Below are 57,671 nucleotides of genomic sequence, written 5' to 3' on the forward strand. Positions count from 1 at the left end.
CGCTTCTTTGGAAACCGAATCCCATTAGAAATGACGAGTTGTTTACGCTTCTTTTGGGGTGGCGGTACTATCATGGTTCGAATTGAATGTGGATGATGATAGGGAGCGCCTTTTTATGATTGAGCTGCTCAGGCGTTTTGGTGGCAAGTCTCGCCGATATATGGTGATTGGCCCTGCGTGCAAGTTGATCGAAGTGATCTTTGACCTGCTTACGCCGCTGGTGATTGCCCAGATGATCGATAAGGGCATCGGCGCACACGATGTCAACGCCGTCGTCCGTTACGGCGCGGTGCTCGCCGCCATGGCTGTAATCGGCATCTCGTTTACGCTCGTCTGCCAAAAGATGGCGGCGCTGACCTCGCAGGGCATGGGCACCGACATCCGCGGTGCGCTCTACGGGCACATTAATAAGCTGAGCTATGCCGAGCTCGACCGCTTTGGCACGCCGTCGCTTATCACCCGCATCACCAACGACGTCAACCAGGTGCAGCTCGCTGTGGCGCTGGGCGTGCGCATGCTCATCCGCTGGCCCTTCCTGGCGGTGGGCTCCATGGTCGCGGCCCTTGCCATCGACCTTAAGCTCGGCATTATCTTTTTGATTTGCACGCCCGCCATCGGCCTGGTGTTTTGGTTTGTCATGGCGCGCTGTATCCCGTACTACAAGCAGCTGCAGGCAAAGCTTGACCGCATCGCGCTTATCTGCCGCGAGGGCCTTTCGGGCGCCCGCGTGGTTCGCGCCTTCGTGCGCGAGGACCATGAGCGCGAGCGCTTTGCCCAGGCAGCCGACGACCAGGCCAATACTGCCATCGCGGTGGGCAAGCTCTCGTCGATTCTCAACCCCGTCACGTTTCTTGTGATGAACCTGGGCGTGTGCGCCATCCTGTGGGTGGGCGGTATCCAGGTCAACGTGGGCGAGCTCACGCAGGGCCAGGTCATGGCGTTTGTGAACTACATGACGCAGACGCTCACCTCCATCGTGTACGTCGCCAACCTGGTTGTGGTCTTTACCAAGGCGAGCGCCAGCGCGTCGCGCATCAACGAGGTGCTCAATTGCATGCCGAGCATCACCGACGAGGACAACGAGACGGTCGCACTGCCCGAGCCGGGCAATGTCGCTCCCGTTCCTGCGCTGAGCTTTGACCATACGAGCTTCTCGTTTGGCGCCGGCGCGGCCAATGCTGTCAACGATGTGACGCTGGAGCTCCCGCTGGGCAAGACGCTCGGTATTATCGGCGGCACGGGTAGCGGCAAGTCCACGCTCGTTTCGCTTATTCCGCGCCTCTACGATGCGAGCACCGGCAGCGTGAGCGTGATGGGTGCCGACGTGCGCACCTGGCCGCTCGACCAGCTGCGCCACGTGGTCGCGACCGTACCGCAGCGCGCGTCGCTGGTGAGCGGCACGATCCGCAGCAACCTGACCTGGCGTGACGAGTCGGCAACCGACGAGGAGCTCTGGGCGGCGCTCGACATGGCGCAGGCGAGCGAGTTCGTGCGCAACAAACCGCAGAGGCTCGATGCCCCGGTCGAGGCGGGCGGCAAGAACTTTAGCGGTGGCCAGCGCCAGCGCCTGACCATCGCGCGCGCCTTGGTGGGTTCGCCTCGGATATTGATCATGGACGATTCTGCCTCGGCGCTCGACTTTAAGACCGACGCGGCGCTTCGCCATGCCATTCGCGAGCGCAGCGTGCGCGGTGCCGCCGAGGGCGGGCTGCCGCTGACCACGGTGATTGTGAGCCAGCGCGTCTCGACCGTGCGCGACGCCGACATGATCTGCGTGCTCGATCACGGTTCGGTCGCGGACCTGGGCACGCATGGCGAGCTGTATGCAAGCTGCCAGCTCTACCGAGAGATCTGCCAGTCGCAGCTTCGTCGTGAGGAGCTCGAGGGTCAGCAGGGGAGCGCGACGTCCACGTCCACCCCAGGCGCCGCGTGCGCCCTGGCATCCACTTGCGCAAAGGAGGGCTGCTAGATGAATCCGTATACTTCCTCCGGTTCGGTCGCCACGATGACGGCCAACGTGTCCGGCAACGATAACCTCAACGACTTGGGTGACGGCCCGCGTCAGCCCGGCGACCCCGAGCGCTACCCCGTGGGCGCGGTAGCTCGCCGCCTGCTGGGCTACGTCCGTCCGCATCGCATTTCGTTTACGGCGTCGTTTGTGAGCGCTGCCATCTCGGTGATCTTACAACTCTATACGCCCATCCTCATCGGCGAGGGCATCGACCTCATCGTTGCCGCCGGGCAGGTGGACTTTGACGCGCTGCTGCCGCTCGTCACCAAGCTTGCGATTGTCGTGGTGGGCGCGGCGGCCTTCCAGTGGCTGCAGGGCTACTGCGTCAACCGCCTGTCCTACGAGACAGTGCGCGACATGCGCGTGGAGGCGAGCGACAAGCTCAGCCGCATGCCGCTCAGCTTTATCGACAGCCATGCCCATGGTGACCTTATGAGCCGCGTAGTCAACGACGTCGACCAGGTGGGCGATGGTCTGCTGCAGGGCTTCACACAGCTCTTTACCGGCGTTATCACCATTGTGGGCACGCTCGCGTTTATGCTCTCCATCAACCTGACCATGACGCTCGTGGTGGTACTCGTCACGCCGCTTTCCATCTTTGCGGCCGGCGCCATCGCAAAGCTCTCCAACAAGAGCTTTACGGCCCAGCAACGCATTCAAGGCCGGCTCGGCGGCCATATCGAGGAGTATGTGGGCGAGCAAAAGCTCGTGGACGCGTTTGCCTACGGCCCGAGCGCTCAGCAGCGCTTCGATGCCCTTAACGCCGAGCTGTATACGGCAGGTGAGCGCGCGCAGTTTATGGGTTCGCTTTCCAACCCCGGTACGCGCTTTATCAACAACATCATCTACGCTGTGGTCGCCGTGATCGGCTGCGTGGGCGTGATCACGGGCGTGCCGGCGGCGCTCACGGTGGGCGGCGTGCAGATCTTCCTGTCCTACGCCAACCAGTACACTAAGCCGTTCAACGAGGTCACGAACGTCATCACGCAGATCCAGACCGCGTACGCCTCGGCGCGCCGCATGTTTGCGTTGCTTGATGCGCGCGAGCAGGAGCCCGACGCGGCGGATGCCGTGGAGCTTGTCGCCCCGCAGGGCGAGGTGACCTTTGAACACGTGGACTTTAGCTATGTGCCCGACCGCAAACTGCTGCAGGATATCTGCATCGAGGCCAAACCCGGTACGCGCTTTGCCCTCGTCGGTCCCACGGGCTGCGGCAAGACGACGCTCATCAACTTGCTGCTGCGGTTTTACGATATCGATGCCGGACGCATCATGGTCGATGGCCGGTCTTCGCGTGATTACACGCGCGCGAGCCTGCGCCGCGCCTTTGGCATGGTGCTGCAGGACACCTGGCTGTTCGAGGGCACGGTGGCCGAAAACATTGCCTACGGTTGCCCCGATGCCACGCGCGAGCAGATTGTCGAGGCCGCCAAGCGCGCGCACGCGCACAAGTTTATCGCGCAGCTGCCAGGCGGCTACGATACGGTGATCGGCGAGGACGGCGGCACGTTTAGCCAAGGTCAAAAACAGCTGCTGTGCATCGCGCGCGTCATGCTCACCGACCCAGCTATCTTGCTGCTGGACGAGGCGACCTCGAGCATCGATACGCGTACCGAGCTGCAGGTTCAGGCGGCATTCGACAAGCTTATGGCAGGTCGCACAAGCTTTGTCGTGGCGCACCGCCTGAGCACCATCCGCAACGCCGATTGCATTCTGGTGATGCGCGACGGCCAGGTTATCGAGCGGGGCACACACGACGAGCTGCTGGCGGCAGACGGCTTCTACGCCGAACTCTACCGCAGCCAGTTCGCCCAGTGAGCAAGCCCGTGGGGCAAATTAATCAGGTTTGTTTGTCCCATAGAGCGATCTTGTTATATAGCGTTCTACCAGCGCGTGAAACATTTTGACGATACTCCGTGACACAATTTGACGGCGTTTTGTGAAACAGTTTTTCGGCCATTCGTGAAACGTTCTGCGGCGGTTTCAATCCGAAGTACATACTGTTCGAAATCTGTCCAAAGATGTCGTCTGCGTCGCCAATCGACAGACGGTGGTTTACATCTGTCACGTTAGTACTAAGATATTCATCTAATAAATTGCATTAGTGGCTTTAGTTTTGGGGGAAACGAGGCAACGTGACTATGACGTGCTCTTTGGTGGTTAACAGCAAGAGCGGTAATACCAGGATGGTTTCGGGTGCGATCAAGCGCACTCTGCAGACTGCGGGCGTTGAGTTTGTCCACGCCGCGGCGTTGAGCGACGATGCGGACGCAGATCAGGTTGCGCTCGAGGCGCAGGGCGCCTGCGCGGCCGACACGGTGCTCGTCGGTTTTTGGTGCGACAAGGGCGCGTGCACGCCGTCGGTCGCGGCGTTGCTCTCCGCCTTGCACGGCAAGCGCGTCTTCCTGTTTGGCACCTGCGGCTTTGGGGTCGACCAGAGCTATTACCAGCAGATTATTGATCGCGTAACTTCCAATTTGGCTGGGGATGCCGAGCTTGCGGGCTGGGCGATGTGCCAGGGCAAGATGGGCCCCGCGGTCAAGCAGCGCTACGAGGCCATGCTCGAGCAAGATCCCGAAAACGCCCGATTTAAGATGCTGCTCGACAACTGGGTTGCCGCGAAGGACCATCCCACCAAGGAAGACCTGGACAACATGGCTGCAGCCGCCAAGAAGGCCGTGCTGGGAGAGTAGCTTCGCCGTTCGTGGTCCTTCGTGCAAAACAATACAAATGTGAAAGCCTCGAAGTTCTCGAGGCTTTTTTCGTGACACGAGGGCGCCCCTTTATTGATGGAAGGCCTAATAAGCTGATTGTTCTATGCCCGGATGTGTGCGGAGTGGGATGGGATTTCCGGATGGGTGGGGTTGCGGAAGCTGCGTCCCGGAATTTGCCTTTGGAATGGGATGCGGTTTCCCGTTGAGGGTCTTGGCGGAAAGTGCGACCCGGAATTTGTGATCGGAGTGGGATGTGGTTTCCCAACGGGGCCACAAGCGGAAGCCGCATCCCACTCCGGACGGGAATTCTGGGACACAGTTCTCAGAGGATTATGGGCTGCGAACTACATGGGGCCGTCATAAAACTCCGGTAAAAGGGGGTCGGAAATAAATGGCACTTCCAGCAGTTTGTTTTAATGTGGGGGGGGGTACCATTATTTTACTTTCGCAAAAAATCGATCCCTCTATGGGGAAGTTGCGTAGGTGGTCAGTCACAGATATTGGATAAAACAGACTAATTTGGGGATAAATGACCACTTACGCCAAAATAGGTAGCATTTGGCGACAAAACATTGAAAAATTTGTAGCATATCGCTATGTTTTTATTACGAAAAGATTCCAAATTGGCTTATTTCGGACTCACTTTTCAATCGCCTTGCGGTTCCTGTTGAAACTTGCTGACCTTTGGATGGGTCGAATAAGGCCTCGATGGGGATGAATTATCACTTTGACGGCGCGTAGACTCAAACGATTTATTGCACTTTTGAGTAGCTTGGCGATTGCGCTCGTCATGGCTCTTGCCGTCGTTTCTTTTGTCCCTCGTGCATTTGGATACACGCCCTATACAGTGCTTTCGGGTTCTATGGAGCCCGAGCTACCCGTTGGCTCCATGGTGTTTGTTCACCAAGTTGATCCAACGGATATTGCCGTGGGCGACAATGCAACCTTTTACCGATCGGACGGCGCCGTGGTGACGCACCAGGTGTACGAGATCGACCCTGCGGCGCAGATGATCGGCACGCAGGGAATCGCAAACAAAAATGCAGATGGAAGCATCATGCACGACGCCGAGCAGACGCCTTTTTCACGCGTGATCGGTGTCGTTTCTTTTTGTGTCCCTTACCTGGGCTTCGTTGACGCATATTGCACGACGATGCCCGGTTTGCTTGTTGTGGTGGCCGTTCTGGCGCTGCTAGTCGCGGCGTCGATAGTGCTCGATCGGATGGTTCCCGACGAGCCTGCGGGCAAGCATACCCGCGTGCATGCGAGGGAGCGGCGTTCATAGCGGCAGGGAAAAGCGTCGGCGGCGGTAGGGGCCGTTGGCGGGGAAAACGATTCTCGAAAGGAAGAGAACGATGGAAAACAAGAAGAAAAAGCGCTACGGCATCATTGCCGCCCTGCTGCTGTTGGTGCTGGCCGCCGGCGTTGGCACCTATGCATGGCTGTCGGCAACCGACTCCGAGACGAACGAGTTCACGGTTGGCAGCATCGACAAGCCTGAAGTGAAGCCCGACCCTGATCATCCGAACAAGCCCGGCGACAAGCCCACGGACCCCTCAGTGGATGGTTATCTGTTCGAGACCCTGTGGAAGAAAGATTCCAAGATGATTCCCGACACCAATATTGCCAAGAACCCCAACGTTGGTATCGGCAAGGACTCTGATGAGTCCTATGTGTTCATCTACGTGAAGAACGCCATTGTGAAGAAAGATGCCACTGACGCTCTTGCTAAGACCCCGTACTTCACGCTTAACGATAACTGGAAGCCGGTTGCGGATACCACCGTGGGTGCTAAGAACAACGGTAACCCTAACCAGTACGTGAGCGGTCTGTTCATGTATACCGCTGGTAACACCGACACCCCTGCCAAGCTTGCTCCTACTCCAAAGACTGAGACTACCGAGGCAAAGGCTGCTTACACCGGTGAGCTGTTCAGCACCGTGCATATCCCGGCTGCCATGAACAACACGGATGTTGTTCAGAGTCCCGCCAAGCCCACTATGACAGTCTCCTGCTACATCTTCGGCGCTGACCAGGGCGATGCCGAGAACGCCATCGCGCAGGCCAAGGAATGGGCTAAGACTCAGGCTTAATCCCCCCTCCACCGAGATCCCGGCCCGCTCCCCATCCCCATTTTCGGGCCGGGATCTCGGTCCCCCCTTATCGACGATTGGCGAACGTAATGCTCAACAATCTTTCTGACAATCAGAAACGCACCTTGGCGCTTACCGCGATGGCGCTGTTGGCCCTGGCGTGCCTGTGCGGCACGCTGGCTTTTACCGTTGATATGGTTCCGGTGAACAACGTTCTCTCGTTTGGCAGCGTGAAGGTACGAGTCTGCGAATACACCCTCAACGAGCATGGCGAGGAGATTCCGTTTGAGCCCAACGAGCACGGGGACTATCCCGACACCAAGGCCGGGGGCTCTGACATCAGCCGCATTGTGCGCGTGGAGAACGTCGGCGCGCAGCCTGAGTACGTTCGCGCTCGTCTGCACATGACGTCGGTGGCGCCCGACGGTTCGAGCGCGGATGCTTCGGGCAGCGTTGCGTTTCATGTGAACGCGGGCGAGGGATCCCCGTGGATCGATGGCGGCGATGGGTGGTACTACTACCGCGGCTTGGCCGGACGTGGCGGCATGCTCGACCCCGGCGCCATGACGGAAAGCCTCATGGACTCGCTGCGCTTTGTGGGCGACTACCACGATGCCGCGCGCGGCGGCTCATTCAGGCTCGATATCGATGTGCAGGCCGTGCAGGCCAAAAACCAGCAGGAAAGCGATACCGTCCTCGACGTTCTCGACGTCGTGGGTTGGCCGGAGGCGAACTAGCCTATGAAGATCAAGAACATGAACCGGGGCGTGCTTAGCAGGCTAGTTGCCGTCGCGGCGATTGCCCTTTGCTGCGTTATGGCGCTGCCGATGGCGGTACATGCCGAGACTGCGCCCGAGGCCAAAACCGAATTCCACATCAAAAACGAGGCTGACTTTTTGTCGTGTGTGGCGCTGTCGCGCGAGCGCGATACGTCCGGCTGGCACGTTTATCTCGATAACGACATTGAGCTCGACAGCGACGACATGAAAGACATCGTTGCAAACACCGTTAAGCATCTGTCGTTTGGCAACAAGGAGCATCCGTTTAAGGGCGTGTTCGATGGTCAAAACCACACCGTTGAGGGCCTGAACTACGATAAAGACGCTTTTGACCCCGAGCGCGATACGGGATTTTTTGCCGAGACCAACGGTGCCACCATCAAAAACTTCTTGGTCAAGGACGCCAACGTGTGGGCGGACTTCCGCGGTGGCATTATCGTGGGCAAGGCCGTCAATACGCGCTTCGAAAACGTTATGGTCATGGAGAGCACGCTGCACGTGACCTGCGCCAACAATGCTCTCAACCTCATTACCAACGCAGGCTTTGAGGGCGGTCTCATCGCCGGCGAGCTCGACGGCTGCACCCTCTACAACTGCGAGGTCCGTGGCGGCCGTGCCGTCAACAATACGACCTCGGGCGTGCAGGCGCTCGGCGGTGAGGGTCTGTATATGGCGGCGTTTGCCGGCTACGTTAAGAAATCGACTATCGAGTACTGCCGCGTGACGCCGACGCGTAAGGACGACGGCTCGATTGCCGAGAAGGGCATGACCGACGTCACCAATAAGTACGACGTGGCCATTGGCGCCCTGGGCGGCAACAACGTGTACGCCTCGGGTTTTGTGGGCTGCATGGCGGGCGAGGCCAAGATTATCGACTGCTTCTCGACGGCGCAGTGCTACAGCTATGCCGCGTCGTACGTGGGCGTCGTCGCCGTGACGCGCGCGTGGACGGGTGGCTTGGCGGGCCGAATTTTGACCGCCGAGGGCAACGAGCTCGTCCGCAGCCATTTTGCGGGCGATTTGAGTTCGCGCCAGTACAATCCCATCGCCGTGATCCCCATCATTCAAAACGATGTGAACCTGGGCGGCATTGCCGCGCGTGCCAACAGGGATGATGCCACGGTCACCGAGTGCTACTTTAAACCGAGCGTGAGCTTGAATGGCAATAGCCAGGGTAATCCCGCTAAAAAGAAAATCCCCGCGTTTGGCGGCGACGGTACCACTAAGGGCGACGGCTATGGCCCGTGGGACGACGAGCGCTACATCACGCGTGAGCTATGGGAAGAGCACGACTACGACTTCTGTGCCCGCACCATGCGCTCGACCGCCAACGACGATGCCCTGGGTGGCCAGCACACCAATGAGTGGGCGATGGATTACAAGCTGAATATCCCCGTGCATGGCCAAAGCGTTAAGGCGACGATCGATTTTCCCGGTGCGGGCACCGCGACAATCGAGAAGACCAAACTTGGCAAAGACCAGGCGACCTCGGATCCGTACGCCTTTGCCGTGAGCGCCGTGCTGGCGGGAACGGCCCAAGGCCTGGCCCAGGGCGATACATCGGTAACGTTTAAGCAGGATACCTCCGCAAAGCCAGAGGGTTTGACCGAGGCCAACGGCGGCTACCGCTTTATGGGCTGGTTCCGTGAGCCCGGAGTCAATGTGAACCGTATCGATGCCGATAACGCCTGGTTTAACGGCAAGACCGATGCCGATGCCGTTAAGGCTGGCAAGCAGGTCCAGAAGAACGAAGCGCACGAGATAACGTCGAGCTATACCGCCGATAACGCGAAGGGGGCCGAGGCCTTTAAGGGCAACGACCTGTTTATTGCTTCGTACGAGGCGCAGGTACTGTTCTATAACGTCAAGGGCGAGACGCTCGCGTGGCAGAGCGGCGAGGAGCACGACAAGTCGACGGACTGGTACCGCTATGGCGTCGGTTTAACGCCGGCTGCCCCTGCGGACCGCGGCACTCTTTCTGCCAGCGCCACCTTTATCGGTTGGACGACGCAGCCGAGTGGCGAGGCCGGGATGCATGGCGGTTACGCGGCCATCACCTCGCCTGAGCTTGCCGAGTTAAAAAACGCCGGTGCGTTCTATCCTGCCGGCACCGAGATCACTGTGCTTGGCCCTACCGATTTTTATCCGGTGTACACCGACTATGTGTCGAACATCATGACGGTGTTTGAGGGCAATGAGCAGGATGCAACCGACGATCAGACTCGGCGCGACGGTGTGGGCAAAACTGACGTTAAGGTTGAGACTGCAGAAGATGGCACAAGCGCGTATACCGTACAGGTGCTCGACGTATCCGGTAAAGCTATATCCGAGGAGGGCCAGCTGCCCGACGGCTATCGTTTCCTGGGTTGGTATGAAAACAAGGGAACCGAGGATGCCCCGCTCGAGGTGCGCGTAAGCCGCGACCCCAGCTATACGCTCCCCGCCGATGTCGATTTAACCGCGCCGCATACCTACATCGCCCGCTTTGAGTACCGAGTGGATTATTACGTTCGGGCTTATACCAACCATGAGTTTACGGACAGCAAGCTACTTTGTTCCGTTTGGAATCGCTATCAAACGCCCTTTGAGGAAAACGTCGGTAGTACCTTCGTGCGTGAAAACGTCGTCCACTGGGGTCCGGAGCATGTTGACCACGGTATAAAGGATAGTTATGAAACGTGTGGCACGCGCTTCACGAAGGAAACCCTTGTCGTGAGTCCCCTTAACGCGTACTCGCACAACGTTAAAAACGATACGGGAGCCGATACTCTAAAAAACCTCTATGCCGATACCGATTTTCCAGGCGCTGCAACGCTAAGCGATACTTGGACTTCGGCTTCGCTGAACGTAACGGTCAAACCGGTGAATGATCGCTATCGCCTGAATTTCTGGACGCTTGAGCGCGATGGTGAATATTGGACATATGTGAAAAATCCCATCGAGAGCATGGTGCGTACAGATAAGAAGTACTACGTTCGCGCGATGATTACCACGGACGTTAATTTCTACAACAAGGGCGATAATGTCGTGAGGACTGCCACGCGGCGCTATGAGAGTAACTTGCTGCAGACCAAGGTGAACGGGGCGGATCCGACGTTCACGTATTACTACCCGCATGTTAATAAGTCGGTTAAAGTGGCCGAAAAGCCAGAAGATGGTGAGAAGGGATCGTATGAGAGCCCCCTGACCCTCGAAGCTTCCCCGACCGATGCCGACATGGCCGTGCCGGGCTATAAGTTCCTGGGCTGGATTTCGACCGCCGAGGTCCAGAGGGATTCTGACGTCTGGAAGTATATCTACGATGTCGAGGGCGATTCCTTCACCACTTCTGACCCGGATAAGGCCGAACCGTATCTGGTGAAACCAGATTTTAAGGTCACCCAGTGGCAGGATGCCTATCCGGTGTACGCGAAGTACGATGTTAGGTACACCACCAACCTGTATCGCGCCGGTTTTAAGGGCACGGACAAGGTTAATGTGCCTAGGTACGACATCGATCCCGTTATCAACGCGGGCACCGACCCTGCTACGGCAACGGTGACCCCTGACGTCACGACTCCGGTTTATAAAGCAGGCGGTGAGCTGTATAAGTTGCAGAAGGTTGAGATCGAGCTTCCGAATGGCGAAGTTGAAGACATCGAACCTAACGGCGATAACTCGTATTCCCATCAGGTGGAACCCGGCGGGGCCTATACATTTGTGGCGTACTATTCGCCGTTGGCGGTTGTGTACCATCTCAATGCCAGGGATGTGGACGGTAAGGTAGCCCAGCAGGGCGATTCTCTCGGCAGCCTTAAGGACGGCATCCCGCTGCCAACGTATAACGTCGGCGATATCGATGCTGCAACAAACGCATACAATGCCTTCGTGGGCTGGACGGAAACTAAGCCGGTAGCTGGCAACGGTTATGTCGTTTGGTCGGACGACGTTTCCATGGTGAATAAAAGCACCGTGGTCAAGGCCCCCATGGAGTTGTATCCGGTCTACCGCGCCAGCGCGGTGCGTGTTCAATCGAATATCGATGCCAATCTGGATGACCCCGGTTCTGTGCGTTATCTTTCGCGGACCGACTCTGGTGATCAAATTTCGCTGGAGGTAAAAGCTGCAACTGAGGTTGTCGGCAAGGATGGCACCAAGTACGACTTTGTCGGCTGGTCGCGTGACTATGAATCCGATAACAAGTACACCCTGATGACCGGTGACGACAAGTATCCCCTCGAGGGCAATGAGCCCTTTAAGAGCGCGATGTACACTGCGGTGTACAAGATTGCGCCGCATAAGGTGCGCTATCACGGTGTCGACGGGTCGGTTCTCTTTACGGCGACGGTCGACTCGGGCGACGAGCGTGCGCAGGACGGCAAGTCCGGCTTCGTCTATACGGTTGATGTTCCCAAAATGGATGAGAACGGCCGCCCCGTCTATGACAACAGCGGGAATCCCATGATGGAGCAAAAGTCCGTGGCATACGACCCGGACGCCCATTCCAAGATCGTCGCGCTGCTCGATGAGCGTGCGGCCGCCAATGGCGATATGCGTGAGCTCTTCTTGGAGTGGCGATATGTGGGCGCCGATGGTGATACGAAGCCTTGGGATGTGTTTAAGGACGAGCCAATTAAGGGCGACATGGACCTGTATCCCGTTACATATCGCGTGGTTGCCAAAGATACGTCTGATCCCGCGAAGTCCGAAACCATGACCGCCCAGCTTAAGTGGCTGCTCGATCCCGCCGCCGCCAACACCGTCGATGACAGTGCCGACAAGGCGCCGTTTAAGGTCTGCTTTGCCAAGCCGTTTATGGGAACGCGGCTGACCGTTACGGTAATGCGGGCAAGCTACGGGCCTGGTACAGAGGGTGTTTCTGTGGCGGAAGAGCCCGTAAACGGCAAGTTTGTCTCGCTCTACAGCCTTGGTTCGGGTGACGGCTCGTTCGACCTGGCCAACCGTCTGGAGTCCAAGAAGACGGGCGAGGGCGATCAGGGCCCCGGCAAAGCCGTGTTCAACTTTGCCCAGACTCATGCGCTGACGATCGTTAAAAAGACGACCGATGTCAGCGCTATGGGGCAAACGTTCCGCTTTAAGGTAACGCGAAAGATGTCGCAGGATTCTCCTGCCGAGACGCGCATGGTCGAGGTGAAAGTTAGCGAGCAGCGCGACGAAAACGGTGAAACTTGCTATGTCGGCAGCGTGCAGTTCGCCGCTCCGGCTGGCATCTATACCGTCGAGGAAGATACGGCTTGGGCATGGCGCTACCAGGGTGAGCTGAGCACGCCGGGCAAGGCGCCCGGTAAAACTGCCGAGCTGACGATTTCGTCTGCATCGAGCGCGAACGATGCCACGTTCACCTGCACGAACACGCGTGTGAACGACAAATGGATCGACGGCAGCGATCGTGCCCATAACGTTTGGAGCAACGGCAACGTAGCAAAGAAGGAGGATTAGCATGTCCAAGCGCAAGCGCATCATCGCCTTGCTGGTGGGGGTTATCCTCCTGGCCGGTACGGCAGGCACGTTGGCCTGGCTTTCGGTTACGGGCGTGCTGGTCAACCAGTTCGGCATCGGATCGGTGACGCCATCGGTTCAGGAAACGCTCAACGGCAAAGTGAAAAGCGATGTCAAGGCGAAGAACACGGGTACTGCGCCCGCCTATATTCGTGCTGCAGTGGATATCTACTGGCAGGACCAGAATGGCGCGCGCCTGTGGGATGAACCAGTTGCCGGCACCGACTACGTCATTGCGTGGGGCAGTGTGTCCAAGGCATCTGCTTCTAACACCGCCTCGTCTTGGGTTGTCGCGTCCGACGGGTACTACTACTGGACGTCTCCCGTTGCTCCGATGGGCAAAACCGATGTGCTCATCAAGAGCGTGACTGAGCAGAAGGCAGATGGGAAGAACCTGGTCGTTGACATTTCGACCCAAGCAATTCAATCCACGCCCGACGATGCAGTTGCAGAGGCATGGGGCTGTACAGTCAAGGATGGCGTGCTGGTGCCGCCGCATGGAGGTGCGTAGGTATGGCTTCTCCGATTCGTAAAGACGTTGTGTGTTCCTTGCGCTGCGTGATGGCGGCAATCGTCTGCCTTATCGCGCTTGCCGTTCCTGCACGTGCGTTTGCTGACGTTCCCACGATTGCCTATGACGGAAATGCACGCCAGCTAACGGTATCGGGAGCGACGGACTCCTCGGGGGAGCCCGATCTGTTTCCAGCCTTTAAAGATCTAATGCCCGGCGATGTACGCGAGCAACAGATTGGGGTTCGTACCACGGGTGTAAAGTCCCAGGTACGTGTGTTTGTGCGGGCTGTTGTCGATCACGAGACGGCACATCTGCTATCGCCCATCACCTTAACGGCGACTGTGGGCGATGCCTCTGCAGGTTGGCTCCAGACAGGAACACCGGGCAGCGTGTTCGCCTATCCCACGCAAATCGCCACGTTTACGAGCGATGACAGCACGGTGCTTAATCTGCAGCTAAGCGTTCCGACGTCGGTGGGCAACGAGCTTGCCGACGCAAACAAGACCATTCGCTGGGAGATTACCGCCGAGGACGATGGCGAGAAGATTCCCGTGCAGTCTGCTGACAGCAAGAAGCCCGGCTTGCTTGGTCTGGCGGCAACGGGCGACAACACGCTCACGTTGCTTTTAGTTTTGCTAACTCTTGCCAGCATCGCTTTTATAGCCGCGCTACTTTTGTCCCGGAGGGATAAGCGCTAGGTCCATCTTCTAAACGCAACGCCCGCCGCCCAGGAGGGTGTCTCTTTATTGATAGAAGGCCTAATAAGCTGATGATTTCATGCCTGGATGTATTCGGAGTGGGACGGGCTTTCCGGATGCGCGGCGTTTCGGAAAGTGTGTCCCAGAATCGACGCTCAGAGTGGTCCCCACTTTCCGTTTGATGTCTTGTCCGGAAACTACGTCCCGGAATTAAGGCTTGGAATGGGATGCACTTTCCGCTTGAGAGCCTTAGCGGAAAGTGCGACCCGGAATTTACTCTTGAAGTGGGATGCGCTTTCCCGACAGGCCCTCAAGTGGAAACTGCGTCCCATTCCGAAGGCAGATTCCGGGATACACTTTCCGAATACAAAGAAGGCCACTTAATGTGGCCTTCAACTTATATATGTTGCGGATGCTTTCATGACAAGCCGCGCTTCAACACCGAGGCGTCTGCCCGGCGACGCGGAATGTAAGGTTCATCGCGAGTTCCGCACGAGCCGGAGAGCACTTAATGTGCTCTCCGTGCGAGCAGGACTGTCCGAGCAGGGAACCTTACGTTCCGCGCCGCCGGGCAGACGAACCAGTTAAGACGTGTCGCTATTTGATCTTGGTCGTACCCGGCGCCAGGTTGGGGTCGGTCTCGTTGGCCTCGGTCTGGAAGTGCTCGGTGTAGACGTTCTTGCCGTCGCGGAACATTTCGTAATACTGCATCTTGGCGTAATCCTCGCGTGCCTTGGTGGCGGCTGCGGCAGCGGCGTCGTCACCGGTGACGTTGGAGGAGAGCGCCCAGCGCAGGCTGGCGTCCTCGTAGCCCACCGAGTTGATGGCGGGCAGCGACTCGCGCAGCGTCATGTGCGCCTTCTGGTAGTCGGTCAGCGGTGCGCCGATCAGCTGCATGAGCTGCGTGGACAGGTAGTTGGTGGACAGGTCGTCAACCTCGCTCGTCTGGTCGCAGCCGGCAACGTCGTAGTTAGCCCAGATGATGTAGTCGGTCTGCCACAGGCGCTCCTGATGCGTAGCGTCGTCCTCGCCGGTAAACCACTTGTCGTTGAACTTGGACGGGAAGAACGGCTGGTGGTCGCCCCAGAACACCACGACAACCTTACGGTCGAGCTTGCTCAGGGCGTTGAGGAAGTAGCGAAGCGCCTGGTCGGACTGCTCGATGCACGAGACATACTCGTCGACATCGGAGAGCGTACCGTCCTCGACGGTCTTGGCGTCCAGGTCCGTCGTGTCGATGTTCAGGTGCATCTGCTTGTCGACCGGCAGCAGGCCCGTGTCGTAGCCCGAGTGGTTCTGCATGGTCACGTCGAAGATAAACTGCGGATCGGCGTTCTGATCGAGCAGCTCAAGGATCTTGTCGTAGGTTGCCTGGTCGGTCACCATGCCGCGCAGGGTGTCGGCTCCCTGGAAGTCGTTGATGGACAGGAACTGGTCAAAGCCAAAGTCCTTATAGACGTTCTCGCGGTTCCAGTTGGTCGCGTGGTTGGGGTGCATGGCCGTGGTGGAATATCCGAGCGACTTGAACTGCTCTGCCAGGTTCCCAGTCGTTTCCATGTTGTAGATGGTGTAGGGGTACACGCCCGAGCCCAGGTTGGCCATGGAGTTGCCGGTCATAAACTCAAACTCGGTATTGGCGGTACCGCCGCCGTAGGCGCTCACATAGAGCTTGCCGCGGCTGAGGCAGTTGGACAGGTTCTTAAAGTACTGCGGGCCCTCGTAGCCGGCGCGCATGTTCTGGTAGATGGACAGGTCCGAGAAGGTCTCGTTCATGATGGCGATGACCGTGGGCTTCTCGCTGTCGAATTGCTCCTTTGCGGCGGTGCGCTCGTCGCTCTTGGCGGCGTCGGACTTGTCGTAGGCCTTGGCGTACTTTTTGAGCGTGGCCTTGGCGTCATCGACAGAATAGTCGGCGGGTTTGGGCGGCTTGATGGACTGCGCTGCACTAATAAAGGCAGGCAGATAGCCCTCGCGCCAGTAGCTCTCGAGCGGGCGCCAGGTGTAGACGGTGATGCCGAGGGTGTTGTAGTAGTCGATGAGGGTGACGTGCGCGGTCACGCCGCCCAGGCACAGCACCGCCACGAGCAGGTTGGTGAGCAGCATGCGCTTGGCGTTGGCGGCGCCCTTCTGGCGATGCGGCGCGACCAGGCCGGCGTACTCGCACAGCAGCATGGCGATGGCGGTAAAGCTCATGGACAGCACGCAGAACAGCGAGATCGAGAAGGTGTAGCCGTTGCCGGCGACCGCGGCGGCGGTGGAGATGGCCGAAAGGTCGCCCGGCTGGATCGGCATGGATTTAAACGTGATGACGAAGAACTCGGCAATGCCCAGGACAAAGAGGGCAAAGGCCAGGACCGCGGGAGCTGCGCCGTGGCGCTGGAATAGGAAGAACAAGCCGGTCATGAGCACGGTGATGATGGCCCACTCGAGCAGGATGCACAGGGGGTAGACCCAGGTAAAGTCGTGGTTGGACGAGACCTCCATGCCCAGCAGCGCAAAGACGCCGGCGAGCAGCAGGCACAAGACGGCGGCGACGAGCGGGCGGCCCACAAAGGCACCGCGCAGGCGGGCGAGCTTGCCGGTGGGGGCGGGGGCGTCGGCCGAGGCGAACGCAAAGACGCGCGGGGCGATGCGGTCGCGGGCGATGCTGGCCCAAGCGCAGCCGGTGAGGATGGCGTTGGTCAGGATGAGCATCACAAAGGCGAGCGGCTCGTTTTGGGCGACGAGGCCAATAGCGCCCCAGACGGTCAAAAAGAGCTGGAACAGGCCGAAGACGACGCTCCACCCAAGAGCGCTTTTGGCAACGGTGCCCGACTGTGCGCGAATGGCCTTGGCCTCGCGCAAGACAAGGTAGACGGTCGCCGCAAGACCGACGAGCGAGATGGCGGCAGCGAACATGCTGAGACTCCTCACAAACTTAAAACCTACGAAAGCGGGGATTAACCCGATTGTTACCGAGATATGCGCAGCATTTGACGGCTGCGTACAACAACCAGCCATAATAACGCGCGAGTATGGCGGTGTTGCGCAATGGAGTGCCCACCTGCGCGATAATGGACGGGAATTACACGGAAACGTAAAGGCTTCTTAAAGAAATGGCAGGGATGGGTTATGGACGAGCGGGTGTGTACGACGGCTGCGGATGCGTGCGGCTATCCGGTCGAGACCACGGGCAATGCTGTATTGGACACGTTGGAGCACCGTTCCTCCACGCGTGCCTTTGCGCGCGATGACGAGGGCCGTCCCGTGGCGGTGACCGACGAGCAGCGGGCGGCGATTCTGCATGCGGCGAGTCGCGCGCCGTCGGCAGGCGCCATGATGATGTATTCCATCGTGAGCATTCGTGAGCAGGCTACGCTCGATCGTCTTGCCGACCTGTGCGACTACCAGCCCATGATCGCCAAGGCACCCTGGGCACTTATATTTGTGGTCGACTATGCCAAGTGGATCGATCTGTTTGAGCACGTGGGCTGCTTTGAGCCCGAGTTTGTCGAGCGCACGGGCAAGGCGCCCCGCCGCGCGCCGGGTTTGGGCGACTTTGCCATCGCGGCGCAGGATGCCGTGATCGCCGCGCAAAACGCCGTGGTTGCCGCCGAGGCCCTGGGGCTGGGGAGCTGCTACATCGGTGATATCGTCGAGAATGCCGAGGAAGTCGCCGCACTGCTGGACTTGCCTGCCTATACCATGCCGCTGTCGATGCTCATCATCGGCACGCCCCGTAAGGAGCGCCCGGCAATCGCGCATCCCGTGGTGAACCTGGTGCACGAGGAGCGTTATTGTCGCGCCGATACCGTGACCATGGATGCGCAGGTGGCCGAGATGGACGCGATGTTCCGTCCGCATGCCCGCGAGGTGGGCGAGCGCGTCATCGACATCTACACCCGTAAGCACACGAGCCCCTTTATGGCCGAGATGAGCCGCTCTATGGAGTGGTGGTTCAAAAACTGGCTCGGAAAATGACGAATGTGACAAAGGGGGCGTCCCCTTGTCACATTCCATATCGCCGCGGTGGCCTAAAGGCCGCATAAATGTTTATCTAGCTGGGAAAACGGTGCCATTAAAATATGGGCTGATTACATATAATCCCGTCGAACGTTAAAATTGGGAGGAAACCGGCTTATGGAACAAAAGGCAAAGGAAGTAGCCTCGCACGCTGCGATTCCTGTGAGCATCTCGGCGATGCTCGTCACGCTGGGCGTGGTGTATGGCGATATCGGCACCAGCCCCATGTATGTAACCAAGGCGCTCGTTGCCGGCAACGGCGGCATCGGAAGCGTCACGCAGGAGTTCGTGCTCGGCGCGCTCTCGCTCGTCGTATGGACGGTCACGCTGCTGACGACCGTCAAGTACGTGCTGATCTCGCTGCGCGCCGACAACCACGGCGAGGGTGGCATCTTTGCCCTGTACAGCCTGGTCAAGCGTTGCGGCAAGTGGCTTATCATCCCCGCCATGCTGGGCGGCGCGGCGCTGCTCGCCGACGGCATCCTGACGCCTGCCGTTACCGTCACCACGGCCATCGAGGGCCTGCGCACCATCCCGGCGGTCCATGCCGTGCTCGGTGACGACCAGGGTCGTGTCGTCGCCATCACGCTTGCCATCATCATCGCGCTCTTCTTGGTGCAGCGCATCGGCACGGCCAAGATCGGTCACGCCTTCGGCCCCATCATGACGCTGTGGTTTTTGTTCCTGGGCGGCACGGGCCTGTTCTTTGTCTGCCAGTATCCAGCGGTGCTGCTGTGCCTCAACCCGTTGCGTGGCATTGCTTTTCTGCTGAGCCCCAACAACCATGCGGGCATCATGATTTTGGGCAGCTGCTTCCTCGCTACCACCGGTGCCGAGGCGCTCTATTCCGACATGGGCCATGTGGGCCGCGGCAACATCTATGCCACCTGGCCGTTCGTTAAGTGCTGCCTGCTGCTGTCCTACATGGGCCAGGGCGCGTGGCTTATCAACAACGCCGGCAACCCGGAGCTCATGGGTATCGCCGACCTCAACCCCTTCTACCAGATGCTCGCCCCGGGTCTGCGCCCCTTTGCCGTCGGCCTTTCCACCGTCGCGGCCATTATCGCCTCGCAGGCGCTCATCACCGGCGCATTCTCGCTGGTGTCCGAGGCCAGCCGCCTGGACCTCATGCCGCATATGCAGGTCTTCTATCCTGCCGAGACCAAGGGTCAGCTCTATATCCCCATGGTCAACAACGTCATGCTCGTGGGCTGCGTCGTCGTGGTGCTGCTGTTCCAGAACTCGGCGCACATGGAGGCCGCGTACGGCCTGGCCATTACCCTGACCATGATGTGCACGACAATGCTGCTCTTCTTCTATCTGCACGTGGAGCGCAATCTCAAGGTCGCGCCGTGGATCTTTGCCGCCTTCTTCCTTTTGCTCGAGGGTTTCTTCTTTGTGAGCTCGCTCACCAAGTTCTTCCACGGCGGCTACTTCACCATCCTTATGGCTGCACTCATCATGGGCATTATGGTGTGCTGGTACAACGGCACGGCGGTCGAGCAACGTCAGTTTACGCTGCTGCCGCTGCGCAGCTATCTGCCGCAGCTCAAACGCCTGCGCGACGACGATCGCTACGAGCTCATGAGCGACAACATCGTGTACCTGACCAAGGACACCAACACCGACTATATCGACCGCGATATCGTCTACTCGATTTTGGATAAGCACCCCAAGCGCGCTCGTGCCTGGTGGTTCGTGAATGTCGAGACCATGGAGGAGCCGCATACCTTTGCCTACTCGGTCGAGACGTTCGGCACCGACTACGTGTTCCGCGTGCATCTGTATCTGGGCTACAAGATCAACCAGCGCGTCAATGCTTACCTGCGTCAGGTTGTTCAGGATCTGGCTGCCAGCGGCGAGCTGCCGGCGCAGACGCATGACTACTCGGTCTACAAGGACCCGGGCAACATCGGTACGTTTAAGTTCGTCATGATCCGCAAGCTGCTGGCACCCGAAAGCGACGTGGAGCCCAGCGAGCGTACGGCCATCACGCTCAAGTACATCATCCGCCGCGCCGCCGGCACGCCTGCGCGCTGGTACGGCCTGGAGAACTCCAACGTGAGCTTTGAGTACGTGCCGCTGTTCACCAAGTTTAAGGCCGTGAGCAAGATGCAGCGCCTGGCTCCCGACGAGCGTCCGTAGTCGACGTCTGCTGTTTGTCTAGCGACCGCGGGCTGCAAAGGCTATACACTTGGAACCACCACAAGGAGGCCACCACCACAAAGGTGCCTGTCCCCTTTGTGGTGGTTTTTGTTTTTGAGAGAGGGGCGGGGCGCTGATGGACGTCCATGCGGACGGCGATATTGCCGATAACTTTTGGTGGCGGCGTACAACGCTGACGCGTCGCAGCCCTCTGTATGACGCCTGCGTATCGGCGGGGCTGCTGGTCGCGGCGACGGTTGTGGGCGCGCTGCTCGACCATCCGGGTCTCGCGCCGAGCATCATGATCGTCTATGTGTTTGCCGTGCAGCTGTGCGCCTTCTTTACCTGGAGCCGCCTGTACTGCCTGCTGAGCTCTGCCGCCGCCGTGGCGCTCTACAACTTCTTGTTTGTCGACCCGCGCTACGCGCTGTCGTTTATCGACCGCGCCTATCCCGGCATGTTCTTCATTATGTTTGCGGTCTCGCTCGTGTCGAGCTCGATTGCGCTGGCCCTGCGCCGCGCCTTGGCGCAGGCTGCCGCCAGCGACCGTCGCACGCAGATGGTGCTCGAGACCAACCGCATGCTGCAGCGGTGCGGCGATCAGCAACAGATTGTGCATGCTATGGCAACGCAACTGGCGCGTCTTTCGGACTGTCCGGTCGTGTGGTATAGCGCCGATGCCGACGACGATGACCTGCTGCCGCGCACGATGTACACGGCCGTGGGCGATGCCGCGCCGGTGCACCAGCTGGCGCCGCAGATGCCGCCGCGGCTCTCGGCGTCCGCCTATGTGGGAACGCCGCTCGATGCCACCTATGGCGCTTCGGCGTTCTATGGCATATACCTGACTGTGCGCTCGGGTGACACCATGGTGCGCGCGGGCGATCCCGCCTCGGTGGTGGGGGTGCTCGCCATTGTCGCCGAGCCCGATGCGTTGACGCCCGAGGAGCGGACGCTTGCCGATGCCATCGCGAGCGAAGGCGAGCTGGCGCTCGATCGCGCCCGCGCCATGGAGGCCCGTGAGGAAGCGGCGGTGCTCGCTAAAAACGAGCAGCTGCGCGCCAACTTGTTGCGCTCCATCTCGCACGATTTGCGCACGCCGCTTACCAGCATTTCGGGTAATGCCGACGTGCTGCTCGACCAGGGCTCGACCGGCACGGCCGTGCTTGACGACCAGACACGCCGCGGTATGCTCCTATCCATTCGCTCGGACGCGCAATGGCTCAATGCTACCGTCGAGAATCTGCTCGCCATCACCAAGCTCGAGGGCGGCGGCATGCATCTGTCGACTACGCTCGAGCTTATGGACGATATCGTCGAGGAGGCGCTGCGCCACGTAAACCCGGCCGTGCGCGAGCACGACCTTAAGGTGGTGGCGTGCGATGAGCCGGCGCTCGTCAACGTCGATGCGCGCCTGATGGTGCAGCTGGTGGTAAACCTGGTGAACAACGCCATTACCTACACGCCCGCGGGCTCGCATATCGTGATTTCGATTAGCGTCGACGGCGGGTGCGTGAGGTGTTCGGTCGCCGACGACGGCCCGGGCATTGCGCCCGAGGACCGCGAGCGCATCTTTGAGTCGTTCTACACCGCCAACCATGGCCTGGCCGACAGCCGACGCAGTGTGGGCCTGGGGCTTTCGCTTTGCCGCTCCATTGCGCTGGCGCATGGCGGTAGCATAGAGGTTGCCGCGGCGGACCCGCACGGCTCGGTCTTTACGATCGAGCTTCCCGCCGTCGACGTTTCGTTTGATAAGGAGTAGCGCTGTGCTGAACTCTGCCGTGAAACCGCTCATCTTGGTCGTTGAGGACGACCCCGCCGTCCGCAACCTTATCGTCGCCGCGCTCGAGGCGCACGGCTTGCGCCATATGGCTGTGGAGACCGCTCATGCCGCCATCGCCGCCGCCTCGTCGCAGGCGCCGAGCATTGTGCTGCTCGATCTGGGCCTGCCCGATATGGACGGCGTCAAGGTGGTGGAGTCGGTGCGCACGTGGTCGGGCATGCCGATCATCGTGGTCTCGGCGCGCAGCGAGGACGCGGACAAGATCCGCGCGCTCGATGCTGGTGCCGACGACTACCTGACCAAGCCGTTTTCGGTCGAGGAACTGCTCGCGCGCATTCGCACGACGCTCAGGCGCCTTTCGTATGCGCAAACGGGCGGCGTTGCCTCCGAGGGCTCGTTCGATACCGGTGAGCTGCATATCGATTTTGATGCTGGTATCGCCATGATGGATGGCGAGGAACTGCACCTGACGCCGATCGAGTACAAGCTCCTGTGTCTGCTGGCGCACAACGCCGACAAGGTGTTGACGCACCAGTTTATCCTGCACGAGATTTGGGGCACGGCGACCAAGAGCGACCTGGCGAGCCTGCGCGTCTTTATGGGCACGCTGCGCAAGAAAATCGAGTCCGACCCCGCGCATCCGCGCTATATCCAGACGCATGTGGGCATCGGCTACCGATTGGTCATCCAAGGCTAGATCGCCAACCACCATCCCAATATGAGTTGCGGTGAAATACGGTCTAAATTTGCCTAATTCCAGGCAAAACAGTCCGTATTCCACCGCAACTTTGTTACTTGCCCTTGGGCTTGCTGGCGTAGAACTTCTTCTTTTTGGGCTTGCTGGCGGGGGAGGGTTTGCCGGCAAAGTTGGACTTGCCGTCGCCGCGCGGCCCTCGGTCGCCGGCCTGCGCGTGCGCGGGTGCTGCTGCGCGAGGCTTGCGGGCCTCGGGGTTGCGTAGTTCCTCGACGCGCTCGGCAATTTCCTCGGCGCTAAAGCCGACTTCGGCCATGGCGTCCTCGATGGGCAGGCGGCGCACGATGTAGCAGTGGTGCACCTTCTGGTTGCGCGCGAAGTCCTCGGGGATGGTCTGCGCCGTAATGTCCTCCAGCACCACGCCCGCGCGGGCGAGCTTGCGCGTTTCGGGGCGGAAGCCGCGCAGGTTGCAGCTAAAGATGGCATGGCCGCCCTGCGCGAGCAGGCGCGATACGCCAGCCAAAAGCTCAACATGGTCGCGCTGGACATCCCAGGTGCGGCGGCCCATCTTGGAGGAGTTCGAGAACGTGGGCGGGTCGACAAAGATCAGGTCCCAGCGGTTGCGCGTCTGGCGCTGGTCGCGAATCCAGGCGAGCACGTCGTCGCGCACAAAATGATGCTGAGGCCCCACAAAGCCGTTCTGGCGCATGTTGCGCTCGGCCCAGTCCAGATAGGTATTGGAGAGGTCGACCGTCACGGTCTCCTCGACGTCGCCATCGGCCGCGTAGCAGGTGGCAGTGCCGGTGTAGGCAAACAGATTGAGGAAGCGGCGCGCCTGCTTGGCGTGCTCGCGCACCAGGTTGCGGGTGACGCGGTGGTCCAAGAAGATGCCGACGTCCAGGTAGTCGTCAAAGTTGACGGCAAAGGTGAGGCCGCCCTCTTCGATGAGCGGCAGGCGACGACGCGCGATATTGGCGCGCTCGCCCGATGCGCCCTTGCCGGCGCCCTGCTTGCCGTACTGCGAGCCGCCGCGCGAACGCATGCGGGCCTTGGCGTGCACATGCTCGGCGGGAACATCTAGGATGCGCGGCGCGATGGCCAGAATGTCGAGCATACGGGCCTGGGCCAGTGCGGGGTCGATGGTCTTGGGCGCGGCGTATTCGGCGATGACGAGCCAGCGGCCCGGCGTCTGCGGGCAACCCTCGTACAGGTCGATAGCGGCGGAGTAGTCGGGCAGGTCGGCATCGTAGACGCGGTAGCAGCTCACGCCCTCGCGCCTGGCCCACTTGCGGCGCAGACGGGCATTCTTGCGCAGGCGGTTGGCGAACTGCTCGGACTCGGGGATGAGCACGGGCAGCGGCTTGCCGTCGCCCAGGTCGAGCATGGCGGCAGGCTCGGGCATGGGGACGTTGGCGGTTTCGTCTTGGGCATCCGCGGTCTGCTCCTCGGCATCTGCGCTGGTCGCAGCTTCGAATGTCGCGGCGGCGTGGTCGAGCGAGGGCCAAACCTCAATAGCCGCCTCCTCGTTATTGGGCATGACGGCGATGGAGCGCGCAGGCTCGGCATGGAGCGCGCGGGCCATAAGGCCGTCGCGAGTGAGCGCGGCGACCGGTGCGGTAGCGAGCTCGGGCGCGCGGCGCAGCTCGCCGACCAGCGTCATGGCGTCGTGCATGAGCGAAAGCGGCGTCTCGGTGGTGTCTGCGACCACGGCAACGCCGGCGACAGCACCCGCATGGTCCAGCACGGTGGCGGGCTTAGCGGCGCAAAAATCGACAAAGCGCTTGTAGCCGGCGCACTTGACCATGCGCTCGGCGGTCTTGCGGGCGGCGGGGTCGATGTCTACGGCCACGATGCGCGCCTGCCGCTCGCGCGCTGTCGCCTCGCGCTCGCGCGCCTCGGCAAGTAGCTGCTCCCACAGGGCGGCATCATGCAGCTGCCAGCCCTCAAAGCCCCAGCGCTCGCGCGCAGCACCCGGGGCGCGGTCGGTTAGGATATTCACTGCCTCCAGCAGCAGACCGCCGCCGGCGCACGAGGCGTCGACCAGCGTGGGCAGGGCTTCGTTCTCGTAGTCGTCGGCCGTCAGCTCGCGCTCGCACAGCGCGGTCCAGCCGACCTGCGCCAACACCAGGGCGGCGTAGTCGGGGCGCAGCACGTGCGCGCCCTCGCCGGCTCGAGTCGCGGCGGGCGGCAGGCGCTTGAACAGCGGGTCGCCCGAAAGGTCCAGGCTTATGCTCGCACGGCGCTGGCGTAGCGAAAGCAGCAGGTGGACGTCGGGATCGGCGGCGTCGACATCGGCGCGACGGCCCGTGGTCTCGGCCAGGCGATCGCACAATGCGTCCTTGGCGCGCAGGGCAGAGAAGCGCGTGTTGCGCAGCTGCTCGGTCACACCACGGGCAGTGATGGCAATGGTGGCGCCGCAGCGGACGATGTTTTCCCAGGCAATGTCGTAAACGGCATCGTACAACGCATCGGCATCCTGCGCCTCAAAGCGCCCAAGCACCACAAACACGCGGCTGGCCAGGCGCGACCACAGACAGGCGCGGTAGCCTTCTTCGAGCTCGCCCTCAAACGTAGCGCGGCCCTTCAGGCGGCGGACATGCGAAAGCCCGAGCCGTTTAAGCTCGTCGGCGAGTGCGGACTCAAAGCCCTCGGGGCAGCTTGCGTAAAATTCCATGGGTGACCTCTCTGGTTGCGTCGCTCCATTATATGATGGATGCTTCGTTTGCCCTTATCCTCGAAAGGAACCCATATGATTGATGCGTGTCCCGAACCCGCTGTGCTCTTTTTTGACGTGGACGGCACGCTGACGTCGTTCGATCCCGACGATATGACCGATAAGGACTTCAATGCAATCCATCCGTCGAAGGCCGTTGTCGATGCATTTGGTCGCCTGCGCAATGCGGGTCACCAGGCATTTATCTGCACGGGTCGCCCCTTGTGGCTGATTGCCGATGGCCTGCGCGCGCTGAACCCGGCGGGTATCGTTGCCATGGCGGGGGCCACGCTCGAGGTCGAGGGCCGCGTGGCACACGAGGACTGCATTGACGAGGACATTGTTGAGGAGCTCGCGCGTCGCATTACTGTGGCGGGCGGCGAGGCATTGTTCGAGACGAACGGTGCCACCTATTCACTTGAGCCAGTTGGTGTCGAACAGTCATTTCTGCTAGGCGCCGGCGTGGTGCATGGCACCGATCAGATGCGCATCGATGGCCGCTTGCGCGTAGGCAAGGTGTGCATTAACGCGTACGACCTGGCTCGCGTAGCCAACGATGACGGCTTTATCGAGCGCGAGTTTGAGCTGTGCAACACCGGTGGTCAGAATCGCGAGCTGAGCCCCAAGGGCATCGACAAGGGCGTGGGCGTGGCGCGAGCGCTGGAATACCTGGGTCGCACCGGCAACGCGCGCACCTTTGGCTTTGGCGATTCCGGCAACGATCTGGGTATGCTCGCCGCCGTCGAGACGGCTGTAGCCATGGGCAACGCCATGCCCGAGGTCAAAGCAGTCGCCGACTACGTGACCGACGATGTCGCACACGACGGTACCGTCACAGCGATGCGCCATTTTGGGTTGATTTAATAAATGGCCGGGTCGCCCGCAGTGGGGGCGACCCGGCCATTTGAGCTATTTTGCAATATAGAGCTTGGGATGACTGCGACTGCTCTCGATCGCCGCCGTCATGATGCCCTCGTCGTCTCCATCAACGATGATGCCGTCGAGGTCATCGATCTGCGCGGACTGATAAAAACTGGTCTTATTGAACTTTCCCTGGTCAACCATCATGTAGCCCTGGTTTGAGTTGATAAGGTACATATGCTTGATCATGGCCGAGAAGTCGTGCTCGACGGTAAAACCGTGGTCGGGGTGGAATCCGTCGGCACTGACAAACGCCTTGTCGGCATGTAGTTTGCTCATGCAGTCGAGCGTTAGTGCGCCCGCGAGATAGAGGTGGCCCTTGCGCACGGAGCCGCCCAGCAGCACTACCGAAGCATTGGGGAGATTGAAGCTGGCGTAGTTCGCGATTGCAAGATCGCCGGTGATAATGGTGATCTCACGCTTGTCCATGAGTGCCTTAGCGAAGTAAAAGCCTGTGGTGCCGATATCAATTACCAGAACATCGCCATCATCAACAAGAGTTGCTGCGGTTGCGGCGATGGCCTCCTTGGCCTCGACTTGGACATTGATGCGCTCCTCGGGATACGAGATTGCGTTGGAGCGAGAAAGCGATACCGCTCCGCCGCGTACGCGACGCAGCTTGCCTTCGGATTCCAGCGAGATGAGGTCGTGCCGTGCGGTGACTTCCGAAACCGAAAAACGGCGAACGATGTCGGATACCGAGATATTTGGCTTTTCGGCCAGCCAGTTCATGATAAATCGCTGACGCTCGGCCGGTGAAAGGTCTGAAGTAGATGCCATATGCCGCTCCTTTTGAACAAAAGGTAAAAGATGCGCCTTTCGTAATCGAAATATAACGTATCGATATGAAAAGAACAAGGCAAATTCGAATGAATCAAAAGAACGGAATGGCATGTCACAAATGCATGCGTAGCAGATAGTTCGCACGTAAACGGGCTATAAAGAGTCTCATTCTGAAGGTGCCGCCCAAAAGAAGTACGTTCACGCCCGATATTCGACCGTTCACGGAAAGTTGACAATTGAGCTTTCGATAGCTTTTGAAATGGTTTATAAAAGAAAACCGAAAAGCTTTTGAAACAAAGAAGAAGGCTTTCGATAGCAATAGTGTTAGATGAGAAAGGACCGAACATGGCGATCAAGGTGTTTGCCGACGGCGCTAACCTCGAGGGTATGCTTGACATGCATGACAATGGCAACGTTCAGGGCTTCACGACCAATCCTTCCCTTATGAAGGCCGGCGGCGTGACCGACTACCGCGCTTTTGCCAAGACGGTTCTTGAGCACATTACTGATGTGTCGGTCTCTTTTGAGGTATTCGCCGACGACGAGGCGGGTATGGAAGCCGAGGCTCGCGAGATCGCAACCTGGGCAGACAACGTCTACGTTAAGATCCCGGCGCTCAACACCAAGGGTGAGTCCACTGCCGCTCTGGTCAAGCGCCTTTCTGCCGACGGCATCAAGGTGAATGTCACCACTATCTTCACGCCCGAGCAGGTCGACGAGTTTGTCGATGCCGTCTCTGCCGAGACCCCCTCTATTCTGTCCATCTTTGCCGGTCGCATTGCCGATACCGGCGTCGATCCGCTGCCCCTCATGGCGGAGTCCGTAAAGAAGGCTGCCGTTAAGCCTGCTGCCGAGGTTCTCTGGGCGTCTACGCGCGAGGTCCTCAATATCTTCCAGGCGGAGTCCGTTGGCTGTCAGATCATTACGGTCCCCAATGCCCTTCTTGCCAAGCGCAAGAATTTCGGGAAAGATTTGCTTGAGTACTCGCTTGATACGGTCAAGGGCTTTGCCCGCGACATTCAGGCGCTTGGTTTTCATATCCTGCCCGAGGAGTAGGGGACGAGCATGCTGACCGATCTTCTTAAGCCCGAGCTTGTTGCCTGCCACGTCGAGGCCTCCGACTGGGAGGAAGCGATCAAGGCATGCGGTAAGTTGCTCGTAGACGCTGGCAAATGCGACCAGAGCTATGTTGACGCCATGATTTCATCGGTTCACAAATTCGGCCCCTATATGGTCTTGGAAGAGGGCATCGCCATGCCCCACGCTCAGGCAGATGGCAATGTGAGTGAAGCGGGGATCTGTATCGTCACGCTTGACCCTGCCATTGCGTTTGGACACGAGGATTTCGATCCGGTTCACGTGCTCGTGGGTATTTGCGCACCCGACCCCAAGGCTCATCTTGGCTGCTTGGCGGAGCTTTCGCAGATGTTCGAGGACGAGGACTGCGTTGCCAAGCTCAGCGCATGCGATACGCCCGAGCAGGTTTTGGAGACCATGCGTTCATTCTTTTAGGCCTTAATGGCACGGCGATGCGTCGCCGCTTTTGGATAGACGGAAAACCGTCACGTGTAGGAGAGGAAGGTTGCCATGCATATCATCACCGTATGCGGAAACGGCATCGGGTCCAGCCTGATGCTCGCTGGCAAAGTCGAGGAGCTTTGCGAGGAGGAGGGCATCAAGGCCGACGTTGAGTCTATGGACCTGAACGGTGCTTCTTCCGCAAATCCGGATCTGTTCATCACCGTTAAAGAACTCGCCCCCGAGCTCCACGGCAACGTTGTGATCGTTCGCAGCTATGTGAACAAGAAGAAGATCCGCGAAGACGCCCTCGAGGCAATCAAGGCGGCCGCCGCTAACGCCTAAAGCGGCACAAAAAAGGGCGGTTCCCTGTGGAAGAGGGAAACGCGCCCACGTTAGAGAGAAAGGAAGCGCAGATGCAAGCCATCCTTCCCATACTTGAGTTTATCCAATCGATTCTGACCAAGCCAGCGTGGATTATGGGTCTATTTGCCTTTGTGGGCCTTGTCGCGCTTAAGCGTCCTGCCCACAAGGTGATGACGGGCACCCTGAAGCCCATTCTTGGTTACATCATGCTGTCCGCCGGCGCCGCTGTTGTTCAGGAGAACCTTGCTCCGCTGGGTACCTTCATCGAGACCGGTTTCCACATCACCGGCGTCGTGCCCAACAACGAGGTCGTCGTTTCGATGGCTCAGAGCGTCCTCGGCGTTCAGACCATGATGATCCTGATTCTCGGCTATGTCGTGAACATTATCATTGCCCGCTTTACCAAGTTTAAGTACATCTTCCTGACGGGCCATCACAGCATGTTTATGGCCTGCCTGCTGTCTGCCGTTCTGCAGGCATCTGGCTTCCAGGATGTCCAGCTTGTCATCGTGGGCGGCATGTTCCTGGGCCTCGTGAGCGCTATGCTTCCCGCCGTTGGTCAGCGTTTCACCGAGAAGGTTACCGATGGCGATGAAATCGCCATGGGCCACTTCGGTTCACTCGCCTATTACATCTCCGCTGCAGTCGGTACGCTTTTTGCTAAGGACGCCGAGGAGAACAGCACCGAGAAGATCGAGGTTCCCGAGAAGTTCGCCTTCCTGCGCGACACTACCATCTCCACGGCTCTTACCATGGCCTTCTTCTACCTGGTTACCGCTTTCGCCGCTTACATCGCAGATCCTGCGGTCGTTACCAAGACCGCTGGCGGCGACAACGTGATTGTCTATGCCCTGACCTGTGCCCTGTCCTTTGCCGTTGGTGTCACCATCGTCTATAACGGCGTTCGTATGATCCTTGCCGACCTGGTCCCGGCTTTCCAGGGCATCTCCAACAAGCTGATCCCCGGTGCCATCCCCGCCGTCGACTGCGCCGTCTTCTTCCCCTATGCTCCCACCGCCGTCATCCTCGGCTTTGTCGCTTCTTTTATCGGTGGCGTGGTCGGTATGTTCATCGTGGGCGCTACCCTGGGCATCTTCATCATCCCGGGCATGGTTCCTCACTTCTTCTGCGGTGCTACCGCGGGCATCTACGGCAATGCTACCGGCGGTCGCAAGGGCGCAGCTCTTGGCGCTTTCGTCAACGGCCTGCTCATCACCTTTGCCCCGGCCCTGCTCCTGCCCGTTCTTGACGTCTTTGGCTTCAAGAACACTACGTTCGGCGACTTTGATTTCTCCGTCATTGGCATTACGCTTGGCCGCGCTGCCGAGGCCTTCGGTACCACCGGTGTCTACGCGATTCTCGCTGTCCTTTTGATCGTCGCCTTCGTTCCCAACTTCATCCACACCAAGGGTGCTGTGATCAATCACGTTGAGGAAGAGTAATCCAGGCATACGTTAAGCCCTAATCGGGCGGAGCTCCGATAACCGGCTCCTACACGGAAGCGGTGACGTCTCAAATGAGGCGTCACCGCTTTTTGTTTTGGACTGGTTGTGAAAACGCACCGGTGAAGCGCTGTCTCTGCGCCGCGAACGGAATCAACCGCGATGATCAGCAAAAACGTTTTGCCGCTGGGGTGTCGATATAAAAATGGTAAAACTGCAAAACCGTTCGCCGAGAAGATGAAAACCCGCAGCTCACGCCTTGATAAACGTAGGTAAAGTGTTTAGCAGTTTAACGCCCATGTGCAAGCGAAAGGAATCAGGCAGATGGCAATCAAGGTGTTCGCTGACGGTGCAAACCTCGAGGGCATGCTCGACATGTACGAGAACGGCAACGTTCAGGGCTTCACAACCAACCCGTCCCTTATGAAGAAGGGCGGCGTGACGGATTACCGCGCATTTGCCAAGGAGGTCCTGGCCCACATCACCGATGTGTCCGTTTCGTTTGAGGTTTATGCCGACGACGTAGAGACCATGGAGGTCGAGGCACGCGAGATCGCTACCTGGGCCGAGAACGTCTACGTCAAGATTCCGTGCGTGACCACTAAGGGCGAGTCCACCGCCGAGCTGGTGCGCAAGCTTTCCGCCGACGGCATTAAGGTCAACGTCACCACCATCTTCACGCCCGCGCAGGTCGACGAGATGGTCGAGGCCGTTGACGCCGAGACGCCGTCCATCATCTCGCTCTTTGCCGGCCGTATCGCCGACACCGGCGTCGATCCCATTCCGTTTATGACGGAGTCGGTCAAGAAGGCCGCCGCCAAGCCAAACTGCGAGGTCCTGTGGGCGTCCACGCGCGAGCTCATCAACATTTACCAGGCCGAGGCCTGCGGTTGCCAGATCATCACGGTGCCCAACAGTATCCTGGCCAAGCGCAAGAACATCGGACGTGACCCGTACGAGGTCTCGCTCGATACCGTGCGCGGATTTGCCAAGGATATCGCCGCTCTGGGCTTCCATATCCTGCCGTAAGCAAGGGTACCCCCTGCGGCGACGTGCAAAATCGCGAATATTCAGCACGGTAAAGGCTTTTACCAGCTGGTTGAAGCACGGAACGGCCCCCGTTTTGGCTCTAATTGACGCTAAAACGGGGGCCGTTTTTGCTTTTATGGCTCTCTGAGGCACCGCGGGGCTATCGAGAGATGCTGAATATTCGCGATTTTGCACGTCGCCAAGAGGGGGAAGTCGGGCCCTACTCTGACCACTCGGACGTACTCTTACCCGAACCCGCTGCTTCATGGGACGGCATGTCATGCGTCTGAGCTGCGGTTTTCATGCAGCGGGTAGTCGGATTGCTGCTGAGTTGCTCGAACCTACTCGAACCTACTCTGTTCGAGCGGGGCCCAAATGGTAAGGGGCTATTAGGGGGCTGAAGAGCTATAGGGAGCTCGAAGAGATGACATCGGCTCCCGAGCGCATGACTTCCCCCAGCATCCTGATTCCTCGGTCAAGCTCGATCTGCTTTTCGAAATAGTCGGCGTGCTCAAGGAAGCGCTCGCGCAGGGTGCGCAGGCCTGCCGCCTTTTCCGACCTCGCGTCCGCATCGCTGACAATTCTATCGAAGCAGAGCACGAGTGCGGTGAAGTCGTGGATGACGGGGAAGCGCTTCGTAAGGGCGACGAGCTCCTGGTCGATTCCGAGCTCCTCCCGCGCGGCCGTCGCGATGGAGCCGACGGGCTTCTGTAGACGCTGCCCGATCGTGTTCAGAACGTTGCCGTTATGAGCGGCCGCGTTGCGCAGGGCCTTCACGGGGAACAGGAGCTGCTTGACGGATTCGGCCTCCTGGCTGCGTTCCCTCCTGAGGTCGTAGAAGTAGAACTTGTAAAGCGCGATGATTCCCCCGAAGGAGACGAGTTCCAGGTAGTTCCAGACGTACATGTCCTCGCGTCTGCCGTACTTATTCGCGAGGTCCCGGGTGTAGTTCGAGTCTCCGAGGTACGAGACGCTGCGCTCGAGGTGCTCCGGGTCTATCCCCAAAGTCTGATCCTCGGCGATGTGGAGCATCTCGAGGAAGAGCATCACCCGATCGCTGCCGCCCACCCCATCTAGCCGGTCGGCGATGGCCTTCATCCTCTCGACGGTGGCTTCTGACCCGCTTGGATCGAACCGCTCCTCCAGCATCCTCTCCTTACGCAGCCTTTCGTGGGCGAAAAGGAGGTCGAGGACCTCCTTCCCGTCGGCGCCGTCGTCCATCATCGTCCGGTTTAGATGGACCTTCATGTAGTGCTCGATGTCAAGCGTCATCGAGAGGATGTGCTCGCGGAGGTGGTGGTCGAGTCTGGTGAGCTCGGTGAGGTAGGCGAAGTCTAGGTTGACGTAGCGTCCGTAGCCCTCCGACGCGGGGCTACGATACGTTGAGAAGCACTTCGCAAACGCCTTGACCTTGAAGAAGAAGTTCTTGTCGCGGAGGAACGCGACTGCATCCTTGGGGCTCATTATGTCGAAGCGGACGCCCCGCTCTGCGAGGTGGGCGACCTGTTGTTCTGCCGGGATGAGCGGGCGCTCCTTCATGATCGTTCCTCCAAAACGAAAAATGCGGCTGTAGGTACAGGTACCCGCAGCCGCTAAAAGCCCGAAGGCTTTTCACACTGCGGACAGTATACCCCACTTTGCCGAAGGGACAAAGAGCGCGGGGAACGCCCGCCCTCTTTGCGACACTTGCCGCGAAGAGGGGATATCCGCTTTGGCGGTTTACTTTCCTTGCACCATGGTGAGGGAGATCTTCTTGCGGTCGCGATCGACCTTCTCGACCCACACCTTGACCGTGTCGCCGACGCGCACCACGTCGCTCGGGTGCTTGACGAAGCGGTTGGCCAGCTTGGAGATATGTACGAGGCCGTCCTGGTGCACGCCTACGTCGACGAAGGCGCCAAAATCGACAACGTTGCGCACCGTGCCCTTGAGCTCCATGCCGGGTTCCAGGTCGTCGATGGAAAGCGCCGAGCGGCTAAAGACCACCTCGGGCGCATCGTCGCGCGGATCGCGGCCGGGTTTCTTGAGCTCGTTGACGATGTCGATGAGCGTGAGGGTGCCGCAGTCCAGGTCGCTTGCCAGCGCCGAGATGCTGCCCAGGCGGCGCTCGATATCGGGCACGCCGCCTCGGCTGAGCTCACTGGCCGCCACGCCGGCGCGTTCCAAGACGGACGTGGCCACCTCGTAGCTCTCGGGGTGGACGCTTGTCGCGTCGAGCGGGTTCTTGCCGCCGCTGATGCGCAGGAAGCCCGCGGCGTTGAGGTATGCCTTGGGTCCCAGCTTGGGGACCTTCTTGAGCTGGCGGCGATCGGTAAAGGCGCCGTTTTCCTCGCGGTATGCCACGATGTTCTTGGCCACGCTCGGCGTAATGCCCGACACGTAGCCCAGCAGGCTTGCGCTCGCGGTGTTGACGTCGACGCCCACACGGTTGACGACGTCTTCCACCACGTGGCCCAAGGTGCGCGAAAGCTCGGCCTGGTCAAGGTCGTGCTGGTACTGGCCAACGCCGATGGACTGGGGCGGAATCTTGACGAGCTCTGCCAGCGGGTCCTGCAGGCGGCGGCCCAGGCTCATGGCGCCGCGCACGGTGACATCCAGATCGGGATACTCCTGGCTCGCGAGCTCGGAGGCGGAGTACACCGACGCGCCCGCCTCGTTGACGATGGTGTAGCGAAGGCTGGGCGCCTGCTCGGCAATAAACTCCGAGACGACTTCCTCGGTCTCGCGGCTGGCGGTGCCGTTGCCGATGACGATGGTGTTGACGCCGTTCTTCTTGACGAGGCGGGCGAGCTCACGCTTGGTGCCGGCGACGTCGTGGCGCGGCTTGGTGGGGTAGACCACGCCGTGGTCGAGTAACTTGCCGGTCTCGTCCATGACGGCGACCTTGCAGCCGGTACGGTAGCCCGGATCGAGCGCGAGCACGCGGGCGCCGCGCACGGGGCGTGCCGAGAGCAGGCCTTCGAGATTCTTGGCAAAGACGTTGATGGCCTCGGTCTGGGCGCGAACGGTGAGTTTGGCGCGGGCCTCGCGCTCCAGCGAGGGGGCCATGAGGCGCTTGTAACCGTCAGCGATGGCGGCATCGAAGATGGGAGCAAACACGCCCTGGCGGCGGGGCCAGCGGCTGCCGAGGCGTGCCGTGGCGGCTGCGCCGTCGACGTCCACGCGCACGCGGAGCTTGCCCTCGCGCTCGCCGCGGTCGATAGCCAGCACGCGGTGGTTGGGTATACGGCGCAGTGGCTCGTCATAGCTGTAGTACGGCTCGTAGGGAGTCTTCTCGGCGGGGTCGGTGGCCTCGACGACGATGTCGGCGGTGTTTTGCGTAAAGGCGCGCAGGTCGGCGACGTTCTCCGGGTCCTCGGCTACCGTCTCGGCCACGATGTCGGCGGCGCCGGCGAGCGCCTTCTCGGGCGTGTCGAAGCCGGCCTCCTCGTTGACGTAGTCCGCGGCGGCGTCGAGCGCGCTGCCCTTGGCCGAAGCCTGCATGATGATCATGTTGGCGAGCGGCTCCAGGCCGGCCTCGCGTGCCTTCTGCGCGCGGGTCATGCGCTTTTTGCGGTAGGGCTTGTAGAGGTCCTCGACACGCTGGAGCTGTGTGGCCTCGCGAATCTGTTGCTCGAGTTCGGGCGTGAGTTTGCCCTGGGCATCGATGAGCAGGATGACGTCCTCTTTACGCTGCTCAAGATTGCGCAGGTAGGACAGGCGCTCGTCGAGTGCGCGCAGGGCGACGTCGTCCATGCCGCCCGTGGCTTCCTTGCGGTAGCGCGAGATAAAGGGAATGGTGTTTCCCTCGTCGATGAGCTTGACGGCCGCCTCGACGTTGGCGGCCTTAAGGTTGAGCTCGCGGGCGAGCTGGGCGATAAGATCCATGGGACTCCTTGCGTTTAAGGTGCGTTTGCAGCACAGAGCTACCAAGGATACCACCTGCCACTTCGCCCAAAAAAGACTGTTTTGGCGCGGAACCACGAAAGCGGCCTATCTACTACGTTTGAACCGTGTGGGTCGACCATCCCCCGGTTTTCCGAAAATGCGCAAGCCGTTTACCTGCGGTTTTTATTTCGCGAAATTCTGTATGGTTGAGGGTGATTGGTTAAACGTAGTAGATAGGCACATTTCGTGGCGAACGAATCAAGCTAAGGTGCAAAAAGTCCCCCGTCCCAGAAAAATCATTGGCAACGTAGCAAAATGCCCCGCGGGCAGGAAGCTGCTCGCGGGGCAAAGAAGAGGGGCTTATTTGTGGCGGACCGAGGGGCCCGGCATGGGGTTTCTGCCGCGGCCTGTCCTAAGGTGCTACAGCTCGACGAGCTGGCCGGTCTCGGCGGCCTCCTTGATGGCGTTGAGAAGCGTGAGCGTCTTGACGTTGTCGGCGGGGGTTACGACGGGCTCGACCTCGCGGCGGACGACCTTCACAAAGTGCTTGAGCTGCATCTTGTGCGGCAGCGCCGGGTCGACGGCCGGAATCTCCATCTGCAGCGGCTTGTGCCAGTTGGAGGCGCCGTCGTAGGAGAACTGATGCAGGCGGGGCAGCGAAAGGGCACCCAAGGTTCCGCCGATAAAGTAGGCGTCGGCGTCGAAGGGGCGGTACTGCGGATCCTCGCGAGCGGTTGCCTCCCAGTTCCAGGGGCTGGCGGTGGCGTCGGAGATGGTCATGCTCGCAAGCGCGCCATCGGCAAAACGGACGTTGACCACGGCGGAGTCCTCGGTCTCAAAACCGCGGGCGGCGCTGGACTGCATGCCCTGGACGGCGACGGGCTCGCCCAGCAGGTAGCGGAGCAGGTCCACGTCGTGAACCAGGTTGACCAAGATCGGTCCGGCACCCTTCTTGCGGCGCCACTCGACATCGAAGTACTCGTCATTCTTATAGATCATGTAGTGGAAGCTCGACACGGTGAGCTTGCCCAGCTCGCCGGACTTGATGATCTCCTTGGCCTTGTTGACGAAGGGGTTGTGGCGACGGTGCTGACCCACGAGCACGGGCACGCCGGCGGTCTCGGCCTCGGCGGCGAAAGCCTGGGCATCCTCGAGGTCGTTGGAGATCGGCTTTTCGACCAGCGGCACGATGTTGCGCTTGATGGCCTCGCGGGCAACGCCCAGGTGCAGGTCGTTGGGGGTGGCGATGATGACGGCCTCGGGCTTGACCTCGTCCATCATCTGGGCGGGATCGGTAAAGAACGGCACGCCGGCAGCCTCGGCCGTGGCGCGGGCGCCCTCAAAGGCGTCGGCGATGGCGACAAGCTCGGCCTCGGGCTCCTCGGTGACAAAGCGGATGTGGTTGCGGCCCATGGCGCCGGCGCCGATGACGGCAATGCGGACGGGGTTGAGCTCAGACATTTCGACTCCTTAATGCTGGTGGCTGGTGGAATGTGACAAAGGGACAGTCCCTTTGTCACATCGGTAAAACTAGGCGGACTTCTTCTTGCTGTCGGAGACCATCATGTAGAGGGTGAGCACGACGGCGATGGCGGCGATCACGATGGCGCCGTAGAAGGACTGCTGGTAGGCGGCGCTGCCGGCCTCGGCGTGATACAGCACGGCAGTGATGGGCTGGCTGATCCAGGTAGAGGCGGCGTAGCCCAAAAACATGATGCCGTAGTTGACACCGATGTTGCTGGTGCCAAAGGCGCCACCGGTGAGCGGCGGGTAGATGACGAGCAGGGCGCCAAAGCTAAAGCCGAGCAGAGCGAGCGCCACAAAGAACATGCTCTGCGTAAAGCTCATCGACATGATGACGAGCGCGACGATGGTCACGACAAGGCTGATGAGCAGCGACTTGTAGGCACCGATCTTGTCGATGATCTGGCCAAAGGAAAGGCGACCGACCAGGTTAGCGCAGGTGTTGACGGAGACGACCACGCCGCCGAGGGCGACGGCCGCGGCACTCGTGGGGTCGGCGAAGAGCTGGACGGCGGCGATGGAGGCAACCTTGCCCACAAGCAGGGTGCCCGCGGTGGCGGCAAAGGCGAAGGTGACGATAAGGACCCAGAAGCGCGGGGTCTTGACCATCTCGCCCGGGGTGAGGTCGCCGAAGGTGCCGGCATGTGCGCCGCCCTTGGGGGCCTCAAAACCCTCGGGCAGCCAGCCGCCCTCGGGGGCCTTCAGGAACAGGGCGGAGGCGGCGATCATCACAAAGAAGATGACGCCGAGTGCCTTGAGGGCGCCAAAGATACCGAGGCTCGGGATGAGCAGCGAGGCGAGCACCGGGGACAGCACGGCGGGGCCGGCGGTCGAAGCGGCCAGGGTGATGCCGGAGGCGAGGCCCTTCTTGTCGATGAACCATTTTTGGCCCGTGGTGAGCGCGGGGTTGTAGCCCAGGCCGTTGCCGATAGCGGCGACGAGCGAGAACCACAGGTAGAACTGCCACGGCTCAGTGACGGTGCCGGACATGAACCAGCCCACGCCGTAGCACACGGCGGCGGCAATCACGACGTTGCGGGGGCCGATCTTATCGGAGATGCGGCCGGCGAAGATGCCCGTCACGGCCATGATGGTCTGAAAGACCGGGAAAGCCCAGGTAAGGGCGCTGGACCACTCGGGGTAGACGGCGAGCAGGTTCTTGCTCACGACGGAATACAGAGCGATGGAGCTGATGAAGAACATGGTGACGCACGCGGCGGAAAGCACGACGGCGCGACCCTTGTTGGAGTTGGTGGAAGCCATTGGACTCTTTCTAATCGATGCGGGGGAGGGGCGGACACGTCCGCGGGGCCTCCCTGTCAGGCTGGTTTACTGGTCAGTGGGCTTTGCGACGCCAGACTCGTCGGACCAAAGCTCGACACCCTTGTTCTTGAGGTAGTTGTCGGCAAAGGCTCGACGGCCGCCGGGCTTGGCGGTGAGGTCGCCCATCATATTGGAGAAGCCGCCGTCGACTTTGATGGCGTCGCCGGTGGTGAAGTCCGAGCGCTTGGACGCCAAGAACATGACGGCGTTGGCGATATCACTGACCTCGCCGATGCGGCGCGTGGCGATGAGGCGGCTGCGGCTCTTCTCGACCTCGGGGTCGGCGTAAAAGTTGGTCGACATCGGGGTCTTAACGAAGCAAGGCTCGACGCAGTTGGAGCGGACGCCGTAGGGGCCCCACTCGGCGGCGAGCATCTTGGACATCATGTTGACGCCCGCCTTGGTGGAGCTGTACACGCCCGAGAACGTCTCGGGGGAGTGGCTGGCAACGGTCGAGATGTGCACCAGGCGGCCCTGGCCGGCCTTGATCATCTCGCGACCAAAGCGCTGCGAGGTGATGAAGTAGCCGGTGAGGTTGACGTTGAGCACCTGCTCCCAGTCGCTTAGCGGCAGGTCCTCCATGGCGGCGAAGCGCAGGATGCCGGCGGTGTTGACGAGAACGTCGACGCGGCCGAAGTCGGCGATGGTGGCGTCGACGGCGGCCTGAACCTCGGCCTCGTCGGTGGCGTTCATCTTGTAACCCTCGGCGTGGATGCCAAACTCGGCAGCGAGGTCGGCGGCAGCGGCCTTGACCTTCTCCTCGTCCAGGTCGAGCAGGACGACGTTAGCGCCATTGCGGGCGAACTCGCGGCAAATCTCGACGCCCATGCCGCCGAGCGCTCCAGTCACAGCGCAAACATCGCCCTCGAGCTTAAGCCAATTGCTCATAGGAACTTCCCTTCTTATGCCTCCCGGTGGGTCGCTCCCATTAACCGACCCACGTGGTTTTCGCTGGTTATCGTATGCTTTGCATTTGCGCAGGTGAATTGCATATTTGTTAGAATGGCATTAACCATAGGTTTACACTGTGCGATGCAGTTTATTCTCAATTGAGCGCATGACCTGCGAAACAACCTCCTGTGGCACCATGTGGCCACGGGCGCGAAAACGGGAGATTGACGTGTACGATCGACGACTTGAGGCCATATCGGCCGCTGCGGAGCTGGGAAGCTTCTCGCGTGCGGCGGCACAATTGCGCGTGTCGACTCCGGCGCTCGTCAAGCAGGTGTCGGGCTTCGAGGCCGAGTTCGGCATCACGCTGTTCGAACGCTCGCACTCGGGCGTCAAGGTGACGCCGGCGGGCGCTCTGCTGGTGGACGACGCGCGCTCGATCATGCGGCAGTCCGAGGACGCGCTGCGCCGTGCCCGACGCGCGGCGGGCGATGGCGGTGCCGTGCGCCTGGGCGTGTCGATGATGTGCCCTGGGCGCCAGACGCTGTCGATGTGGACGAGTGTGCACGAACTGGAGCCGTCACTGCGCTTTGAGATTGTGCCGGTGAGTGACCTTTATGATGAGCGCGAGACCGTCATGCGCAGCTTGGGCCGCGAGGTCGATGTGGTGCAATCGAGTTTTTCTACCCCACGCTGGGGTGATGCCTGCCAAAAGCTCCTTATCGTCAACGTACCGTTTTATATTGATGTGCCGCGCACGAGCCCGCTTGCGCGCAAGACGCGCATCACAGTTGCCGACCTGGAGGGCATGCGCCTGCGCGTGCTCCGTCACGGCAACGACGCCATGGACAGCCTGCGCATCGACCTTTTGGCCGACGGCGGCGTGGACGTGATCGACGTGGATAGCTTCGACTTTGCGCTCTTTAACGAGGCGGAGGAAAAGGGCGACGCGGTGCTCACCTGCGGAGCTTGGTCAGGCGTACACCCGGCCTTTGTAGGCGTGCCGTTCCTGTGCGGCCGCGAGGTGCCGGTTTTTTTGCACTATCCGCTCGAGCCAACCCTCCAAGTACAAAAATTCGTCAACGCCATGGCCCAACTCCTCAACTAGCTCATTTGGCGCGGGTAGTCTTTTTGGGACGGGGCTTTTTTAGCTACTTTCGCCGCCCTGCCTGCGCACCCTCAAAGTAGTCAAAAAGCCCCGTCCCAAAAAGACTAACAAAACGAGGCCCTGGCCAAACGGCCAGGGCCTCACTAACCTTTATTCCGTTTTAAACAACGGGCTGATTGCGCGCAGGAGGGTGCCCCGGGGCGGCGGGGTATTTCCTCCGCGCGCAGTTTCGCAGCGAAGCGAGAATGTTTGAGCACGGAGGAATTACCCCGACGCCCCGGGGCACCCTCCGTCAGTAACCGTTCCTACTCCAGCTCAAACGCACCCGTGTACAGCTGGTAGTAGTACCCGCGCTTGGCGATCAGCTCGTCGTGGTTGCCGCGCTCGATGATACGGCCGTGGTCCAGACAGATGATCGCGTCGGAGTTGCGCACGGTGGACAGGCGGTGTGCGATGACAAACGTCGTGCGGCCCTCCATGAGCTTATCCATGCCCTCCTGCACGATGGCCTCGGTGCGGGTGTCGATACTCGACGTAGCCTCGTCCAGAATCATCGCCGGCGGATCGGCGACGGCAGCGCGGGCTATCGAGATCAGCTGGCGCTGGCCCTGCGACAGCTGGGCGCCGTTGCCGGTGAGCATGGTGTCATAGCCGTCGGGCAGGCGGGTGATAAAGTCGTCCCCGCCCGCGAGCTTGGCCGCCGCGATGCACTCCTCGTCGGTCGCATCCAGGTTGCCGTAGCGGATGTTATCCATCACGGTGCCGGTGAACAGGTTCACGTCCTGCAGCACGACGCCCAGGCTTCGGCGCAGGTCGGCCTTGCGGATCTTGTTGACGTTGATGCCGTCGTAGCGGATCTTGCCGTCGGCGATGTCGTAGAAGCGGTTGATGAGGTTGGTGATGGTCGTCTTGCCGGCACCGGTGGCGCCGACAAACGCGACCTTCTGGCCCGGCTTGGCAAACACGGACACGCCGTGCAGCACCTCGTGGTCGGGCGTGTAGCCAAAGTCGACGTTGTCCATGACCAGGTCGCCGCGCAGCGGTACGTACTCGATCTCGCCGGTTGCGCGGTGCGGATGTTTCCACGCCCACATGCCGGTGTGGTGGTCCGCCTCCTCGAACTCCCAAGTCTCGGGGTTCACCTGCGCGTTGACGAGTGTCACGTAGCCTTCGTCGGCCTCGGGCTTCTCGTCGATGAGCTCAAAGATGCGGTCGGCGCCGGCGAGGCCCATGACCACGGCGTTGATCTGCTGTGAGATCTGGCCGATCTGTCCGCAGAACTGCTTGGTCATGTTGAGGAACGGCACCACGACGGCGATGGACAGCGCCATGCCCGAGATGCTCAGGTTGGGCACGCCCAGCGCCAGGAAAATGCCGCCCGCCAGTGCGACCAGCACGTAGAGCAGGTTGCCCAGGTTCATAAGGATGGGCATGAGGATGTTGGCGTACATGTTGGCCTTCTGCGAGACCTCGAAGAGCTTTTCGTTGCGCTCGTCAAAATCGGCCTCGGCGGCAGACTCGTGGCAGAACGCCTTGACGACCTTCTGGCCGTTCATGACCTCCTCGATATGGCCCTCGACCACGCCGAGCTCGGTCTGCTGCGCAATGAAGAAGCGCGCGGAGTTGGAGCCGAGCAGCTTGGTCATAAAGGTCATAAAGGCGACGCCGGCGATGATGACCAGGCACATCCACACGCTGTAGTACAGCATGATAAAGAACACCGTGACGATGATGATGATCGTCATGAGCAGGTTGGGCAGCGACTGACTGATCATCTGGCGCAGCGTATCGATGTCGTTGGTGTAGTGGCTCATGATATCGCCGCGCTGGTGCGTGTCGAAGTAGCGGATCGGCAGGTCCTGCATGCGGTTGAACATCATCTCGCGCAGCTTCTCGAGCGAGCCCTGCGTGACGATAGCCATGGCGCGGTTCCAGAAGAGTGAGGACAGGACACCGACGCCGTAGATGCAGGCGAGGGTGGTCACGAGCTGCAGAATCTTGGGCTGTGCGGCTTCCCAATCGCCCGACTGCCACGATTCGCTAATAATCTGCAGGGCGCTCTGCAGGAAGGTCGCGCCGATGGAGTTGATGATGGCGCAGAGCACCACGCCGGCGACGACAAGGGGCAAAAGCACGGGATAGAAGCCAAAGAGCGTCTTGATGAGGCGCGACATGGTGCCGCCCTTACGGTTGAGCGCGCGCTCGGCGGTCGTTGCCTTACTCATGTGCCTCGCCTCCTTCCTGGGTCTGAGCTTGCGTTGCGGTCATGTCGGTGTTGTCTGCCGCCGTGTTCGCGTCGCCAGAGACGTCGTCGGCGTCTTGCGTACCTTCGGCAGACATCTTGTTTTGCGAGGTAAAGGTCTCGCGGTAGATTTCGCTCGTCTTAAGCAGCTCGTCATGGTTGCCGATCTGCGCGATTCGGCCGCCCTCCATGACGATGATGCGGTCTGCGTCCTGCACGGAGCTGATGCGCTGGGCGATGATGAGCTTGGTCGTGTTGGGCAGATAGCTTGCCAGCCCTGCGCGGATCTTGGCGTCGGTCTTGGTGTCGACGGCGCTGGTGGAGTCGTCCAGGATCAAGATCTTGGGGCGACGCAGCAGGGCGCGTGCAATGCACAGGCGCTGCTTCTGACCGCCCGAAACATTAGAGCCGCCCTGTTCGATCCAGGTGTCGTAGCCCTTGGGGAAACCGTCGACAAACTCGTCGGCGCAGGCCAGATGCGCTGCCTCGCGGACTTCCTCGTCGGTGGCGTTCGGGTCGCCCCAACGCAGGTTCTCGGCGATGGTGCCGCTAAACAGCACGTTTTTCTGCAGCACCATGGCGACCTGGTGACGCAGCGCGTCCAGGTCGTAGTCGCGCACGTCCACGCCGCCCACGCGCACAGCGCCTTCGGTGGTGTCGTACAGGCGGGCGATGAGGTTAACGAGCGTGGACTTGGCCGAGCCGGTGCCGCCGATGATGCCGATGGTCTCGCCGCTCGTAATGTGCAGGTCGATATCGTCGAGCGCCTGGCGCTTCGCATGCTTGGAATACTTAAAGCTCACGTGGTCAAAGTCGATGGAACCGTCGGCAACCTCGAGCACGGGCTCGGCGGGATCGGCGATCGTGGGCTCGGCGGCCAGCACCTCGGCAATGCGGTGTGCCGATTCGTCGGCCATGGTCACCATGACAAAGATCATCGACAGCTGCATCAGGCTCATGAGAATCTGGAAACCATAGGTAAAGGTCGAGGAGAGCTGGCCCACATCGAACAGCGTGCCCTGGCTCGTGATGATGAGCTTGGAGCCCAGGTAGATGATGACGACAAACGCGCCGTTGACGCAGATGTTCATCATGGGGTTGTTAAAGGCGAGCAGCTTCTCGGCGCGGGTGAAGTCCATCTGGACATCGCGCGCGGCGGCCGCGAACTTCTCCTTCTCAAAGTCTTCGCGTACGTAGCTCTTAACCACGCGCATGCCGGTGACGTTTTCCTCGACGGACTCGTTAAGGGCATCGTACTTGTGGAACACGCGCGAGAAGATGGGGCGCACCTTAAAGATGATAAAGAACAGTCCAAAGCCCAGCAGCGGAATGATGACCAGGTAGACCATGGCGACGCTGCCGCCCATGATAAACGCCATGGTAAAGGCGAAGACCAATACCAGCGGCGCGCGCACGGCGATACGGATGATCATCATAAAGGCCTGCTGAACGTTGTTGATGTCGGTGGTCAGGCGCGTGACGAGCGATGAGCTCGAGAACTCATCGATGTTGGCAAAGCTGAACGTCTGGATCTTGTAGAACAGGTCGTGACGCAGGTTCTTGGCGAAGCCGCAGCTCGCATGGCTGCAGGTGACGCCTGCCGCGGCGCCAAAAGCAAGCGATGTCAGCGCGATGAGCACCAAAAGGCCCGCGGTGGGAAGCATCTCGGCTACGGTGGCGCCGTCTTTGATGGCGTCGATCAGGTTGGCGGTGATAAATGGAATCAGCATCTCGCAGAGCACCTCGCCAAGCACGAGCAGCGGCGTGGCAACGGTGACTTTCATATAGTCGCGGATGCTTCCCATGAGGGTTTTAATCATCCAGTTCCTCCCAGGTTACACGGATTTTCTCGAGCATTTCGGCGAGCTGCTCGCGCTCGTCGTGGGTGAGGGCACTAAAGGCTTGCTCTCTAAAGCGAATGCGGGCCGCCTGGTCGATGCGGGCGTTTTCCCGGCCGGTTTCGGTCAGGCGAATGGTGAGCTGCCGTCGATCCTTGGGGTTACGGCTGCGCTCGATGAGGCCGTTGAGCTCGAGCTTGGACAGGATCTCGGAAAGCGACCCCGGCTTGAGGTCAAAGTGCATGCCGAGTTCCTGCTGCGACATCTCGCCGCCGGGTTGCTTGGCCAGCAGGCAGATGATGGGCGCCTTGCCGGACACGCCTCCGCCATGAAAATGCATGTAATGGCCGCAAAAGCCCAGGCCGCTCAGGATGCGCTTGGCGAGTTTGTCTTCGGCGCTGACCGCTTCGGGTATGTCTACCGGTTGCGACGGGTCACCGCCGGGCTCATGCGGAAGGACGAGTGGTTCAACACACATATCTAAGCTTCGCTCCTTTCTTTAGTTAGGTAGTTGAATTGTTTTGTGCCTAACCAATTTAGGAGCACGGTAAATAAATGTCAAGGTACCAAACTTTATAGTTACGGCGTTTTGCCAAACGCCGTAACCGCTCGACGCTGCAAGCGTTCCTAAGCGGCAATCTGACGTTCAATCGTCGGGCATGGCCACAAGGCCTATGCCCTCCTCTTTCACGTCACCTTGCTCGCTTAGGAACGCTTTCGCTGTCCGTCCTCAACTCGTGATTCCGCCACGGTCCGCTTCGGTGCATGTGATCCCTTGGGGACGGAGGAAAAAAAGGATCATTTTCCGAAACCTTTCCGCAACAATTTGACCTCCACGGCGCCACCGCCCGCTCGCAATGCCCCCTGCGCTACACTTAGTCGCACTGTGGCGCTGCCGCGCCGCGCCCGAAACAAGGGAGACCCTCATGAAGAATACTCAGCTGCTGCTGATTAACGATATGTGCGGCTACGGCAAGGTCGCGCTTTCCGCCATGCTGCCGGTGCTGTCGCACATGGGTTACCGTATCCACAATCTGCCGACGGCACTTGTGTCCGACACGCTCAACTACCCCAAGTTCTACATCCACGACACCACCGAGTACGTGCGTCAAAGCCTCGCTATCTGGGAGGAGCTCGGCTTTGAGTTCGACGCCATCTCGACCGGCTTTATCGTGACCGAGGAAGAGACGCGCATCATCTCGGACTTTTGCCACCGCCGTGCGCAAAAGGGCACCAAGGTGTTCGTCGATCCCATCATGGGTGACAACGGCAAGCTCTATGCCGGCGTGCCCGAGTCCACGATTGGCCTCATGCGGCACCTGCTGGAGTGCGCAGACTACGCGGTGCCCAACTACACCGAGGCCTGTCTGCTCGCCGATACGCCTATTGCAGAGCAGATCACGCCCGATGAGGCCCGCGCCCTTGTGGACGCCGTGCGCGAGTTGGGTGCCAAGTCGGTGGTCATTACGAGCGCCGTGGTCAATGGCACGAACGCGGTTATCGGTTACGACCATGTAGCGGGGGAGTACTTCACGATTCCCTTTGAGCTCATTCCGGTCTATTTCCCGGGTACGGGCGACACGTTCTCGGCAGTGCTCGTCGGCCGCGTTATGGCAGGTTGGAGTCTGCAGCGCGCGACGTCCGATGCCATGCGCGTGGTGGCCGAGCTTATCGAGCGCAATGCCGATCAAGAGGACAAGTCGGCCGGCCTGCCCATCGAGGCCTGCTTGGACGTGATCGACCATGAGTAATGCTGGCGAGGGCGGCGTCAAGCCTGCGGGCGAGAACAAGCCGCTCGGCGCGCCGCGTGGCAAGCGTCCGCGTATCCGCGTGAGCTGCGTGGACCAGCTAGGTGCGTGCCGCTGCCACCATGGTCACAAGCCGGGCGACGTTTTTGACTTCGACCGAGACCGCGGCAAGATGTGCGCCATGGCCTGCCATGTGGGCTTTCCCTATATCGATATCCTGCGCTATGGCGGAACCGTGCCTGGCAACGAGCCTGGTACGGCAAAGTTCTGCTGCCCCGAGGTCGATACCCTCAACGTCTGGCTTGCCGAGATCGTCGACGAGTAGTTGAGCGTGGATTATCTCCCGCCGAGAAAATGAGCGTGGATTTTCTCCCGTTTAGAGCGCACTTGAACGCTCAAAGTGGGAGAAAAACCACGCTCGATTTGTATATGGGAATTCCGACTTCGCTTATGCCTATGCTTAGGCGTTGTCGTCGTTGTGCTGTGCGCGAGTAAGGTCAAATTTCTACATTTCATCCGATTTATGGCTCTAAAAACTCTGCATTTCATCGATTACAGCTGCTCGAGCATAGCAGTGCAACCGTCGAGTACGCCGCGGTAGGTGGCATCGAAGTTGCCGGTGTACCAGGGATCGGCCACGTCGCCGGGGCGCTCGGTCCAATCGAGCAAGCGCGTAATCTTGCCGTAGGGGTCGTCGCCAAAGATACGACGCAGGCCGCGCGCGTTCTCAGCATCCATATAGACAATGTGATCCCAGTCGCCATACTCTGCTCGACGCACCTGGCGGGCACGGTGCGCAACGACGGGAATCCCGACTTCGCGCAGCTTGGCGACCGTGCCATGATGCGGCGGGTTGCCGATCTCCTCAGTTGAGGTCGCTGCGGAATCGATGACAAACTCCGCCTCGCGCCCAGCGCGGCGCACGAGCTCGGTAAACACCGACTCAGCCATCGTCGAGCGGCAGATGTTCCCATGGCAGATAAACAGTACACGTTGCATATGCGGTTTCCTTTCGATCGCCATCATCGAGCTCGAGTATCGCATCTGCGCTTACGCCCTCGCTCGCTTGCGCTCCCAGCGAGCCAGCTTAATCGTCACCAGCGTAAGCGCCCAGGCCACAAGCGAGAACGCGGCACCAACCGCGCCAACGTAGGCAATGCCAACGCTGCTCACCACGGCGCCGCCTACTGCGGTGCCAAACGAAATGCCGACGTTAAACGCCATGGGTTCTACCGAGCTCGCGAGTACCATCGATTTGGGATGGCGGCTGCGTGCCACGTCCATAAAGTGCGTGATGCATGAGACCGAGAACAGGTACATGAGCATCGCCAGGCTAAAGACAAAGACCAGCGCGAGCGGCATAGTGCCGCCCACAGCAAACAACCCGAGTAACGCCACAGCCTGCAGCACAAACGTCACAAGCAGCGCCTTCATGCCAAAGCGCGCATCGATCCATCCGCCCAGGATGTTCGAGATCAGGCAGAACACGCCGTAGGCCATGAGCGTGGTGCTTGCCTGAACGGTACCCATGCCCAGCACCTGCTCAAGATAAGGCGTCACGTAGCCGTAGAACACATAGACCGAGCCTACGCCAAACAAGAAGATGAGCATGCCGGTGATGATGCTCGGTTCGCGTAGAAGCCCCGCCTGCTCGCGAAAGGTAGCGGGCTCATCGGTCTGTCCGGCGCGCGGCATAAACACCACGAGCGCGGCGCAGATCAGAACGGCAAAGGCCAGCGTGCCGTACATGGCAACGTGCCAGTCGAGCGTGTCGGCCACAAACTTGCCGATCGAAGTGACAAAGACCATTGCCACGGAAAACGCACCATATACCACCGAGATGGCAAGCGAAGTTTGCTGCGGGGACAGCAGCTCGGGGATGTACGTCACGCCCACGGCGAGCAGTGCGCCCGAGACGGATCCCAGGACAATGCGCGAGATAAACAGTACCTGGAAGTTGGGCGCCAACGCCATGACCAGATTGCCGAGCACAAAGATAATGCTGTAGCACACGAGCAGCTGGTAACGACGGAAGCGCCCCGTGCTGAGCGCAAGCACCGGCGTCGCGATGGCGTAGACCAGTGCAAAAACGCTGATGAGCTGGCCCGCAGTGGCAAGCGATATGCCGAGTTCCGTCGCCAAGTCACTTTCGATGCCGATGACCACGAACTCGGAGCAGCCGAGCGAGAATCCCAGCAGCACGAGCAGCGCCAGGCAGAGCCTGGTGCGCGCGGGGGAGAGCGCGGCGGCGGTTGACTTACTTTTAGGCGTGGTTGCGGCGGTCAAGGTTGTCACTCCAATGTCGCATGAATAAGCGGGATTCAATCCCTGCAACTCTAACAGAATGTGTCAGGTGCCTGCCTCCTTTGTCACAGGTTGCGCTTGCCTGTATAGTCGCAATACAGGTGAAGATGGTCTCAGGTACATCGCGGGCGACAGGAGATCCCATGGGTATGCACACGACAAAGGTTGCAGTGGGCGAGGGCAAGTTTACGCTCGAGGCCCAGCTGACGGTGACGCCGCGAGGCATGGCGGTCTACGCCTGCTCGCCGGAGTTCGCACACCTGGGCGCCACGGCGCAGGCCATTCCGCGCCCCGAGCCCGGCCGCACGGCGACGGTGAGCATTCTCGCAGTGCCTTGCCATCGAGACGAGATCCCGGCGCACGATATCGCGGCGGCGCTGGCCACGCGCTTTGGCGTGCCGGTCGTTGCAAGCACGGGTTTTCATGTTGAACAGGCGAGCGGGAACGACCTGCGGCGCGTGCTCGACACCACCAAGGAGCTCATCGCCGCGCTCGAGGAAGCCGCCGCCCGCATTCTGCGCGCCGGCTGGGATGAGGGCGGCGCGGGCGCCGAAGTCGTGGCGGTTGATGCCGCGACCGGCGAGGCGCTTGGCCCCGTCGATCGCATCGAAGCCCATACGGGGGAGGGCGTCCTGCACCAGGCATTTCTGACGCTTCTGGTCGAGGGGCGGGGCGAGGGCGCGCGCCTGCTGCTCTGCCGTCGCAGCCCGCTCAAGCGCCTGTGGGGCGGCGTGCTGGCCGACAGCTGCGCCGGGCATCCGCTCCCTGGGGAAGACGTCGCCGTCGCGACGGCGCGTCGCATCAACGAAGAGCTCGGCATCACGCGCGCATCCGACCAGCTCAAGCACCTCGGTCACGTGACCTACCGCGAGGACCACGGCGACGGTCGCTGCGAGTGCGAATGGTGCGAGGTCTACCTTGTCCATGTTGAGCCGGGCGAGCTGCATATCAACCAAGAGGAGATCTCGGAAGTGCGCCGCGTGGCCCCGTCCGAGCTCAAAGGCTACCTGCAGGGTCACCCTGAGCAGCTGGCCCCCTGGCTCCGCGAGGCTCTGGAGGTCCCCTCCATCCGCGCAGCCCTCGCTATGTGAAATAAGACAGTCCCTTTGTCGCATCCAAACCGTCGCAACATTCGACGAAAATCTCGAAATCGAGGAAAAGCGTCGAATGTTGTGACGGTTTTTGCCCAGAGGATCGCTTCTCATCCAAAAATCCCGCTTGACTGTATTGCAACAACACAGCGCAACGTAAGGGGTGTCCGATAACGGGCGCCCCTTTTTAAGCGGCAACGTGGCTGCGAATCCGGAGCGCCCCCAACAAGAAAGGTGGGGAGATGGAAGCGGAAAAGAAGGCGTTTAAGATCACCAAGCGCGAAATTGGCTTTGTGCTGGGTATCGTTGTCTTTTTGCTGGTGAAGTTTCTTCCTTTGGCGGAGCTGAGCTCGACGGTCGAGCTCACGGTCGGTGGCCAGACCTGTCTGGCACTGACGCTCGCCACGGTGGTGTTCTGGGCATGTGGCGTGGCGCAGCCGGGCTTTGTGGGCCTGCTCTACTGCGCGCTGCTCGTTCTGTTCAAGGTGTGCGTGGACGACACGGGCGCCGCGAGCATCTCGGCGACGGTCGCCTCTACGTTTAGCTCGTGGACCAAGGCCACCATGTGGCTCGTCATCGGCGCCTATCTCATTGCCAGCGCGGTCAAGGAGTCGGGCCTGGGCGAGCGCATCGCCTATGCGTTCATGCTCAAGTTCGTGCGCGACACCAAGTCGCTCATCATCTCGATCTTCGCGCTCACCTTTGTGCTGTCGCTGCTGATCCCGCATCCGTTCCCCCGCGCTTTCCTCATCCTCGCCGTCGTCTCGGTCATCGCCGAGTCCGCCGGCTACGGTGACGACGACCGCGGCAAGCTCGGCTTCCTTGTGTTTGCCGCTGCCGCTCCGGGCTCCATGTTCTTCCTGACGGGCGATTCCACACTCAACCCGCTCGTTGCGCAGTACAGCGCCGAGGCCGGCGGCATGAGCCCGTCGTTCGTCGATTGGTTCCTGTACATGAGCGTGCCTATGCTGGTCGCGCTGCTGTGCACCCTGTTCCTGGGCCTCTTCCTCTTTAAGCCCAGCAAGGAGCTCGTCTACGATCGCGAGCAGATTGTGGCCAAGCAGGCCGCGCTCGGCAAGCTCTCCGTCAAGGAGATCCGCACCATCGTGTGGCTTGTCATTGCCATCGCGCTGTGGCTCACCGTCTCGGGCGATTACATCGGCTGGGTCACCCTGGCCATCGGCGTCTGCCTCGCTATGCCCATCATCGGCGAGGTTCTCACTCCCGCCAGCTGGAATGCTGTCGACATCAAGTCCCTCATGTTCCTGACGGCCGCCATGGCCGTGGGTTCCGTGGGCGGTGCCACCGGTATGAACGCCTGGATCGCCGATGTCGTGCTTCCCAGCTCCGTGCCCGAGAACATCTTCCTGTTCGCCCTGCTTGTCGCTGCGCTCTCCATGATCATCCACATGTTCATGGGCTCGGTCATGGCCGTGCTCGGCGTGTGCGTGCCGGCGTTCATCAGCTTCGCGGCCGGCTCCAGCGTAAGCCCGCTTGCCGTGGCGCTCATCGTCTTCACGTCCATCAACATCCACTACATCCTGCCGTTCCAGAACCTGCCGATCCTTATCGGCGAGGGCAAGGACGCCGGCGGCTACACCTCCAAAGAGGCCATGCGCATGGGCATTCCCCTCACTGCGGTCGTCTTTATCGTCGTGCTGGTCGAGGCCGCCTGGTTCCATCTCTTTGGCCTGATGTAAGCGGTCGAGTGCTTGGCTGTAATTAGCCGAGTGCTTGAACTGCGAGTGCCCGAGCGCCTCATCCATGAGCGCCGTGGCCCCACTACGTTCCCCAGCCCGGCGGCACTCCCGCCGCCGGGCACTCTCCCGAAAGGAGCACGCTATGTCCACTACCGATGCTTCCCAGATCCACGACCTGCGCTCCGCGCTCGACTTTTTGCGCGAGATGCCGGGCCAGCTGCTCGAGACCGACACCCAGGTCGATCCCGATGCCGAGGTCTCGGGCGTCTATCGCCACGTCGGTGCCGGCGGCACCGTTATGCGTCCGACCAAAGAGGGTCCGGCGATGGTCTTCAACAACGTCAAGGGCTTTGACGATGCCAAGGTCTGCATCGGCATGCTTGCCAGCCGCAAGCGCGTTGCCGCCCTGCTCGACCTGGACGAGGAGCATCTGGGCCTCGAGATCGGTAAGCGCTTCGAGAACCTGATCGCGCCCGAGCAGATCGCCGAGGGCAAGCATGTCGACTGCCAGGAGGTCGTGTACAAGGCGACCGACGAGGGCTTTGACCTGCGCAAGATCGTTCCCGCTCCCACCAACACCCCCGTCGACGGCGGCCCCTACATCACCATGGGCCTCGCCTACGGCACGAGCCCCGATGGCTCCCAGTCCGACGTGACCATCCACCGCTTCTCCTGCGTCGACAAGGACAAGCTTGCCATGTGGATCACCCCGGGCAGCCGTCACCTGGGCGCGTTCTTCGACGAGTACTGCCAGCGCGGCGAGGACATGCCCATCTCCATCTCCATCGGCCTGGATCCCGCCGTGTACATGTGCTGCGGCTTCGAGGCTCCCACCACGCCGCTCGGCTTCAACGAGCTGCAGATCGCCGGCGCCCTGCGCGGCCGTGCTGTCGAGCTCGCCGACTGCGTCACCGTTCCGCAGAAGTGCATTGCCAATGCCGAGTACGTGCTCGAGGGCTATCTCATGCACGACGAGACCATCAACGAGGATGTCAACGGCCACGGCTACGCCATGCCCGAGTTCCCCGGCTACACCGGCGGCGCCAAGGTCTGCCCGGTGATCAAGATCACCGCCGTCACCACGCGCGTCAACCCTATCATGGAGAGCTGCATCGGCCCTTCGCACGAGCACGTGTCCATGGCTGGCATTCCCACCGAGGCTTCCATCTACAAGATGGTCGAGACCGCTATCCCGGGCCGCCTGCTCAACGTCCACGCTGCCCCCTGCGGCGGCGGCAAGTTCGTTGCCATCATGCAGTTCAAGAAGTCGAGTAAAAATGACGAGGGCCGTCAGCGCAACGCCGCCATGCTCGCCTTCTCGGCATTCTCCGAGCTCAAGCATGTGATCCTGGTCGACGAGGATGTCGACATCTTCGACATGAGCGACGTGATGTGGGCCATGACCACGCGCTTCCAGGCCGACGTCGACCTCATCACCATCCCCGGCTGCCACTGCCACGTGCTCGACCCGTCCAACGACCCCGCGTTCGACCCGAGCATCCGCGAGCACGGCATCGCCTGCAAGGCCATCTTCGACTGCACGGTTCCGTTCGACCTCAAGAAGAATTTCATTCGCTCGCAGTTCATGGAGATCGACAAGGACAAGTGGGCCAAGGAGATTGCTTTCTAGTAAGTAGCCCTACCAAGTAGTTAAGGAGTTGTCATGCCTGAGTCTTCTGTCCGTCCCCGTCGCATTGTCGTTGGCGTGTCTGGCGCCAGCGGTGCCGCGCTGGGCCTTGAGTGCCTCAAATGCCTGCGTCAGGCCGGTGCCGAGTCGGCGCTTGTCGTCACGCGCGGGGGAGAGATTACCATCGAGCAGGAGCTCGGCATGACGCTCGACGAGTTTGCGTGCCATGCCGATGTGGTCTACGACAACAAGAACATCGGCGCCGCCATCGCAAGCGGCACCTATCCGGTCGACGGCATGATCGTGGCGCCCTGCTCCATGAAGACGCTCGCCGGCATTGCGAGCGGCTACAGCGAAAACCTGTTGTTGCGCGCGGCCGACGTGCAGATGAAAGAGCAGCGCCGCCTGGTGCTCATGGTGCGCGAGACGCCCTTCAGCGCCATTCACGTCGATAACATGGCGCGCCTGGCGCGCGTGCCCGGCATCATGCTCATGCCGCCCATGCTCACGTTTTACAACGGCCCCGCCACGCTCGATGACGCGGTGCATCACATCGCCGCCAAGGCGCTCGAGGCCGTCGGCGTGTCATGTGCAAACTATAAGCGCTGGTCATAGGCGTCTTTAGGGTAGGATACGAGTAGTGTTTGAGCCCGCTGCCCCTGTGGGCGGCGGGCTTTGTGCGCAAAAAGGATGTGTCGGGAGGACCTATGCAGACGGGCATGTATGCGATTAGCGAGATGGCGAGCTTGTTTAACGTTTCGCGCCAAACGCTCATCTACTACGACAAGATCGGCCTGTTTAAGCCCGCCGTGGTTAACGAAAAAGGCTACCGTTTCTATTCGCCCACGCAGATCCCGCTCATGCGTCTGATCTGCATGCTGCGCGACCTGGGGCTCGAACTCGACGAGATCGACCGCCTGACCTCGACGTTCGACATTGGCGAGATGACCGATCACCTGCGCTCACGGGTGCAGGCACTCGATGAGCAGATCGCCGAGCTCAAAGCCGAGCGCGCGAGCGTGCAGGAGCGTCTGAGCTTTTACGACGAGGCGGTTTACTGGCGCGAGCGCGAGGGCAAGCCGGAGCTCAAGCAGTTCGAGCGCCGCTTCGTGGTCTTTGAGGAGTTTCCGGCCGATATCGAGCGCGGCCGCTCGATGCTGCACCCCACGCTCATGCGCGCGATTCTGCGCATGCGTGCGCTCACGGGCACGCGCCCCATGCGCGGCTGGGGCGCCATGCTGCGTCGCGAGGCGCTGCATTCCGACGACCCCATCGTCGGTGCCGGCTCCTTTGCCGTGCTGCCGCGCGGTGCCGAGGAAATGCTACCGAGCGATCCTGCCGAGCTGGCAGAGATTGGCGTCGAGGTGTTGCCCGAGGGCACATACCTGTGCATGAGCCGCTGGGGCATGCCGTACGAACCCGAGGGCATTCGTGCCATCGTGGCCTGCATGGACAAGCACGCGCTCCGGCCCATCGGCAACGCTTTCGACTTTTGCTACCTCGATACCACGAGCTACGACGAGTCCCACCAAGAGGACTTTTGCTGCATCCAGATCCCCGTCGCCCTCCAGATGTGACAAGGAGGCTGCTCCTTCGTCACATTCGTGGTGTTGCTGCCGCCCAAACCATCACAACATTCGATGAAAATCTCGAAAACGAGGAAAAGCGTCGAATGTTGTGACGGTTTTCCTGTCTGTGCCGGCGAGCTCCAGCGCCGTCTGGGGGTATAAGGCTAGCAAGTGTTTTATTTGCGAGGCCTAAGGGGCGCCCCGTATGGATATCGATAACTTTGAATGGTGGTATAGCGAGGGCGAGGCTCCGGACGAGGAGTGGGACGAGCCTACGCCGTGTGACGTGTCGAGCGACGAGGACGAGACCGGCAACGTCGCCGCCGCCGACTCGGACGCCGCCCTCGACCCCGTCGAGCCCCTGACCTTCGAACAAGCCTGGGCCCAAGCCGAGGCAGACGAGGCCAAGGCTGACGCTACGGCCACACTCGGTGAGCCGGCGGACATGTCCATCTCGCCGGCCAAGACCTCGCAGCCGCGCCATAACATCGACCCCGGCAGTACGGCATCCTTCAGCATTCTCGACGTGCCCGCGCAGGGTGCCCAGGCGCCCGCCCCCACCCATCGCCCCAACCTGGCTCGCGAGGAAGACGCGGGCCGTCGCTCTCCGCTCGGCCCCATTCTCATCGCCTTTATGGCCGGCGTCATCGCTTGCTCGGCGATCGGCAGCATCTGGGGTCATGTCGAGCAGCAGCGCCAAGACGCCGCCAAGGTCGAGATGTCTGTCGAGCAATCGCTCAGCCGCACGCGCTCGGTGCATGTATCGGTCGAGGTCAAGGACGGCGCGACGTGGGACACCGCGCGCGGCGACAGCCAGATGCTCGTCCATATCGTGGGTCGCACGCTCAAGGGGCAAGCGATCGACGAGTACCAATACGTCAATTCCGAAGGTGACGGCATCGAGCTCAAGCCCGGCGACTACGAGCTCACGGTCGATGAGCCGCCCGTCGCCACCGACGGCACGCGTTACCGTGCCTCAAAGCGCATGGTTCCGGTGAGTTTTAATTCACAGGCGCCCGATACGGTCGATAGCACGCCGCAGGGCGGGTTTGACCTTTACGCTATTGCTCAATAACTGCACCTGTCGCTCAACCCCGCCGCCAAGAGTGGGACAATAGCCCTCGACACCGTTGTTTACTATTGGAGGAAGTAGCATGTCCACCGTCACTACCATCAAGCGCGGCGGCCTCATCGCGGCCATCGATTCCATGGGCGCCCAGCTCACGAGCCTTGCCCTCAACGGCAACGAGTATCTGTGGCAGGGCGACCCGGCCTTTTGGGGCAAGCATGCGCCTATCCTGTTCCCCATCGTGGGATCGCTGCGCAACAACATGGCGACATCTGCGGCCGGCACCTGCGAGATGCCGCGCCACGGACTCGCTCGCATCGTCGAGCACAAGTTGGTCGAGGTTTCGGAGGACGGCTCCTCGGTAACGTACGAGATCACTGACACGCCCGAGTCGCTCAAGGCGTTCCCGTTCCACTTTAAGCTCAACATGACCTATGCCCTGACCGGCGACGCCACGCTCACGCAGGCCTTTGCCGTCACCAACACCGGCGACGTGGCCCTGCCGTTCTCGGTGGGCGGTCATCCTGCATTCAACGTGCCCGCCCCCGGTGCCGAAGACGAGGCGTTCGAGGATTACGAGCTGGCGTTTACCGAGGCTTGGACCAACGAGGCTCCCATCATCACGCCCGATGGCCTCATGACGTTCGAGGGCAGCTACAAGGCCCCCGATAACTCGGACGTGCTGCCCATCACGCACCGCAGCTTCGATAACGACGCCATCATGTTCACCGATACCCCGGGCTCTACGCTCACGCTGCGCGGTCGCAAGTCGGGCCACGGCGTCAAGATCGACTTTGAGGGCTTTAAGTACATCGGCGTGTGGTCTGCCGCCAACGACGCTCCGTTTGTGGCGCTCGAGCCCTGGACCGGCCACACCACCATGGACACCGAGGACGACATCTTTGAGCACAAGGTCAACACCATCACGCTGGCGCCGGGCGAGACGGACGTCCGCAGCTTTAGCGTCACCTTGCTCTAGAGGTTCCGCCGTTCTGACGAACGGTGGACCGGTCGACGCTGCGCGCCACCCAGAGCGACAATTTGCCATTCAAAAGGCACGGCATGACCAGACGGTCTATGCCTTGCCTTTTTCATGCCAACTTGTTCGCTCTGGGCGGCGCTCGCTGGCATTGCCAAAACATCGACGTTCCCAATGACTACCGTGTGTCTATTATTTTTTCGAGCTTGTGCTGCGCTGCTGGTCGCTGGCGTATATCCTGTTAAGTCGTCAGCATACGATTCAACAGGGAAGGCAGATTATGCATTCTCCCCATCAACGCGACGCGCATCCACAGCCGGTATGCAGCCGTCGCATCTTTTTGGGTAGCGCTCTCGCTGCGAGCGCTTCCGTCGTCGCCGGCGCGCTCGCCGGCTGTCAGCGCCCGTCCACGCTCAAGGTGGTTCAGCCCACGACGGGCGGCGGTCGCGACGACCTGTCCGATTCCGTGATCGGCAAGGACAAGATCCGCATTGGCATGGAGGCGGCCTACGCCCCGTACAACTGGCAGGTTTCCGAGGCCAGCGAGTTCACCATCCCCATCGACAACGTGCAGGGCGCCTATGCCGATGGCTACGACGTGCAGATCGCCAAGATCGTCTGCAAGGCCCTCGGTGGCGAGCCCGTTGCCGTCAAGCAGAGCTTCTCGGGCCTTATCGATTCGCTCAACAACGGCCAGATCGACCTCATCATCGCCGGCATGAGCGCTACGCCCGAGCGCGAAGAGTCCGTCGGTTTTTCCGACCCGTACTTCATTGGCTACTTTGGCCTGTTCGTAAAAGAGGGCTCACCCTACCAGAACGCCACCAAGCTCAGCGACTTCAGCGGTGCCACGGTGCTCGGCCAAAAGGACACCATGCTCGATACCGTCATCGACGAGATCCCGGGCGTTGTCCACAAGAACCCGGTCGATTCGGTTCCCACGGTGTTTTCGAACCTGCTGCAGGGCACCTGCGACGCCGTGACCTACAATACCGAGAACGAGAAGGGCTATATGGCCCAAAATCCCGGTATCGTCCCCATTCATTTTGCCGAGGGCGAGGGCTTTAAGCAGGAGGTCGCGGCAAACG

General features: G+C 60.6%; 43 protein-coding genes (1 of these 43 running past the window's edge). 30 read left to right on the plus strand and 13 right to left on the minus strand.

All coding sequences use genetic code 11. From position 1 onward, the window contains the following. The first annotated feature begins 115 nt into the window (after positions 1-115). The 9 genes from DW899_RS05630 (at position 116) to DW899_RS05670 (ending at position 14,308) form a co-directional block, all read left to right on the plus strand. Positions 116-1,969, plus strand: coding sequence for an ABC transporter ATP-binding protein (locus DW899_RS05630; RefSeq protein WP_117800267.1), 1,854 nt, complete (start codon positions 116-118; stop codon positions 1,967-1,969). After that, entirely contained in the window at positions 1,970-3,829 is a 1,860-nt protein-coding gene (locus DW899_RS05635; RefSeq protein ID WP_117800268.1) for an ABC transporter ATP-binding protein, read from the plus strand. A gap of 323 nt (positions 3,830-4,152) precedes the next feature. Then, entirely contained in the window at positions 4,153-4,704 is a 552-nt protein-coding gene (gene bilS / locus DW899_RS05640) for a flavodoxin family protein BilS (RefSeq protein ID WP_117800269.1), read from the plus strand. A 793-nt stretch (positions 4,705-5,497) separates the two neighbouring features. Then, on the plus strand, positions 5,498-6,010 hold the full coding sequence (locus DW899_RS05645) for a signal peptidase I (RefSeq protein WP_117797622.1): 513 nt from the start codon (positions 5,498-5,500) through the stop codon (positions 6,008-6,010). A 70-nt stretch (positions 6,011-6,080) separates the two neighbouring features. Beyond that, positions 6,081-6,818, plus strand: coding sequence for a SipW-dependent-type signal peptide-containing protein (locus DW899_RS05650; protein WP_117797621.1), 738 nt, complete (start codon positions 6,081-6,083; stop codon positions 6,816-6,818). An 89-nt stretch (positions 6,819-6,907) separates the two neighbouring features. Then, a complete protein-coding gene (locus DW899_RS05655; protein ID WP_117800270.1) occupies positions 6,908-7,555 on the plus strand; it encodes a hypothetical protein in 648 nt (215 codons plus the stop codon). A 3-nt stretch (positions 7,556-7,558) separates the two neighbouring features. Beyond that, the gene (locus DW899_RS05660) at positions 7,559-13,036 is read left to right on the plus strand and encodes a hypothetical protein (protein WP_117800271.1); all 5,478 of its coding nucleotides are present in this window, start codon (positions 7,559-7,561) and stop codon (positions 13,034-13,036) included. A gap of 1 nt (position 13,037) precedes the next feature. Then, positions 13,038-13,607, plus strand: coding sequence for a hypothetical protein (locus tag DW899_RS05665; RefSeq protein ID WP_117800272.1), 570 nt, complete (start codon positions 13,038-13,040; stop codon positions 13,605-13,607). Positions 13,608-13,609: 2 nt separating this feature from the next. Continuing rightward, complete coding sequence (locus DW899_RS05670; RefSeq protein WP_117648511.1) at positions 13,610-14,308, plus strand: hypothetical protein; 699 nt, start codon at positions 13,610-13,612, stop codon at positions 14,306-14,308. A 597-nt stretch (positions 14,309-14,905) separates the two neighbouring features. Here DW899_RS05670 and DW899_RS05675 read toward each other — a convergent pair. After that, positions 14,906-17,206 carry an LTA synthase family protein gene (locus DW899_RS05675; RefSeq protein ID WP_117786792.1) on the minus strand — a complete coding sequence of 767 codons (2,301 nt, stop codon included), beginning with the start codon at positions 17,204-17,206 and terminating at the stop codon, positions 14,906-14,908. A gap of 213 nt (positions 17,207-17,419) precedes the next feature. Between DW899_RS05675 and DW899_RS05680 the strand changes: the two genes are divergently transcribed. From DW899_RS05680 to DW899_RS05695, 4 genes are all read left to right on the plus strand, one after another. Next, positions 17,420-18,268, plus strand: a complete 849-nt coding sequence (locus DW899_RS05680) for a nitroreductase family protein (RefSeq protein ID WP_117800273.1) — start codon at positions 17,420-17,422, stop codon at positions 18,266-18,268. 159 nt (positions 18,269-18,427) lie between these two features. Beyond that, on the plus strand, positions 18,428-20,455 hold the full coding sequence (locus tag DW899_RS05685) for a KUP/HAK/KT family potassium transporter (RefSeq protein ID WP_117638035.1): 2,028 nt from the start codon (positions 18,428-18,430) through the stop codon (positions 20,453-20,455). Positions 20,456-20,591: 136 nt separating this feature from the next. Further along, complete coding sequence (locus DW899_RS05690; RefSeq protein WP_117800274.1) at positions 20,592-22,217, plus strand: ATP-binding protein; 1,626 nt, start codon at positions 20,592-20,594, stop codon at positions 22,215-22,217. 4 nt (positions 22,218-22,221) lie between these two features. Next, positions 22,222-22,935: a response regulator gene (locus tag DW899_RS05695; protein ID WP_233539917.1), complete on the plus strand. Its 714-nt coding sequence runs from the start codon at positions 22,222-22,224 to the stop codon at positions 22,933-22,935. A gap of 94 nt (positions 22,936-23,029) precedes the next feature. Here DW899_RS05695 and rlmKL read toward each other — a convergent pair whose 3' ends face one another. Further along, positions 23,030-25,606 (minus strand): bifunctional 23S rRNA (guanine(2069)-N(7))-methyltransferase RlmK/23S rRNA (guanine(2445)-N(2))-methyltransferase RlmL, encoded by a 2,577-nt coding sequence (gene rlmKL / locus DW899_RS05700; protein ID WP_117800275.1) that lies wholly within the window; start codon positions 25,604-25,606, stop codon positions 23,030-23,032. Between the two features lie 75 nt (positions 25,607-25,681). On the opposite strand from rlmKL, the gene DW899_RS05705 reads away from it, so the two are divergent. Continuing rightward, positions 25,682-26,509, plus strand: a complete 828-nt coding sequence (locus DW899_RS05705) for an HAD-IIB family hydrolase (protein ID WP_158566576.1) — start codon at positions 25,682-25,684, stop codon at positions 26,507-26,509. A gap of 45 nt (positions 26,510-26,554) precedes the next feature. On the opposite strand, the gene DW899_RS05710 is transcribed toward DW899_RS05705, so the two are convergent. Further along, entirely contained in the window at positions 26,555-27,346 is a 792-nt protein-coding gene (locus DW899_RS05710) for a DeoR/GlpR family DNA-binding transcription regulator (RefSeq protein ID WP_158566577.1), read from the minus strand. 348 nt (positions 27,347-27,694) lie between these two features. Here DW899_RS05710 and DW899_RS05715 point away from each other — a divergent pair, with 348 nt between their 5' ends. From DW899_RS05715 to DW899_RS05735, 5 genes are all read left to right on the plus strand, one after another. Then, on the plus strand, positions 27,695-28,405 hold the full coding sequence (locus DW899_RS05715; protein WP_117564350.1) for a transaldolase: 711 nt from the start codon (positions 27,695-27,697) through the stop codon (positions 28,403-28,405). 9 nt (positions 28,406-28,414) lie between these two features. After that, complete coding sequence (locus DW899_RS05720; RefSeq protein WP_117564351.1) at positions 28,415-28,861, plus strand: PTS sugar transporter subunit IIA; 447 nt, start codon at positions 28,415-28,417, stop codon at positions 28,859-28,861. A 75-nt stretch (positions 28,862-28,936) separates the two neighbouring features. Next, on the plus strand, positions 28,937-29,212 hold the full coding sequence (locus DW899_RS05725) for a PTS sugar transporter subunit IIB (protein ID WP_022094539.1): 276 nt from the start codon (positions 28,937-28,939) through the stop codon (positions 29,210-29,212). A 71-nt stretch (positions 29,213-29,283) separates the two neighbouring features. Beyond that, positions 29,284-30,675, plus strand: coding sequence for a PTS ascorbate transporter subunit IIC (locus DW899_RS05730; RefSeq protein ID WP_117635569.1), 1,392 nt, complete (start codon positions 29,284-29,286; stop codon positions 30,673-30,675). 324 nt (positions 30,676-30,999) lie between these two features. Next, a complete protein-coding gene (locus tag DW899_RS05735) occupies positions 31,000-31,704 on the plus strand; it encodes a transaldolase (protein ID WP_199569339.1) in 705 nt (234 codons plus the stop codon). Between the two features lie 405 nt (positions 31,705-32,109). Here the strand turns inward: DW899_RS05735 and DW899_RS05740 are convergent, their stop codons facing one another. From DW899_RS05740 to DW899_RS05760, 5 genes are all read right to left on the minus strand, one after another. Further along, positions 32,110-33,243, minus strand: a complete 1,134-nt coding sequence (locus tag DW899_RS05740) for an Abi family protein (protein ID WP_117786803.1) — start codon at positions 33,241-33,243, stop codon at positions 32,110-32,112. 180 nt (positions 33,244-33,423) lie between these two features. After that, positions 33,424-35,571: a Tex family protein gene (locus DW899_RS05745; protein ID WP_117800278.1), complete on the minus strand. Its 2,148-nt coding sequence runs from the start codon at positions 35,569-35,571 to the stop codon at positions 33,424-33,426. 420 nt (positions 35,572-35,991) lie between these two features. Beyond that, positions 35,992-37,032: a Gfo/Idh/MocA family protein gene (locus tag DW899_RS05750; RefSeq protein ID WP_117800279.1), complete on the minus strand. Its 1,041-nt coding sequence runs from the start codon at positions 37,030-37,032 to the stop codon at positions 35,992-35,994. Positions 37,033-37,101: 69 nt separating this feature from the next. After that, positions 37,102-38,358 carry an MFS transporter gene (locus DW899_RS05755; protein WP_117800280.1) on the minus strand — a complete coding sequence of 419 codons (1,257 nt, stop codon included), beginning with the start codon at positions 38,356-38,358 and terminating at the stop codon, positions 37,102-37,104. 66 nt (positions 38,359-38,424) lie between these two features. After that, a complete protein-coding gene (locus DW899_RS05760) occupies positions 38,425-39,306 on the minus strand; it encodes an SDR family NAD(P)-dependent oxidoreductase (protein ID WP_117800281.1) in 882 nt (293 codons plus the stop codon). A gap of 232 nt (positions 39,307-39,538) precedes the next feature. On the opposite strand from DW899_RS05760, the gene DW899_RS05765 reads away from it, so the two are divergent. Then, on the plus strand, positions 39,539-40,417 hold the full coding sequence (locus DW899_RS05765) for a LysR family transcriptional regulator (protein ID WP_233539918.1): 879 nt from the start codon (positions 39,539-39,541) through the stop codon (positions 40,415-40,417). A gap of 305 nt (positions 40,418-40,722) precedes the next feature. Here the strand turns inward: DW899_RS05765 and DW899_RS05770 are convergent, their stop codons facing one another. Genes DW899_RS05770 through DW899_RS05780 form a run of 3 tightly spaced genes read right to left on the minus strand, consistent with a single transcriptional unit; the run spans position 40,723 to position 44,975 of the window. Then, the gene (locus DW899_RS05770) at positions 40,723-42,642 is read right to left on the minus strand and encodes an ABC transporter ATP-binding protein (RefSeq protein WP_117800282.1); all 1,920 of its coding nucleotides are present in this window, start codon (positions 42,640-42,642) and stop codon (positions 40,723-40,725) included. Continuing rightward, entirely contained in the window at positions 42,635-44,479 is a 1,845-nt protein-coding gene (locus tag DW899_RS05775) for an ABC transporter ATP-binding protein (protein WP_233539919.1), read from the minus strand. Before DW899_RS05775 ends, DW899_RS05770 begins: the two co-directional genes overlap by 8 nt. After that, positions 44,472-44,975 (minus strand): MarR family winged helix-turn-helix transcriptional regulator, encoded by a 504-nt coding sequence (locus tag DW899_RS05780; RefSeq protein WP_117800283.1) that lies wholly within the window; start codon positions 44,973-44,975, stop codon positions 44,472-44,474. Before DW899_RS05780 ends, DW899_RS05775 begins: the two co-directional genes overlap by 8 nt. Positions 44,976-45,423: 448 nt before the next feature. Here DW899_RS05780 and DW899_RS05785 point away from each other — a divergent pair, with 448 nt between their 5' ends. Then, positions 45,424-46,248 (plus strand): PfkB family carbohydrate kinase, encoded by an 825-nt coding sequence (locus DW899_RS05785; RefSeq protein WP_117797594.1) that lies wholly within the window; start codon positions 45,424-45,426, stop codon positions 46,246-46,248. Next, positions 46,241-46,570 (plus strand): TIGR04076 family protein, encoded by a 330-nt coding sequence (locus DW899_RS05790; protein ID WP_192934641.1) that lies wholly within the window; start codon positions 46,241-46,243, stop codon positions 46,568-46,570. Before DW899_RS05785 ends, DW899_RS05790 begins: the two co-directional genes overlap by 8 nt. Before the next feature lie 227 nt (positions 46,571-46,797). Here DW899_RS05790 and DW899_RS05795 read toward each other — a convergent pair whose 3' ends face one another. Both DW899_RS05795 and DW899_RS05800 read right to left on the minus strand, forming a co-directional pair. Beyond that, positions 46,798-47,244, minus strand: a complete 447-nt coding sequence (locus DW899_RS05795; RefSeq protein WP_195404543.1) for a low molecular weight protein-tyrosine-phosphatase — start codon at positions 47,242-47,244, stop codon at positions 46,798-46,800. 51 nt (positions 47,245-47,295) lie between these two features. Then, positions 47,296-48,540: an MFS transporter gene (locus DW899_RS05800; RefSeq protein ID WP_233539920.1), complete on the minus strand. Its 1,245-nt coding sequence runs from the start codon at positions 48,538-48,540 to the stop codon at positions 47,296-47,298. 158 nt (positions 48,541-48,698) lie between these two features. On the opposite strand from DW899_RS05800, the gene idi reads away from it, so the two are divergent. The 8 genes from idi to DW899_RS05840 form a co-directional block, all read left to right on the plus strand. Continuing rightward, positions 48,699-49,640, plus strand: coding sequence for an isopentenyl-diphosphate Delta-isomerase (idi, locus tag DW899_RS05805; protein ID WP_158566578.1), 942 nt, complete (start codon positions 48,699-48,701; stop codon positions 49,638-49,640). Positions 49,641-49,882: 242 nt separating this feature from the next. Beyond that, on the plus strand, positions 49,883-51,340 hold the full coding sequence (locus tag DW899_RS05810; RefSeq protein WP_199570272.1) for an SLC13 family permease: 1,458 nt from the start codon (positions 49,883-49,885) through the stop codon (positions 51,338-51,340). Between the two features lie 142 nt (positions 51,341-51,482). Continuing rightward, positions 51,483-52,970, plus strand: coding sequence for a UbiD family decarboxylase (locus DW899_RS05815; RefSeq protein WP_117800285.1), 1,488 nt, complete (start codon positions 51,483-51,485; stop codon positions 52,968-52,970). Between the two features lie 33 nt (positions 52,971-53,003). Continuing rightward, entirely contained in the window at positions 53,004-53,582 is a 579-nt protein-coding gene (locus tag DW899_RS05820; protein WP_117800286.1) for a UbiX family flavin prenyltransferase, read from the plus strand. A gap of 92 nt (positions 53,583-53,674) precedes the next feature. Beyond that, positions 53,675-54,544 carry a MerR family transcriptional regulator gene (locus tag DW899_RS05825; protein ID WP_117800287.1) on the plus strand — a complete coding sequence of 290 codons (870 nt, stop codon included), beginning with the start codon at positions 53,675-53,677 and terminating at the stop codon, positions 54,542-54,544. Positions 54,545-54,740: 196 nt separating this feature from the next. Then, entirely contained in the window at positions 54,741-55,610 is an 870-nt protein-coding gene (locus tag DW899_RS05830; protein ID WP_117800288.1) for a hypothetical protein, read from the plus strand. Between the two features lie 79 nt (positions 55,611-55,689). Beyond that, positions 55,690-56,583, plus strand: a complete 894-nt coding sequence (locus tag DW899_RS05835; protein ID WP_117757473.1) for an aldose 1-epimerase family protein — start codon at positions 55,690-55,692, stop codon at positions 56,581-56,583. A 280-nt stretch (positions 56,584-56,863) separates the two neighbouring features. Continuing rightward, positions 56,864-57,671, plus strand: partial view of a transporter substrate-binding domain-containing protein gene (locus tag DW899_RS05840; protein WP_117800289.1) — the 5' portion only. 119 nt of this gene lie beyond the right edge of the window; 808 of the gene's 927 nt are visible here — the first part of the coding sequence; the start codon lies at positions 56,864-56,866; its stop codon lies off the right edge, out of view.

The organism is Collinsella sp. AM41-2BH, from assembly GCF_003468085.1.
Lineage (GTDB): Bacteria > Actinomycetota > Coriobacteriia > Coriobacteriales > Coriobacteriaceae > Collinsella.

Bases quoted from the DNA above. Each gene is read 5' to 3' on its own strand.
- DW899_RS05630 (WP_117800267.1), top strand. From the start codon at position 116: ATGATTGAGCTGCTCAGGCGTTTTGGTGGCAAGTCTCGCCGATATATG.
- DW899_RS05635 (WP_117800268.1), top strand. From the start codon at position 1,970: ATGAATCCGTATACTTCCTCCGGTTCGGTCGCCACGATGACGGCCAAC.
- bilS (WP_117800269.1), top strand. From the start codon at position 4,153: ATGACGTGCTCTTTGGTGGTTAACAGCAAGAGCGGTAATACCAGGATG.
- DW899_RS05650 (WP_117797621.1), top strand. From the start codon at position 6,081: ATGGAAAACAAGAAGAAAAAGCGCTACGGCATCATTGCCGCCCTGCTG.
- DW899_RS05655 (WP_117800270.1), top strand. From the start codon at position 6,908: ATGCTCAACAATCTTTCTGACAATCAGAAACGCACCTTGGCGCTTACC.
- DW899_RS05660 (WP_117800271.1), top strand. From the start codon at position 7,559: ATGAAGATCAAGAACATGAACCGGGGCGTGCTTAGCAGGCTAGTTGCC.
- DW899_RS05665 (WP_117800272.1), top strand. From the start codon at position 13,038: ATGTCCAAGCGCAAGCGCATCATCGCCTTGCTGGTGGGGGTTATCCTC.
- DW899_RS05670 (WP_117648511.1), top strand. From the start codon at position 13,610: ATGGCTTCTCCGATTCGTAAAGACGTTGTGTGTTCCTTGCGCTGCGTG.
- DW899_RS05675 (WP_117786792.1), bottom strand. From the start codon at position 17,206: ATGTTCGCTGCCGCCATCTCGCTCGTCGGTCTTGCGGCGACCGTCTAC.
- DW899_RS05680 (WP_117800273.1), top strand. From the start codon at position 17,420: ATGGACGAGCGGGTGTGTACGACGGCTGCGGATGCGTGCGGCTATCCG.
- DW899_RS05685 (WP_117638035.1), top strand. From the start codon at position 18,428: ATGGAACAAAAGGCAAAGGAAGTAGCCTCGCACGCTGCGATTCCTGTG.
- DW899_RS05690 (WP_117800274.1), top strand. From the start codon at position 20,592: ATGGACGTCCATGCGGACGGCGATATTGCCGATAACTTTTGGTGGCGG.
- rlmKL (WP_117800275.1), bottom strand. From the start codon at position 25,606: ATGGAATTTTACGCAAGCTGCCCCGAGGGCTTTGAGTCCGCACTCGCC.
- DW899_RS05705 (WP_158566576.1), top strand. From the start codon at position 25,682: ATGATTGATGCGTGTCCCGAACCCGCTGTGCTCTTTTTTGACGTGGAC.
- DW899_RS05710 (WP_158566577.1), bottom strand. From the start codon at position 27,346: ATGGCATCTACTTCAGACCTTTCACCGGCCGAGCGTCAGCGATTTATC.
- DW899_RS05715 (WP_117564350.1), top strand. From the start codon at position 27,695: ATGGCGATCAAGGTGTTTGCCGACGGCGCTAACCTCGAGGGTATGCTT.
- DW899_RS05720 (WP_117564351.1), top strand. From the start codon at position 28,415: ATGCTGACCGATCTTCTTAAGCCCGAGCTTGTTGCCTGCCACGTCGAG.
- DW899_RS05725 (WP_022094539.1), top strand. From the start codon at position 28,937: ATGCATATCATCACCGTATGCGGAAACGGCATCGGGTCCAGCCTGATG.
- DW899_RS05730 (WP_117635569.1), top strand. From the start codon at position 29,284: ATGCAAGCCATCCTTCCCATACTTGAGTTTATCCAATCGATTCTGACC.
- DW899_RS05735 (WP_199569339.1), top strand. From the start codon at position 31,000: ATGGCAATCAAGGTGTTCGCTGACGGTGCAAACCTCGAGGGCATGCTC.
- DW899_RS05740 (WP_117786803.1), bottom strand. From the start codon at position 33,243: ATGAAGGAGCGCCCGCTCATCCCGGCAGAACAACAGGTCGCCCACCTC.
- DW899_RS05745 (WP_117800278.1), bottom strand. From the start codon at position 35,571: ATGGATCTTATCGCCCAGCTCGCCCGCGAGCTCAACCTTAAGGCCGCC.
- DW899_RS05750 (WP_117800279.1), bottom strand. From the start codon at position 37,032: ATGTCTGAGCTCAACCCCGTCCGCATTGCCGTCATCGGCGCCGGCGCC.
- DW899_RS05755 (WP_117800280.1), bottom strand. From the start codon at position 38,358: ATGGCTTCCACCAACTCCAACAAGGGTCGCGCCGTCGTGCTTTCCGCC.
- DW899_RS05760 (WP_117800281.1), bottom strand. From the start codon at position 39,306: ATGAGCAATTGGCTTAAGCTCGAGGGCGATGTTTGCGCTGTGACTGGA.
- DW899_RS05770 (WP_117800282.1), bottom strand. From the start codon at position 42,642: ATGAGTAAGGCAACGACCGCCGAGCGCGCGCTCAACCGTAAGGGCGGC.
- DW899_RS05775 (WP_233539919.1), bottom strand. From the start codon at position 44,479: ATGATTAAAACCCTCATGGGAAGCATCCGCGACTATATGAAAGTCACC.
- DW899_RS05780 (WP_117800283.1), bottom strand. From the start codon at position 44,975: ATGTGTGTTGAACCACTCGTCCTTCCGCATGAGCCCGGCGGTGACCCG.
- DW899_RS05785 (WP_117797594.1), top strand. From the start codon at position 45,424: ATGAAGAATACTCAGCTGCTGCTGATTAACGATATGTGCGGCTACGGC.
- DW899_RS05790 (WP_192934641.1), top strand. From the start codon at position 46,241: ATGAGTAATGCTGGCGAGGGCGGCGTCAAGCCTGCGGGCGAGAACAAG.
- DW899_RS05795 (WP_195404543.1), bottom strand. From the start codon at position 47,244: ATGCAACGTGTACTGTTTATCTGCCATGGGAACATCTGCCGCTCGACG.
- idi (WP_158566578.1), top strand. From the start codon at position 48,699: ATGCACACGACAAAGGTTGCAGTGGGCGAGGGCAAGTTTACGCTCGAG.
- DW899_RS05810 (WP_199570272.1), top strand. From the start codon at position 49,883: ATGGAAGCGGAAAAGAAGGCGTTTAAGATCACCAAGCGCGAAATTGGC.
- DW899_RS05815 (WP_117800285.1), top strand. From the start codon at position 51,483: ATGTCCACTACCGATGCTTCCCAGATCCACGACCTGCGCTCCGCGCTC.
- DW899_RS05820 (WP_117800286.1), top strand. From the start codon at position 53,004: ATGCCTGAGTCTTCTGTCCGTCCCCGTCGCATTGTCGTTGGCGTGTCT.
- DW899_RS05825 (WP_117800287.1), top strand. From the start codon at position 53,675: ATGCAGACGGGCATGTATGCGATTAGCGAGATGGCGAGCTTGTTTAAC.
- DW899_RS05830 (WP_117800288.1), top strand. From the start codon at position 54,741: ATGGATATCGATAACTTTGAATGGTGGTATAGCGAGGGCGAGGCTCCG.
- DW899_RS05835 (WP_117757473.1), top strand. From the start codon at position 55,690: ATGTCCACCGTCACTACCATCAAGCGCGGCGGCCTCATCGCGGCCATC.